53 protein-coding genes and 1 pseudogene (1 of these 54 only partly in view) are annotated in these 54,058 nt (G+C 70.0%); 36 read left to right on the top strand and 18 right to left on the bottom strand.

Annotated features, from left to right (window positions below; translation table 11 throughout):
- Nucleotides 1–439: 439 nt before the first annotated feature.
- Nucleotides 440–1,390 carry an RNA polymerase sigma-70 factor gene (locus ABT294_RS44165; protein ID WP_350812468.1) on the bottom strand — a complete coding sequence of 317 codons (951 nt, stop codon included), beginning with the start codon at nt 1,388–1,390 and terminating at the stop codon, nt 440–442.
- 256 nt (nt 1,391–1,646) lie between these two features.
- Here ABT294_RS44165 and ABT294_RS44160 point away from each other — a divergent pair, with 256 nt between their 5' ends.
- From ABT294_RS44160 to ABT294_RS44135, 6 genes are all read left to right on the top strand, one after another.
- Nucleotides 1,647–2,498 (top strand): SDR family NAD(P)-dependent oxidoreductase, encoded by an 852-nt coding sequence (locus tag ABT294_RS44160; protein WP_350812467.1) that lies wholly within the window; start codon nt 1,647–1,649, stop codon nt 2,496–2,498.
- 51 nt (nt 2,499–2,549) lie between these two features.
- Nucleotides 2,550–3,758, top strand: a complete 1,209-nt coding sequence (locus tag ABT294_RS44155) for an NAD(P)/FAD-dependent oxidoreductase (protein ID WP_350812466.1) — start codon at nt 2,550–2,552, stop codon at nt 3,756–3,758.
- A gap of 469 nt (nt 3,759–4,227) precedes the next feature.
- Entirely contained in the window at nt 4,228–4,764 is a 537-nt protein-coding gene (locus ABT294_RS44150) for a DUF4158 domain-containing protein (protein ID WP_350812465.1), read from the top strand.
- Nucleotides 4,734–5,276, top strand: coding sequence for a TetR/AcrR family transcriptional regulator (locus ABT294_RS44145; RefSeq protein WP_502912219.1), 543 nt, complete (start codon nt 4,734–4,736; stop codon nt 5,274–5,276). Before ABT294_RS44150 ends, ABT294_RS44145 begins: the two co-directional genes overlap by 31 nt.
- Before the next feature lie 10 nt (nt 5,277–5,286).
- On the top strand, nt 5,287–5,643 hold the full coding sequence (locus tag ABT294_RS44140) for an ester cyclase (RefSeq protein WP_350812463.1): 357 nt from the start codon (nt 5,287–5,289) through the stop codon (nt 5,641–5,643).
- Nucleotides 5,644–5,889: 246 nt separating this feature from the next.
- The gene (locus ABT294_RS44135; protein WP_350812462.1) at nt 5,890–6,576 is read left to right on the top strand and encodes a hypothetical protein; all 687 of its coding nucleotides are present in this window, start codon (nt 5,890–5,892) and stop codon (nt 6,574–6,576) included.
- A gap of 284 nt (nt 6,577–6,860) precedes the next feature.
- Here ABT294_RS44135 and ABT294_RS44130 read toward each other — a convergent pair whose 3' ends face one another.
- Genes ABT294_RS44130 through ABT294_RS44120 form a run of 3 tightly spaced genes read right to left on the bottom strand, consistent with a single transcriptional unit; the run spans nt 6,861 to nt 8,625 of the window.
- A complete protein-coding gene (locus ABT294_RS44130; protein ID WP_350812461.1) occupies nt 6,861–7,160 on the bottom strand; it encodes an ester cyclase in 300 nt (99 codons plus the stop codon).
- 50 nt (nt 7,161–7,210) lie between these two features.
- Nucleotides 7,211–8,134: an NADP-dependent oxidoreductase gene (locus tag ABT294_RS44125; protein WP_350812460.1), complete on the bottom strand. Its 924-nt coding sequence runs from the start codon at nt 8,132–8,134 to the stop codon at nt 7,211–7,213.
- Between the two features lie 5 nt (nt 8,135–8,139).
- Nucleotides 8,140–8,625: a luciferase domain-containing protein gene (locus tag ABT294_RS44120; protein ID WP_350812459.1), complete on the bottom strand. Its 486-nt coding sequence runs from the start codon at nt 8,623–8,625 to the stop codon at nt 8,140–8,142.
- Nucleotides 8,626–8,710: 85 nt separating this feature from the next.
- On the opposite strand from ABT294_RS44120, the gene ABT294_RS44115 reads away from it, so the two are divergent.
- Nucleotides 8,711–9,094 (top strand): winged helix-turn-helix transcriptional regulator, encoded by a 384-nt coding sequence (locus ABT294_RS44115; RefSeq protein ID WP_350812458.1) that lies wholly within the window; start codon nt 8,711–8,713, stop codon nt 9,092–9,094.
- Between the two features lie 419 nt (nt 9,095–9,513).
- On the opposite strand, the gene ABT294_RS44110 is transcribed toward ABT294_RS44115, so the two are convergent.
- Nucleotides 9,514–10,629, bottom strand: a complete 1,116-nt coding sequence (locus ABT294_RS44110) for a serine hydrolase domain-containing protein (RefSeq protein WP_350812457.1) — start codon at nt 10,627–10,629, stop codon at nt 9,514–9,516.
- Between the two features lie 595 nt (nt 10,630–11,224).
- Entirely contained in the window at nt 11,225–12,070 is an 846-nt protein-coding gene (locus ABT294_RS44105; RefSeq protein ID WP_350812456.1) for an SDR family oxidoreductase, read from the bottom strand.
- A gap of 104 nt (nt 12,071–12,174) precedes the next feature.
- Here ABT294_RS44105 and ABT294_RS44100 point away from each other — a divergent pair, with 104 nt between their 5' ends.
- Complete coding sequence (locus tag ABT294_RS44100) at nt 12,175–13,182, top strand: helix-turn-helix transcriptional regulator (RefSeq protein WP_350812455.1); 1,008 nt, start codon at nt 12,175–12,177, stop codon at nt 13,180–13,182.
- A gap of 146 nt (nt 13,183–13,328) precedes the next feature.
- Here ABT294_RS44100 and ABT294_RS44095 read toward each other — a convergent pair whose 3' ends face one another.
- A complete protein-coding gene (locus ABT294_RS44095; RefSeq protein ID WP_350812454.1) occupies nt 13,329–13,769 on the bottom strand; it encodes a roadblock/LC7 domain-containing protein in 441 nt (146 codons plus the stop codon).
- Between the two features lie 605 nt (nt 13,770–14,374).
- Here ABT294_RS44095 and ABT294_RS44090 point away from each other — a divergent pair.
- From ABT294_RS44090 to ABT294_RS44065, 6 genes are all read left to right on the top strand, one after another.
- Nucleotides 14,375–14,875 carry a SigE family RNA polymerase sigma factor gene (locus ABT294_RS44090; protein WP_350812453.1) on the top strand — a complete coding sequence of 167 codons (501 nt, stop codon included), beginning with the start codon at nt 14,375–14,377 and terminating at the stop codon, nt 14,873–14,875.
- The gene (locus ABT294_RS44085) at nt 14,872–16,182 is read left to right on the top strand and encodes a TolB family protein (protein ID WP_350812452.1); all 1,311 of its coding nucleotides are present in this window, start codon (nt 14,872–14,874) and stop codon (nt 16,180–16,182) included. Before ABT294_RS44090 ends, ABT294_RS44085 begins: the two co-directional genes overlap by 4 nt.
- Nucleotides 16,183–16,427: 245 nt before the next feature.
- Nucleotides 16,428–17,825, top strand: coding sequence for an FAD-binding oxidoreductase (locus tag ABT294_RS44080; RefSeq protein WP_350812451.1), 1,398 nt, complete (start codon nt 16,428–16,430; stop codon nt 17,823–17,825).
- Between the two features lie 501 nt (nt 17,826–18,326).
- Nucleotides 18,327–21,548, top strand: coding sequence for a S8 family peptidase (locus ABT294_RS44075; RefSeq protein WP_350812450.1), 3,222 nt, complete (start codon nt 18,327–18,329; stop codon nt 21,546–21,548).
- A gap of 122 nt (nt 21,549–21,670) precedes the next feature.
- Nucleotides 21,671–21,856 carry a hypothetical protein gene (locus ABT294_RS44070; protein ID WP_350812449.1) on the top strand — a complete coding sequence of 62 codons (186 nt, stop codon included), beginning with the start codon at nt 21,671–21,673 and terminating at the stop codon, nt 21,854–21,856.
- A gap of 333 nt (nt 21,857–22,189) precedes the next feature.
- Entirely contained in the window at nt 22,190–22,675 is a 486-nt protein-coding gene (locus ABT294_RS44065; RefSeq protein WP_350812448.1) for a DUF1062 domain-containing protein, read from the top strand.
- Between the two features lie 13 nt (nt 22,676–22,688).
- Here ABT294_RS44065 and ABT294_RS44060 read toward each other — a convergent pair.
- The 5 genes and pseudogenes from ABT294_RS44060 to ABT294_RS44040 all read right to left on the bottom strand — a co-directional run.
- A pseudogene (locus ABT294_RS44060) lies at nt 22,689–22,826 on the bottom strand (IS481 family transposase); the annotation flags it as partial.
- 104 nt (nt 22,827–22,930) lie between these two features.
- Nucleotides 22,931–23,512, bottom strand: a complete 582-nt coding sequence (locus ABT294_RS44055) for a GNAT family N-acetyltransferase (RefSeq protein WP_350812447.1) — start codon at nt 23,510–23,512, stop codon at nt 22,931–22,933.
- Between the two features lie 62 nt (nt 23,513–23,574).
- The gene (locus tag ABT294_RS44050) at nt 23,575–23,754 is read right to left on the bottom strand and encodes a hypothetical protein (RefSeq protein WP_350812446.1); all 180 of its coding nucleotides are present in this window, start codon (nt 23,752–23,754) and stop codon (nt 23,575–23,577) included.
- Nucleotides 23,751–24,422 carry a MerR family transcriptional regulator gene (locus ABT294_RS44045; protein ID WP_350812445.1) on the bottom strand — a complete coding sequence of 224 codons (672 nt, stop codon included), beginning with the start codon at nt 24,420–24,422 and terminating at the stop codon, nt 23,751–23,753. Before ABT294_RS44045 ends, ABT294_RS44050 begins: the two co-directional genes overlap by 4 nt.
- Nucleotides 24,423–24,432: 10 nt before the next feature.
- Complete coding sequence (locus ABT294_RS44040; protein WP_350812444.1) at nt 24,433–25,293, bottom strand: SDR family NAD(P)-dependent oxidoreductase; 861 nt, start codon at nt 25,291–25,293, stop codon at nt 24,433–24,435.
- A 338-nt stretch (nt 25,294–25,631) separates the two neighbouring features.
- Here ABT294_RS44040 and ABT294_RS44035 point away from each other — a divergent pair, with 338 nt between their 5' ends.
- The 8 genes from ABT294_RS44035 to ABT294_RS44000 all read left to right on the top strand — a co-directional run bounded on the left by ABT294_RS44035 (nt 25,632) and on the right by ABT294_RS44000 (nt 32,932).
- Nucleotides 25,632–25,790 carry a hypothetical protein gene (locus ABT294_RS44035; protein ID WP_350812443.1) on the top strand — a complete coding sequence of 53 codons (159 nt, stop codon included), beginning with the start codon at nt 25,632–25,634 and terminating at the stop codon, nt 25,788–25,790.
- A 202-nt stretch (nt 25,791–25,992) separates the two neighbouring features.
- Complete coding sequence (locus ABT294_RS44030; protein ID WP_350812442.1) at nt 25,993–27,513, top strand: serine hydrolase domain-containing protein; 1,521 nt, start codon at nt 25,993–25,995, stop codon at nt 27,511–27,513.
- Nucleotides 27,514–27,524: 11 nt separating this feature from the next.
- Nucleotides 27,525–29,081: an ABC transporter substrate-binding protein gene (locus ABT294_RS44025; protein ID WP_350812441.1), complete on the top strand. Its 1,557-nt coding sequence runs from the start codon at nt 27,525–27,527 to the stop codon at nt 29,079–29,081.
- An 18-nt stretch (nt 29,082–29,099) separates the two neighbouring features.
- Entirely contained in the window at nt 29,100–29,321 is a 222-nt protein-coding gene (locus ABT294_RS44020; protein WP_350812440.1) for a hypothetical protein, read from the top strand.
- 40 nt (nt 29,322–29,361) lie between these two features.
- Nucleotides 29,362–30,006: an ABC transporter permease gene (locus ABT294_RS44015; RefSeq protein WP_350812439.1), complete on the top strand. Its 645-nt coding sequence runs from the start codon at nt 29,362–29,364 to the stop codon at nt 30,004–30,006.
- Nucleotides 30,003–30,791, top strand: a complete 789-nt coding sequence (locus ABT294_RS44010) for an ABC transporter permease (RefSeq protein ID WP_350812438.1) — start codon at nt 30,003–30,005, stop codon at nt 30,789–30,791. Before ABT294_RS44015 ends, ABT294_RS44010 begins: the two co-directional genes overlap by 4 nt.
- Entirely contained in the window at nt 30,782–32,560 is a 1,779-nt protein-coding gene (locus ABT294_RS44005; RefSeq protein ID WP_350812437.1) for an oligopeptide/dipeptide ABC transporter ATP-binding protein, read from the top strand. Before ABT294_RS44010 ends, ABT294_RS44005 begins: the two co-directional genes overlap by 10 nt.
- Nucleotides 32,561–32,692: 132 nt before the next feature.
- On the top strand, nt 32,693–32,932 hold the full coding sequence (locus tag ABT294_RS44000) for a hypothetical protein (RefSeq protein WP_350812436.1): 240 nt from the start codon (nt 32,693–32,695) through the stop codon (nt 32,930–32,932).
- Nucleotides 32,933–33,228: 296 nt separating this feature from the next.
- Here ABT294_RS44000 and ABT294_RS43995 read toward each other — a convergent pair whose 3' ends face one another.
- Nucleotides 33,229–33,585, bottom strand: coding sequence for a site-specific integrase (locus tag ABT294_RS43995; RefSeq protein WP_350812435.1), 357 nt, complete (start codon nt 33,583–33,585; stop codon nt 33,229–33,231).
- 74 nt (nt 33,586–33,659) lie between these two features.
- On the opposite strand from ABT294_RS43995, the gene ABT294_RS43990 reads away from it, so the two are divergent.
- From ABT294_RS43990 to ABT294_RS43980, 3 genes are all read left to right on the top strand, one after another.
- Nucleotides 33,660–34,829, top strand: coding sequence for an NAD(P)/FAD-dependent oxidoreductase (locus ABT294_RS43990; protein WP_350812434.1), 1,170 nt, complete (start codon nt 33,660–33,662; stop codon nt 34,827–34,829).
- Complete coding sequence (gene sigJ, locus ABT294_RS43985) at nt 34,826–35,719, top strand: RNA polymerase sigma factor SigJ (RefSeq protein WP_350812433.1); 894 nt, start codon at nt 34,826–34,828, stop codon at nt 35,717–35,719. The genes ABT294_RS43990 and sigJ overlap by 4 nt, the downstream gene beginning before the upstream one ends.
- Before the next feature lie 171 nt (nt 35,720–35,890).
- Nucleotides 35,891–37,381, top strand: a complete 1,491-nt coding sequence (locus ABT294_RS43980) for an FAD-dependent monooxygenase (RefSeq protein WP_350812432.1) — start codon at nt 35,891–35,893, stop codon at nt 37,379–37,381.
- Between the two features lie 103 nt (nt 37,382–37,484).
- Here the strand turns inward: ABT294_RS43980 and ABT294_RS43975 are convergent, their stop codons facing one another.
- Nucleotides 37,485–37,964: a Tn3 family transposase gene (locus tag ABT294_RS43975; protein WP_350812431.1), complete on the bottom strand. Its 480-nt coding sequence runs from the start codon at nt 37,962–37,964 to the stop codon at nt 37,485–37,487.
- 86 nt (nt 37,965–38,050) lie between these two features.
- Here ABT294_RS43975 and ABT294_RS43970 point away from each other — a divergent pair, with 86 nt between their 5' ends.
- Nucleotides 38,051–38,335 carry a hypothetical protein gene (locus ABT294_RS43970; RefSeq protein WP_350812430.1) on the top strand — a complete coding sequence of 95 codons (285 nt, stop codon included), beginning with the start codon at nt 38,051–38,053 and terminating at the stop codon, nt 38,333–38,335.
- On the opposite strand, the gene ABT294_RS43965 is transcribed toward ABT294_RS43970, so the two are convergent.
- The gene (locus ABT294_RS43965) at nt 38,325–39,647 is read right to left on the bottom strand and encodes a M14 family zinc carboxypeptidase (protein WP_350812429.1); all 1,323 of its coding nucleotides are present in this window, start codon (nt 39,645–39,647) and stop codon (nt 38,325–38,327) included. The genes ABT294_RS43970 and ABT294_RS43965 overlap by 11 nt on opposite strands.
- Before the next feature lie 91 nt (nt 39,648–39,738).
- On the opposite strand from ABT294_RS43965, the gene ABT294_RS43960 reads away from it, so the two are divergent.
- The 9 genes from ABT294_RS43960 to menC all read left to right on the top strand — a co-directional run bounded on the left by ABT294_RS43960 (nt 39,739) and on the right by menC (nt 49,455).
- The gene (locus tag ABT294_RS43960; protein ID WP_350812428.1) at nt 39,739–40,350 is read left to right on the top strand and encodes a TetR/AcrR family transcriptional regulator; all 612 of its coding nucleotides are present in this window, start codon (nt 39,739–39,741) and stop codon (nt 40,348–40,350) included.
- Between the two features lie 63 nt (nt 40,351–40,413).
- Nucleotides 40,414–41,847, top strand: coding sequence for an MFS transporter (locus tag ABT294_RS43955; RefSeq protein ID WP_350812427.1), 1,434 nt, complete (start codon nt 40,414–40,416; stop codon nt 41,845–41,847).
- Nucleotides 41,848–41,872: 25 nt separating this feature from the next.
- A complete protein-coding gene (locus ABT294_RS43950; RefSeq protein WP_350812426.1) occupies nt 41,873–42,718 on the top strand; it encodes a M55 family metallopeptidase in 846 nt (281 codons plus the stop codon).
- Nucleotides 42,719–42,833: 115 nt separating this feature from the next.
- Nucleotides 42,834–44,306, top strand: a complete 1,473-nt coding sequence (locus ABT294_RS43945; RefSeq protein ID WP_350812425.1) for a serine hydrolase domain-containing protein — start codon at nt 42,834–42,836, stop codon at nt 44,304–44,306.
- A gap of 127 nt (nt 44,307–44,433) precedes the next feature.
- Entirely contained in the window at nt 44,434–44,877 is a 444-nt protein-coding gene (locus ABT294_RS43940; protein WP_350812424.1) for an amidohydrolase family protein, read from the top strand.
- On the top strand, nt 44,790–45,968 hold the full coding sequence (locus ABT294_RS43935; protein WP_350812472.1) for an N-acyl-D-amino-acid deacylase family protein: 1,179 nt from the start codon (nt 44,790–44,792) through the stop codon (nt 45,966–45,968). Before ABT294_RS43940 ends, ABT294_RS43935 begins: the two co-directional genes overlap by 88 nt.
- A complete protein-coding gene (locus tag ABT294_RS43930; protein ID WP_350812423.1) occupies nt 45,965–47,533 on the top strand; it encodes a PucR family transcriptional regulator in 1,569 nt (522 codons plus the stop codon). The genes ABT294_RS43935 and ABT294_RS43930 overlap by 4 nt, the downstream gene beginning before the upstream one ends.
- 54 nt (nt 47,534–47,587) lie before the next feature.
- Nucleotides 47,588–48,349, top strand: coding sequence for a GNAT family N-acetyltransferase (locus ABT294_RS43925; RefSeq protein WP_350812422.1), 762 nt, complete (start codon nt 47,588–47,590; stop codon nt 48,347–48,349).
- The gene (menC, locus tag ABT294_RS43920; protein WP_350812421.1) at nt 48,346–49,455 is read left to right on the top strand and encodes an o-succinylbenzoate synthase; all 1,110 of its coding nucleotides are present in this window, start codon (nt 48,346–48,348) and stop codon (nt 49,453–49,455) included. The genes ABT294_RS43925 and menC overlap by 4 nt, the downstream gene beginning before the upstream one ends.
- Before the next feature lie 142 nt (nt 49,456–49,597).
- Here the strand turns inward: menC and ABT294_RS43915 are convergent, their stop codons facing one another.
- Entirely contained in the window at nt 49,598–50,713 is a 1,116-nt protein-coding gene (locus tag ABT294_RS43915; protein WP_350812420.1) for a sensor histidine kinase, read from the bottom strand.
- Nucleotides 50,710–51,372, bottom strand: coding sequence for a response regulator transcription factor (locus tag ABT294_RS43910; RefSeq protein WP_350812419.1), 663 nt, complete (start codon nt 51,370–51,372; stop codon nt 50,710–50,712). Before ABT294_RS43910 ends, ABT294_RS43915 begins: the two co-directional genes overlap by 4 nt.
- A 151-nt stretch (nt 51,373–51,523) precedes the next feature.
- Between ABT294_RS43910 and ABT294_RS43905 the strand changes: the two genes are divergently transcribed.
- On the top strand, nt 51,524–53,062 hold the full coding sequence (locus ABT294_RS43905; protein ID WP_350812418.1) for a DUF1349 domain-containing protein: 1,539 nt from the start codon (nt 51,524–51,526) through the stop codon (nt 53,060–53,062).
- 116 nt (nt 53,063–53,178) lie between these two features.
- On the opposite strand, the gene ABT294_RS43900 is transcribed toward ABT294_RS43905, so the two are convergent.
- Nucleotides 53,179–54,058, bottom strand: partial view of a sensor histidine kinase gene (locus ABT294_RS43900; protein WP_350812417.1) — the 3' portion only. Its footprint extends 494 nt past the window's final position; the window shows 880 of its 1,374 coding nt (coding positions 495–1,374); the start codon falls outside the window, past its right edge; it ends in the stop codon at nt 53,179–53,181.

The raw sequence follows: 54,058 nt of genomic DNA, 5'->3' as shown, positions 1-54,058 counted from the left end.
CCGCTGGCCAGGCGGACCTTGTTGATCGGCGCCTGCTCGCGCAGCCGTTCGTAGGCGGTAGGCGGGGCGAACGGGCAGCCCCGCTCGACCGGCAGTTCCAGGCCGGCGAGTTCGCCGGCGACGTTCTTCGTCATGAATGACCTCCCAGTAATAGATCTGGCGGAGTTTGTTGTGCTTGTGGCGGCCTCGGGTGGCGTGATCGACACTGTTGGCACTGGCTTCACGGCCTGACGGGCCGTCCTGCGCAGGTTGGGGTCGCCGTCAGATCCAGGCCGCTTCGAGGTTGTGGGCTGGCTTGTCTACTCCTCGAAGAGAGCGTTTGCGTGCTTTACGTGGTGACGGGGCGGGCCGGCACGCACTTGTGCCGATGAGCGGATGCCTTCGCTCGGGATGCTCCGCACTGTCGCGATGTCGTGATCATGGCGCGGCGGCCGAAGGATTACTTCAGCGTGAGGGGGGTCTCGGATGCGATGCGGGTCAGCTTCTGCGGGTTGCGGACGTAGTAGAGGCCGGTGATGCGGGCGTCCTCGACACGGGCTGCTATGACGCCGTCGATCTCGCCGTCCACGCGGAGAACGAGTGCGGGGTTGCCGTTGACCACGGTGGGCTCGCTGGTGAGCGCGACTTGGGCCTTGCCGAGGCCGCTGACGATCATGCGGGCCACCTTGTCGGCGCCGATGATCGGCCGCGGCGCGGCCTGCTTGACGCCGCCGCCGTCGCTCACCAGGACGACCTCAGGGGCGAGCACATCAAGGAGACCCTGCAAGTCCCTGGTTTCGAGCGCGCGCTGGAAGGACTCAACAGCCGCCCGGGCCTGGCTCGGGGAGACCACCTCGCGGGGGCGGCGGGCATCGACGTGCCGGCGGGCGCGGTGCGCGATCTGGCGCACGGTCGCCGGGGTCTTGCCGACAGCGGCCGCGATCTCGTCGTAGCCGACGTCGAAGGCCTCGCGCAGCACGAAGACGGCGCGCTCGGTCGGCGACAGCGTCTCCAGGACGAGCATGAGCGCCATCGACACGCTCTCGGCGAGCTCGACGTCCTCGGCCACGTCCGGCGCGGTGAGCAGCGGCTCGGGCAGCCAGGGGCCGACGTAGGCCTCCTTGCGGCGCTTCATGGCGCGCAGCCGGTCCAGCGAGCGCCGGGTGGCGATCCGCACCAGGTAGGCGCGCTGGTCGCGCACCTGCCCCACGTCCACCTTCATCCACCGCAGCCAGGTTTCCTGCAGGACGTCCTCCGCGTCGGCAGCCGAGCCGAGCATCTCGTAGGTGACGGTGAACAGCAGGTTACGGTGGGCGAGGAATGTCTCGGTCGCCTCGGTGACGCAGTCCATCCGGCCGCCACCAGCCATCGGCTCGGCAGTGCCCGTCGTTGCATCCCTGCGCTCGTTCATACCTGGCTCCTGCCTGTTCACTCTCAACTCCCGCTCTACGCACAAGACGCCGGCCCTCACCGCGGTGTGACACCCCGTGCTCGGTGGCGTACGTCACATGACCGCACTGTCACAAAGTTCGGGGCGCCAGCGCCTCATGGTCGTCAGGACGCCGCGTGAACGATCCGCGCGGCACACAACTCCGCGAGTGATCGCCTTGGCCCGTTGCGTGGTGACCGCCGCGCACCCGCCGCCGCACAAAGAACGGAAAGACATCATGAGCAAGGTCTGGTTCGTCACCGGTTCGTCTCGCGGCCTGGGCCGCAACTTCGTCGAGGCCGCCCTGTCCCGCGGCGACAAGGTGGCCGCGACCGCCCGGAACACCGCAAGCCTTGACGAGTTGGTCGCCGCCTACGGCGAGGCGGTGCGCCCGCTCGAGCTGGACGTGACCGACAAGGCCGCCGTCTTCGCGAGCGTGCAGCGGGCCAAGGAGCACTTCGGCCGGCTCGACGTCATCGTGAACAACGCCGGCTACGCCCAGGTCGGCGCGGTCGAGGAAGTGACCGAGCAGCAACTGCGCGACCAGCTGGAGACCAACTTGTTCGGCGCGGTGTGGGTGATCCAGGCCGCGCTGCCCCACCTGCGCGAGCAGGGTGCAGGGCACATCATCCAGCTGTCCTCGGCGGCCGGGCTCATGGCGATGCCGCTCAGCGGCGCCTACAGCGCCTCCAAGTGGGCCCTGGAAGCCCTGAACGAATCCCTCGCCCAAGAGGTCGCCGACTTCGGCATCAAGGTGACCGTGATCGAGCCCGGCGGCTTCGCCACCAGGTCCGGCAAGAACCCCGATCCCCTCAACAACGGCCACCTGGCCGAGCCCAACCCGATCTACGACGGCCTTCGCCAGCGCATCGCCGGGATCGCGGGCAAGCAGCCCGCCGGCGACCCTGCCGCCGCGGCCCAGGCGCTCCTCAAGCTCGTCGACTCCGACCACCCGCCCCTGCGGGTGCTCTTCGGGCAGGGCTTCTACCCGATGCTCCAGCAGGTCTACGCCGACCGGCTCAAGACCTGGGCCGACTGGCAGGACCTCTCGGCGGAGGCTCACGGCAACCTCGATCAAGAAATTCGGTGACCCGGGGCCGAGCCAACTCACCACAAGCAAGCGAACCGACAGGAGCAACGCATGAAGCACCGCATCGTCGTCCTCGGCGCCGGCTATGCCGGGGCCTACGCGGCCGGGAACCTGGCCCGCCGGCTGTCCCCGAAGGACACCGAGATCACCGTGGTCAACGCCGTGCCGGACTTTGTCCAGCGAATGCGGCTGCCCCAGCTCGCGGCCGGCCAGAACATCGAGACTCCGAAGCTCGCCGACGTCTTCGCGGGCACGGGGATACGGCTGCGCCTGGCCCGTGTCACCGCCGTCGACCCCGAGCGCCAGGTCGTCGCCATCGCTGACGCTGACAGCGGCGGCGAGCTCGGCTACGACACCCTTGTCTACGCGCTCGGCAGCCACGGCGACGACCGCGGCGTCCCCGGCGCGGCCGAGCACGCCTTCGACGTCGCCGCCCGGCCCTCGGCGCTGCGCCTGCGCGAGCGCCTGGACAGCCTGGGCGGGCGGGGCGAAGGCGGGGGTGTGGTGGTCGTCGGCGACGGGTTGACCGGTATCGAGACCGCCACTGAGATCGCCGAATCCCGGCCCGGCCTGTCGGTGGCGCTCATCGCCCGCGGCGAGCTGGGCGCCCGGCTCTCCGCCGGAGCCCGCAGCCACCTGCGCCAGGCCTGCGACCGGCTGGGGGTCACCGTCCTGGAGCACACCAGCGTCGAAGCCGTCGAAGCTACGCGGGTGCTGTGCGCCGACGGCACCGCCCTGGCGTCCGACGCAACCGTGTGGACGGCCGGGTTCGAGGTCAGCCCCATTGCCGCCGCCGGCGGGCTGGAGGTCACCGGGAACGGTCAGATCGTTGTCGATCGCACCATGCGGTCGGTCTCGCACCCGAACGTCTACGCCACCGGTGACAGCGCCTACGCCATCGGCGACAATGGCCGACCGCTGCCGATGTCCTGCGCGTCGGCCGGCTACACCGGCCGGCAGGCTATCGAGGCGATCGTGGGACGCCTGACCGGCCGCAAGATTGCGAAGACCAAGCTGGTCTACACGTACAACCACATCAGCCTCGGGCGGCGGGACGGGATCCTGCAGACGGTCGACGACGAAGGGCAAGCAAAGCCGAAGTACATGGGCGGCCGGAAGCCCGCACGGATCAAGGCGGGCATCCTCAAGACGGCGCTGTGGGCCACCTCGCACCCCACCTTCGGCATGCCCAAGCGCAGGCACCGCCTGGCCGCCGCGCCGGACGTGTCCCGTCGAGAAGGCGCTCGCGTAGCCGCCTAGGACCTCACGACTGTTATGACGTCGCCTCACTTCTCGGTCTGGGATTAACCCAGCCGGCAGATATCGGATCGAGCTGCTCGGGCGGCGCGGCTTCGGTCCGACGGCTGGACCGCTCGACGCCATCGCCGCCGAGCTTGGCTGCTCCCGTCACACAGTACGGCGGGACCTACGTGTCATCACTTGAGCCCAATCCGCCTGATGTCGATCACTCCACATAAAGTGCCGGCTTCATGAATGGTGTCGGCACTTCACGGGTTTCGGTGACAGGCTGATGCCGGGTTTCCAGGATGGGACTCGATTCGGGGAAGGAAAGTGCCGCCTCCGGCTGGACTTGGCGCTTTCCACGCACGCATGCCGGTGGCGGCCACCCCCTTCGGAGGGTAGAGGAGAGGCCTGAATCCCGTGGCGCGCACTCTGGACGAAGACGAGTTGAAGGAGCCGGACCGGCCCGTCCAAGCTGGCGCTGGCGTTGTGGCTGAAGTTCTTCCCCCAGCACAGCCGCTTCCCCGAGGGCCGCTCCGAACTGCCGGATGAGGCGGTAGCCTTCGTCGCCGCCCAGGTAAAGGTCCCCGCCACCGAGCTGAGCCTGTTCGACTGGCAGGGCCGCACCGCCGAATGCCACCGGGCGCAGATCCGCACCTTCCTGGACTTCAGCGAATGCACCGTGGCCGACGTCGAACGACTGACACACTGGCTGAAGATGACCCGGGCCGCGCTTGTCGGTGCGATACCAATGCATCGGGGTAGCCGGGGCGGGCTCGGTCGTAGCTTTGCGCATCTACGCCGAACGACTCGGCCATCCGCCGGGCCTTATGCGGCTCCGCTGGGGACGGCTCTGGTTGCTCTCGCGGTATTATGGGCGTGCGCCCATTTGGCAACGGATGCCAGTGGATTGACGCACGAGAGGATCTGTGAATGCCGACTGGGGTGCACCTTCGCGACGCACGGCAGCAGCTGTTCGACGCTGCCGAACGCGTGCTTCTGCGGGACGGGCCGAACGGGCTGACCAGCCGGGCCGTCACCGACGAGGCGGGCTGCGCCAAAGGCGTCCTGCACCGGCACTTCACCGACTTCGACGCCTTCCTCGCCGACCTCGTGCTCGACCGGGCCGCGCAGCTCGAGACGCAGGCGAGTGCGCTGCGCGCCTCCGCCGGCACCGGCACGGTGGCCAACAACCTCACCAGCGCGCTGACGACCCTGTTCGGACCAATTCCGGTGGCAATCATCCCGCTCATCACCTTCCGGGATGAGCTGCGCGCACGGCTGCGGCAAGCCAGGCCCGGAGGCGGCATCGCGATCCTCGCCCAGGCCACAACCGCGATCTCCGCTTATCTGGCCGACGAACGTGAACTGGGCCGCATCGCGGCCGACGCCGACATCGACTCTCTCACCCTCTCTCTGGTCGGTGGCGGGCATCTCCTGTTCGCAGACCGCGACCCCGGCCCGCCGGCCACGGCAGTCGTCAACAAGTTCGTGACAGCGGTCATCGCCGACGCCGTGCAACGACGACCGGCCTAGAGACCCCTGGATGTCGGCAAACGATCGTCTGCCGACACTCACCCCAGCCATCACGTGGCTGGGCATCCCGGCCAGTGGTCAGTCGATGCGGATGCGCTCCATCGACATCTGGCGGGTCGAGGACAGTCTGTTCGCCGAGCATTGGGACGAGGTGAACGTTCTGGAGGTGTTCCGGCATCTCGGTGCGCTGAAGTGGTGCCGGCCAAGTGACTCCAGCGCCCTGCGCAACACCTTCAACCGGATGCTCGGCTGCCTGTACCACTGCCTGCAAAAGGGGGTGCCCTACGACGGCTTTGTCGCCTTTCCGACGGGAAGGATCGTCCAGACTGAAACCAGTCCCGCGGACGCGCCCCAGTTCCTACCGTGACCTGGGGCAATTCCTAACTTCAGGGCTCATCGCACGGCCCCAAGCGGATGGCCGACACCAGCGAACCGCCCCCCTTCGACAGGGAGATCCCCATGATCCTCAGTGACAGATCTCCGATCCGGGTGAGGACGGATATGGGAGTCTGGGCATGTGGCGGTTGAGTGGTCCCAGCAGGAACTTAAAACGATCAGGACGCGCTTACTACGTGCGGGCGCTGTGACAGAAGAGTGCTCCGTCGTCGATGTCATGGCGGAGCCCGACGGCATATTAGTGATCTTCCGCTGGCGGCGAGATCCGAACACGTACGCCATCAAGGTCGGGTTCCCGACGGCACCCAAAAGTTCGCTGTCCGGTCCGCGAGTGTCCCCGGCGGATGGATGGGCCATAAACGTCGCGTTTCGCCTCGCGGAAGAACTCGGGACCGGGCTGGTTCGCCGAAGCCGCCGGGTGATCCGAGATGGCTACGTCTTGCTGGACACCCGTGATGCTCCGGACGTCTGCCCCGCCGGGTTTCACATCGGCTCGGTTTACCTTGCTGCAGGTGAGGCCGGCTCCTGGTTGGCGAAGGTAGGGATGGACGTGACCATCCCTCGGAGGCTGATCGGCGAGGGCAGGCTTGCCTGCTGGCTGCACGCTTACGTCGACAACGCCCGCGGGGAACCTTTTGTCGGTCATGCAGCCGCATCCTGGGAGGACAAGCAGCACACCACCGTCCGTCTCGACCTGGTGCACATCCAGCCCGGCGTCCCATCGGAGGTACGCGATGCGCTGGTGCGTCTGACGGTCTGCGAGGTAGCCGAGGCCGGTGCCCTGCGCGTGGTCACCGCGATCGACGATCCCGCACTCCATGGACTGGGGTTCCGGCCCGCGAACGGTGGCGGCCTTGCGCTTCACACCAGGAGCGCTGAACCGCCATCGGATCCCACGGCCTGATCTGACCCGAAGCAAGATGGCCACAGAGTTTGACAGCTTAGGCAGATCTGATGTTTCTGCACCGACTCCCGCAAGGCGAGTCCGATGTGCAGGACCGCGCTCAGCCGTCGAGGACCGCACCGCGCCGGCCCGTTGAGGGCCGTGTTTGCCGACGCCTCTGGAAGGGACGAGCGGGCTCGGCCGACTCTGCTGGGCGGCAACATGACCACCCGAGGCTGCGGTGTCCCCGCCCGGGCGGCGTGGGCCACCGGCGAGAGGCGACGGGGGTGGTCCGCTCTCGCCGGTCAGCGAGCATCCCGGGCGGGAGACGCGGTCAGCGGCACAGGTTGGTCAGCCGCGTCGCGATCTTCAGGCCCGCTTGTTTGCGTGGTCGGCGGTCGAGACCCGCCGGTGTGCGTGCCGCGGTAGGTGAAGCGTCCGACCACGCGATCATCGATGGCGGCCGACAGGTCGGGCATGGTGATGAACAGCCCGCTCCAGAACTGCCGGTTGGTGTCCCTTCCGGCGGCGACGTTGGGGTTGTGGTTGATGTAGCCGGGGGTCAGGATGCGGTCGAGCACGTCCACATCATGGGTGTTCAGCATCTCGACGAAGGTGAGCGAGCGATTCGGCGTTGGTGGTCACGGCGCCTCCTTCAGATCGTGACGGCGAGCTTGCCGACGGTTCCGGCGGTGAAGTCGGCGATCGCGCGCGGCGCCTCGGCCAGCGGGTAGGAGCGGGCCACCGGCACCCGCAGGCGTCCTTCGGCAGCGTCGGCGGCGAGCCGGGCGAGGGTGGCCGGGTTGGGGTCGGCCATCACCGCCGTGGCCTTGATGTCGCGGCCGGGCTCGTCGGGCAGGTAGTGCAGGGTGGAGGCCAGCCGCCCGCTGTCGGCCAGCAGGGCGGCGACGGTGAGGCCGTCGCCCGCCAGGTGCAGCGCGGCATCCACCCCGTCGGGCGCGATCGCGCGCACCTGCGCCTGCAGGTCGGCGTGGTCGACGGCCCAGGTCGCGCCCAGGCCGGTGACGAAGGCGGCTTCGGCTCCGGGCCTCGCGGTGGCGATCACGCTGGCGCCGCGCGCGGCGGCCATTTGGACGGCGAACGCGCCCACGCCGCCGGTCGCACCTGAGATCAGGACGGTTTCCCCCGGTGCCGGGGCGACGGCGTCGATGGCGTTGAGCGCGGCGCTACCGGCCAGTCCCAGCACGCCCGCGCGGGTGTGGTCGAGCCCGTCGGGGATCTTGGCCAGGCCGTACTGCCGGCTCACCACCACGTACTCGGCGTAGCCGCCTTGCCCCAGGGTCGGGCGCATGACCACGCCGAACACGTCCTCACCCGGCGTCAGGCCGGTCACGCCGGCGCCGACGGCCGCCACCGTACCGGCGAAGTCCTTGCCGAGCACGACGGGGAAGTCGTAGTCGTACACGCCCTTGAGGTAGCCGCCCAGCACGCCCAGGTCAAAGCCGTTGACCGAGGAGGCCAGCACCTGGACCAGCACCTCACCGGGACCGGGCTCGGGCACGGGCAGGTCGGTGGCCGCCAGGTCGGCGCCGAAGTCGGTGAAAGCCATGGCACGCATGAGGATCACTCCGTTTCCGTAGAAGATGCGGTGGCCTGCCGCCAGGAGGCGCGCAGGACGGCGCGGGCGACGGCCAGTTCGGCCTCGTCGCGGGGGGCGTACAGCATCACGATCGTGTCCGGCCACTCAGGACGACGGCTGATCGGATGCGGCTCGATCCACCCCGCCTGCCCAAGCGGCTCGATGAGCGGCACGGGAACGGTGAGATGGAGGAAGCCCGAGCGGTGGATGTGCCCGAACTCGTCGCGGCTGGGGTGCAGGAACGCCGCCCATGGCCCGGCGGGCTCGCGCAGCCGCAGCGCCAGCGAGGCGGGCTCGGACACCTGGCTGGGGCCGGTGAACACGCCCGCCAGCGCCTGCGCGTCCGCCACCAGGGCGGCCCTGATGTGCGGCGGGGAGAACTGGTCGAGCTGGTCGTGCGGGATCTCCAGGCCCGTGGTTTGTGGGCGAGGGCCTGATCGGGGCGGGGGGTCGGTCAAGTCGATGCTCATCGCAACAGCACTTTCTGTGCGTTGGTTACTTCTTGTGCGCACATGGAGTCTGGTCCACAATGCCGCCATGACGGAAGAAGGCACTTTGACCCGCGCAAGGCACACCGATGTGCGCGAAACGATCAGCGAGGATCACCCGACCTGCCAGCTGCGCGACATCCTCGACCGCGTCGGGGACAAATGGAGCGTCCTGGTGATGGACCTGCTCGGCAGCGGGCCCAAGCGCTACTCCGAACTGCAGCGCGCCATCGAGGGCATATCCCAGCGGATGCTCACCCTGACCCTGCGCAGCCTGGAGCGCGATGGCCTGGTCGAGCGGACCGTCACCCCCACCTCCCCGCCCCGGGTGGACTACGCCCTCACCCCCATCGGGCAGACGCTCTCGGCCCAGGTCTCCGGGCTCATCACATGGGCCGAGCAGCACCGCGAGTACGTGGCCGCCTCCCGCCTGCGCTACGACGCGTCGTGACCTGAACCGGCGTCGCCCGGGTCACGGGAGCATCGGCGATGAACGCCTCCCGCCCAGAGGGATTGCCCGGGCTGTGCTCGATGAAGTCCTCTGCCAGGAGGGTACGGAGCACGTCGGTGTTCCCCGCCGCGAACTGGGTGAAGCCGTGGAGGGCGAGCTGTCGGTCATGCGGGTCACCGCCCCAGCCGCCGCCCGGCCCTGTCGATTACCTGGCATGTAATCGAGATGATCGACGAGGCGGGGGCCATGATCGCCGCATGATGCATGACCGGCCGGTCGGCGAGCTGCTGCGTGAATGGCGGCAGGGTTGAGGAACTTGCGGACAGCCGTTGGCGGCACCAGCGAGTAACTTAGCGGGACGCTCCGGCCCCGCCGGGTAGCTGATCTACAGGCCCTCGCCCCTGAAGAGGGGGTGTGGTTCAGCGGCACAGGGCCGCGTCCACGGCCTTTTCCAGGTGCTCGATGGCTTGACCGGTTTTCGGTTCGAGGGTCATCGTGACGCTGGCGGCGCGGCCGTCGTCGGTGGCTGCGGCCCAGGTTCCGTAGCCCGGGATGGCGCCGCTGTGGAACCAGGCGACGCGGTGGCACGACAGTGGCATGGTGAAGATTCCCAGGCCGGCGTTGTAGCCGGGTTTGCCCACGGGGACGGTGGTGCGCATCTGGTTGAGCTGGGCCTTGGCGAGCAGACGGTGCCTGCCGTCCAGCAGCGCGGAGAAGAAGCTGTTGAGGTCGGAGTTGGTGGAGACCATCTCACCTCCCGCCCAGGAGGCGGAGGGGTCGATCTTCGTGACGTTGCGCCGGGGCGCGTCCGGGGATTCCTGGCGGTAGCCCTGGGGGTGGCGTTGGCGGATGGTCGTCTCGCCGGGGGCGGGGAAGTAGGTGTGGCGCAGTCCGATGCGCTGGATGATGCGCTTGTCGATCTCCTCGGCGAAGGGCCGTCCGGTGACCTTCTCCACGATCAGCCCGGCCAGCAGGTAGTTCGTGCTGCTGTATCCCATCTTCGCTCCGGGGGCGAAGACGGCTTCGTGTGCGAGGGCGACGTCCAGGGCGTCGCGAGGGGAGAGGTAGCGGCGCTTGAGGATGTCGTTGGTGACGGCGTCTTCGTAGTCGGGAAGTCCGCTGGTGTGCTGCAGGAGCTGACGCACCGTGATGCGGCGCCCGTCGATCCCCTTGCCGCGCACGAGTTTCGGCAGGTAGGTCTCGACGGGCTCATCGAGGCCGATCTTGCCCTCGCCGACCAGTTGCAGCACGACCACCGCGGTGAACGTCTTGGTGACGCTGCCGATCCGCACCTGACCGTCCCGGGGCACCTTCGCGTGCGTGTCCCGGTCCCCTTCACCAGCGGTGTAGGTCCGGACGCGCCCGTCACGGCCCCGCACACTCGCCAGCGCACCAGGTGCGCCGTCGGAGCGCAGCAGCGTCTGCAGTCCCTGTTGCACGGGGTCCGGCTTGGCGGCGGCGCTCGCGGGTGCCGCCACGCCGGCGGTGACGGTGGTGGCCAGGGCAAGTGTGGTGAGGGCTAGGCGCGTACGCAACGAGGTTCCTCCAGAGCAGCGTCGACGAGCTTTAGTGACAAGCTCAACCCTGCTGGGAGCAGTCGCCGTTGCCCCATCCGTGATCATCCTTACCGGACCCTTGGTCTGACCCTGAGAAACAGACCTCCGAAACCCTGACTTTGTGAGGAACCCCTATTGGCTCACGAATCACCGGACACACCCCAAGGCGGCCCATCGGTGATGCGTCGGCTCGGCTCAGGGCTGCTGCGGGTTGTGAAGAAGGAGGCTAAGTACGGACATGGCGGGAGGTGGCCGCCGATCCCGACGGCGACATCGCCCGGCTCGCCGCCGCGGCCTGACCCGGCAGGGCGACCTGTCGGGATTAGGGCTGATCCCGACACCTCAAGGCCGAAGACCTTTAGATCAGCTACCTGGCGGCAGGGAACACATTCGAGAGCGGAGGGCCACATCCGCAGGTAGGCGCGGATCCAGCAGAGCTCATCAGCCGACAGCGCCTGGCCGGCGGCGCGGTCCAGGCGCCCTCTCCCTGTCCGCTCAGTCCTGGCGGCTCACGATGGTCGGGCGGATTCGGATTCGGCGGCTCCTGCCCGACCATCGCGTCTGCCCGGTCCCGTCAGGCGGCCTCGAAGTCGGCTCGGTGGTCGGCGGCCCACTCTGCCAGAGTGCGGCCCGGCCGCCCGGTCACTGCGGTAACGGGACGTGGGACGTCGGGGACGGTGAGGGTGTCGTGCCAGTAGTCGAGCAGCATCTTCATCACGGGCTCGGGGATGAACTGTGCGGTCTCGGTGCGGAACTCCTCGGGCGTGATCTCCACGAGCGGGATTTCCCGCCCTAGGGTCTCGCCGATGATCGCCACCTGCTCGGAGCGGGTCAGGGCTTGCGGGCCGGTGAGCGGGATCGCGTCACCTAGATGGTCGTCGGAGAGCAGGGTCTCGGCGGCGGCCTCGGCGACGTCGTACTCGTGGATCGGAGCCTGTGCCGATGCGAGGTATGGCGCCCGGATCGGTGCGCCGGAGCGGATCTGCCAGGCCCAGGAGAGCAGGTTGTTGGCGAAGGTGCCGGGCCGCAGGATCGTCCAGGCATCGGTGCGATCGGTCACGGCGGCCTCGACCGCGGTGTGGTGGAGCTGGCTCGCCGAGCCGTGGTCGCGCTGGAACTCCTTCGCGGCAGCGAGGGAGGACAGCACGGTGAAGCGGTGGACGCCGTGGGCGGTGGCCGCGGTGACGAACGCGTCGACGCCCTGGGCGGGGAAGACGAAGGCGCGATCGACATCGTCGAACACCTGCGACCCGAGCGTGGTGGCGTCGGCCAGATCACCGGCGACGACCTCGACCCCGGCCGGCAGGTCTGCGTCATCGGGCTTGCGGGTCAGCGCACGTACGGCGGCGCCGCGGGTGAGCAGGGTCGTGACAAGGTGACGACCGACGGCGCCGGTCGCGCCGGTAACAAGGATGGTCAAGATGGCTCACCTTAAGGAAGTAGTGCCGGTCCGTCCGGCTTGAACTCCAACCTAAGGAAGGTTTAGGTCATTTTCTGTCCGTATTTCTACTAGCCTTGGCGATCATGCCGGAACAGACCACAACTGAGCGGGCGCTGCGCCTGCTGGAGCTGCTGCAGGCCCGCCGGTCCTGGAGCGGCGGCGAGCTCGCCGACCGCCTCGGCGTCGACGGCCGCACACTCCGGCGGGACGTGGAGCGGCTGCGGGGCCTCGGCTATCACATCGAGGCACGTCGCGGCCCCGACGGCGGCTACCGACTGTCCACGGGCAGCGACCTGCCGCCGCTGGTGTTCACCCCGGATGAGGCGCTCGCCGTGGCCGCCGCCCTCGCCTCGTCGGCTGCTAACGGCGCTGCTGGCGGGGGCGAGGTCGCGCTCACCGCCCTGGCCAAAATGGAGCAGGTGATGCCCTCGGCGGTGCGTCGACGGGTGCGGGCGCTGCGCTCCTCGGTCGCCCTCGGCAGCACGCCGAATGCAGTGGCCGGCGCGTATCCGGCTCCGATGAACGCCGACGTGCTGGCAGTCCTGGCGCTGGCGTGCCGGGATGCGGAGCGGGTCCAACTGCGCGTGATGAGCACCGGGGGTGCCGACGCCGGACGGGAGTCCCCGCGCCACGTCGAGCCTGCCGCCCTGGTGCCCCGGCAGACCCGGTGGTTCCTCGTGTGCCGCGACCTCGACCGTGGCTGGCGGGTGTTGCGCGTCGATCGGATCACGCGAGCATCAGCGACGGGCGTGCGCTTCGAGCCGCAGGAGGTCCCCGGAGGCGACCCGGCCGCGTTCGTCACCAGCCAGCTCGGCGCCCCGCCGCGGAAACATACAGCGACGATCCTGATCCACGCCCCGATCGAACAGGTACAGGCGTACATGGGTGGCTTCGCCACGGACTTCTCCCCGACGACAACCGCCACCGGTCAGGCAGCGACACACTGGCACATCGCCGACGTCCGTCTCGAGGTCCTCGCCGGCGGCCTGCTCTGGGTGCGATGGCCCTTCGAGGTGATCGACTCCCCCGAGCTCGCCGCTCTGCTGCGGGACCGGGCCGCAGCCTTCGCCTTCGCCGCCGACCCGCGCTGAAGCCGACTCACCAGGCCGTCACGACTAAGCGCCCACCAGTTGCTGAACCACCACGACATGAGCGCGGCAGAACAGCGACATTAACGGGGGCGCGTCACACTCTGAAGGCCCTCGCGCAGCCTACGGAGCTTTCATCGCCGAGCCTCCTACCCTTCAGGAGGGTCATGCCGTGCTGGGGATGTCAGGTACTGGCCGACTCGAGTCACCAGCATCTCCAACTCGTAGGCGACCAGGCCGATGTCGCTGCCCTGCGCGCAGAGCACCGCGAGCCGCGCCCCCTCCCCCGCGACGGTGGTGACCAGGAAGCCGGATTTCCACTCCACGACGGTCTGCCGGACCGCCCCGCCATCGATGCGGGAGCTGATCCCTGTGGCCAGGCTCTGCAAGCCCGCAGCCCCCGCCGCCAAGTGCTCGGCATCGGCGCCCGCCAGGTCTTTCGACGAGGCCAGCAGCAGCCCATCACCGGAGAGTACGACTGCGTGCTCGATCTCCTTCACCCGTCCGACCAGATCGTCGAGCAGCCAGTCCAGGTCCGCCGTGGACCCCACCTGCGCCACGGAGCTTCGCCCGCCGCCTTCACCCAACACGCGCGCCACCCTCGCTGCCCTCTGTTGATCTATAGGAAACGAACCAGCGGACTCGCCGGGCCGCCGAACCGGTCGCACAGTAACGTGCCGCATGTGCACCGTGACGCACGTGGAGGATAATCTTCATCCCGCAAGTGAAGATCATTAACCTTGGTGCATGTTTTCTCTCCGAGGTTGAGGTCGTGGCCCCGCTCGAAATGCACAAGTGGCCTGCCCATACAGGCGGGTGTCGGTCGTCGTGCTCACGTCCGGGGTGCCCCTTTCTTCCAGACGGTGGCGGGGCGGTTTGATGTGGCTGCGCGGGCGCGACTGGCCCGGCTGCTGGTGGTCGACCCGATCAGCCGGCACAGCGAGTTCGACCGACTGAAGGACGTGAGCGTCGTCTCGCGAATCGCTTCCCGCTCGGTCACGGCCATGACGCGGAAGAACGCGAACTGCATCCGGCAGGGTCGTGGATCCCGACGAGCATCTCCGCGACGTTCGACCTCATCGCCGTCACGGGTGACGTCGTCGGCGGTACCGGAATCGGGCCATAACATTCGCCGAGCGGTGCAACATCTTCACCCCTTCGGCCGTCTGGGACGTGACTACCGAAGGGACTACAAGTGGATGACGAACCCGGCTTCGACGACTTCGTGGCAGAGCAGTCGGACGCGCTGCTCCGCTACGGATACGTCCTGACCGGAAACCCTCATGACGCCGCCGACCTGGTCCAGGAAGCTCTGGTACGGCTGCGCGGCGCCTGGCCGAGGGTGAGACGCAAGGACAGCCCGCACAGCTACGCCCGAACCACGATGGCACGGTTGCATATCAGCGTCTGGCGGCGGCACAGGCGTGAACACCTCACCGGAGAGCCGCCGGAGCGGGTTCACCACGAAGTCTTCCCTCCCGACGAGGAACAGGGTCTCTGGGAAGAGCTGGCCGCGCTGCCCCGCAGACAGCGTGCCGTGCTGGTGCTGCGCTATTACGAACAGCTCAGCGACGCCGAGATCGCCAAGGTGCTCGGCATCTCTCCCGGAACCGTGCGCAGCCAGGCCTCCCGGGGCCTGGACAAGCTGCGTTCCTCCCTCTCCTCCTCACCGGCGACCCACGGGAGCATGCGATGACCGATCTGGAAGACAAGCTGAGCCGCGTCCTGTCTGGGGCGGCGCATCGTGCGCCGCAGGCGCCGGCCGGGCTGGCCGCGACGGTCAAGACGCGCCATCGCCGGCGGCGGGCGCGGACCGCCGCCGTGCGCGCGGCCGCGGCCGTGGTCCTGGTGGCAGGCGGGGCGAGCGCGGCGGTGAGCGCCCTGGGCGCGTCGGCCCAGCCACACCCCGCGGTCAGCGCGACCGGCAAGGCCGAGCCGTCGGCGGACAAGATTCCGCCGCCCATCGAGAAGGTGTGGCCGCAGGCCGTCCACAAGATCCCGGCCAAGCTGCCCGACGGCCGCGCGTACTACCCGCAGCTACTCCTCGACGATCACACGCTGCTGGTCATGACGGGCGTCCCCGACGGAAAGCGTCAGTTCCTGTGGAGTTACGACCTGGGCACCGGCCAGCCCAGGCAGATCGCCGAGATCCCCCCGACGAAGGGATCGGCGATCTTCGCCGACGGCGTCGCCGCCGGTGGCGGCAACATCGTCTGGTGGGCGTCCTACAAGGAGGCGGGCAGCCCTCGGGTCGCCCGGATCTGGACGGTGCCGGCCGCCGGCGGGCGTCCTCGGCCGGTGACCGACGTTTCCCTCGGAAACGTCATGAAGGAGGGGCACATCAACGGGCTGACGGTGACGGGCGCGGACGTGGTCTTCGCCTACGAGAAGGGCGGGGTCTACCGGGTGCCACTGAGCGGGGGCTCACCGCAGCCGGTGAAGGGCGCCGAGCGGCACCACGTCCTGCAATGGCCGTGGGTGGGCGTCCACCACGGAAAGGCGATCTTCCGCGAGTTGCTCAATGTCGAGACCGGTGAGCGGCGCGACGCCGTGGTCAAGGCCGACGAGGAGGTCAGGTGCGGCGTCGACCGGTGCGCGGGCGTCGCAGTGCGATACAACGCCGTCAAGGTCGAACGCCCCCGCGACCGCTCCGGCAAGGAGATCAAGTGCGGCACTCGCCGATGCCCGGACACGGTGCGGACCCAGACCATTCTGCGGAGGTTCGTCCGCGACCGCGACGGCTCCCAGGAGCGCGAACTGCCGAGCAGCTTCCAGCCAGGCGACGACGCCGGGTTGGAGCGCTTCTTCAAGGTCGATTTGAGGGGACCGGGAAACCAGTCCGTCCTCACGCTTTACGACGCCGACACCGGCAGGTCCGCCGACCTTGGCATACGGCCGGACGCGAATGGAGGCATGGCGATCCCCGACAGTGGCGTCGACCGGCTGATGACCTACCCGATCAAGAACGAGATGTACGTCCTGGACCTGGCCGCGATCAAGTAGGGCTGCCCTGCTTAACGGCACTCCGCCATCGGAACGGACGTTATCGGTAGAGATTCCGGCGCGAGTAACCGTAGTAGCAGTGATCATCCCGCAAATCCACATGATCCAACGTCGAAGCCGGGTTCGTTGGATTCTCCCCGATAACTACGGGAGCCCCGAAAGTCGGCAAAAGTCAAGGCGTAGACCTTCCTGGTCGGAGGTGATACGACCCAGTCATCCATGCGTGCTGAAATATCGGAGGCAACGTGGCGCCTGAGGACGCGTTACGCGCGTTGGCTGACGGCTTCGACGGCGAGGTGATCCGGCCTGAGGACGCCGGCTACGACTCGTCCCGACGCGTTTGGAACCAACTGATCGACCGCAAACCCGCTGCCATCGCACGCTGCCGAACCCGAAACGACGCCGTCTCGGCACTGGCGGTCGCACGTGACACCGGCCTCGAGCTCGCCGTGCGCGGCGGCGGGCACAGCTTCCCCGGCTTCTCGACGACGGAGGGCGGCTTGGTCCTGGACCTGGGCCCGATGAAGCAGATCGTCGTCGATGGAGAGCGGCGGACGGCCAACGTCGGACCCGGTGTGCGGTGGGGTGAGCTCACCGCGGCTGCCGCACAGCACGGCCTCGTGCCGGTCGGCGGGCACGTCGCCGATGTGGGTGTCGCCGGGTTGACGCTCGGAGGGGGCAACGGGTGGTTCGCGCGGGTCTTCGGGCTCGCCTGCGACAACCTCGTCGCGGCCGACGTCCTGACCGCTTCGGGAAAGATCGTCCGCGCGAGCGCCGACGAGAATCAGGACCTCTACTGGGGCCTGCGCGGCGGTGGCGGCAACCTCGGGATCGTCCTCGAGTTCACCCTGCGCCTGCACCCGGTCGACCGGCTGCTCGGCGGGATGGTCCTGCACCGGTTGGAGGACGCCGCCGACGTGCTGCGCTTCCTCGCCGGGTACGGCCAGAGCGCCCCCGACGAGATCAATGTGGCACCGGCGATCCTCGCCGGTCCGCCGGCACCGTTCGTTCCTCAGGAACTGCATGGGAAGCCGGTGCTCGCGCTGGCGATGTGTTACGTCGGGCCCCTCGCCGATGGAGGACGCGAACTCGCGCCGGTGCGCGGGTTCGGCAGGCCGTTCGCCGACCTGGTCGAACCGACGACATTCGAGATGCTGCAGCACATCTTCGACCCGCAGAGCCGACCCACGCCCTATCACATGCGCTCTCACCTGGGCGGTGCGATAACCGAGGAGCTCATCGCAGCAATGATCGAGCACGGCGGCGGGCTGAGCTCGCCGGACAACGGTGCGCTTCTGCTGCCGATGGGTGGCGCGGTGGCGCGAGTCGCGGCCGACGCCACCGCCTTCCGGCATCGGGAGGCGTCCTACTGCATGGAGATCGGGGCGGCCTGGTCGGCGGACGACGAGAACCCGCAGAGGCACATCGAGTGGGCTGACCGCCTGTGGGCAGAGACGCGGTCCTGGGCCATCGGGGTGGAGGTCAACCACCTCGCCGACGAGGGTTCTGAGGGGGTTCGTCGGGCCTACGGCGACAACTACCAGCGGCTCGCCCACATTAAGCGAACCTGGGACCCCGACAACCTTTTCCGGCTTAACCAGAACGTTCCGCCCGCCACTGCCGACGATCCTGGCCCGCAATAGCCGTCCGGACTATCGTCAACCAGCGAACCGTATCCCGGTGCAGTCCCCGTTCACCAGCCGCGCCCGGTCATGCCGGTAGGCAGTATCGACGACCGGGTCTGCCAGAGCATGTGGGCGGGGATGAATGCTGCTTGCCACAGCGGCTTCGTTCCTTCGTGCGAGATCGGCTTGAGCGCATGACGAGGGTGTGACGGGTGACCACTTCGACCACACCCTCATCCGTGCAGCATGTCGGCCCTACCGCGCCCCTTGACACGCCTCAGCCGCCGAGCTGTGCGAGTGCCGAGCGAGGTGACGCCGACTCAGGAAGACGGTGTCGACGTGGAGGGAGCACGACAGCAGGATTCTCGGGATCCTGGCCTGAGCCGAGGGCGCCCGGGGCCTGCACAGGCGCGGGCGCCGTGTCGTAGATGTGCCATGACCGATGGCGCCACCCAGGTTGCTTGATCGCGCGAAGCGTCCCCTGGTTGACTCCTCCTGCTATTTGAGGAGGAAACGACGATGTTAGCCAGAACGCTGATCGCGGTAGCTGCGCTGGCGATCCCCCTGGTCGCCGTCCCGCCGGCCGTTGCGGACACCCCACCGGCTGATGCGGCCGCCGCCAAGAGCGTGACGCTGATCACCGGAGACCGCGTGACCGTGGACGGTGACCGTGTCGACTTCGAGGCGGGTCCCGGCAGGAAGGATGTCCGGTACGTCACGGAGGGCACCAAGGACGACTGGACGCTCATCCCGCTGGACGTCGCCGGCGACGTGGCCAGGGGTGTGCTGGATCGCCACCTGTTCCAGGTTCCCCGGCTGATCGCGGATGGGCTGGATGACGCCTCGGTCAAAGGGCTGCCGCTGATCGTGCAGTATCGGGCCGGGGCCGCGCCCATGACCGCCCTGGCCGGCGCCCGTACGCTGGCCTCGATCAACGCCGTGGCGGCCACCGCTCCGCGCGAGCGGGCCGTGTGGACGCAGCTCGACCGGGACAGCTCGGTGGCGAAGGTGTGGCTGGACGCGCCCGTCAAGGCCTCGCTCGACCGCAGCGTTCCGCAGATCGGCGCACCCGAGGCCTGGCAGGCCGGGTTCACCGGCGAGGGTGTCAAGGTGGCCGTGCTGGACACCGGCGTCGACGACAAGCACCCCGACCTCGCCGGCCGGGTGGAGTCCGCGCGGAACTTCACCGACAGCCAGGACGCCGTGGACCGGCATGGCCACGGCACCCATGTGGCCTCCACGATCGCCGGTCAGGGCGTCGCGGGGACGCCCACGCGCAAGGGTGTCGCGCCCGGGGCCCGGCTGCTCAACGGCAAGGTGCTGAACGACCGCGGCAGCGGCAGCACCTCCGGCATCATCGCCGGCATGGAGTGGGCCGCCCAGCAGGGCGCCAAGATCATCAACATGAGCCTCGGCCACCCGGACGAGCCCGGTCTCGACCCGCTGGAGCAGGCCGTAGAGCGCATCTCCGCCAGCAACGGCGTGCTCTTCGTGATCGCGGCGGGCAACGACGGGCCGGGCGCGAGCACGCTCGGCAGCCCGGGCAGCGCCGACTCGGCGCTCACGGTGGGCGCGGTGGACTCCGCGGACAAGCTCGCGAGCTTCTCCAGCCGAGGCCCCCGCGTGGCGGACTTCGCGATCAAGCCCGACCTGACCGCCCCCGGCGTGAACATCACCGCCGCCCGGGCCGGCACGACCGGCTACATCGCGTACTCGGGCACGTCGATGGCCACCCCGCACGTCGCCGGCGCCGCCGCCATCCTGGCCCAGCAGCACCCCGACTGGACGTGGCAGCAGCTCAAGGCGACCCTGGTCGGCTCGGTCAAGCCGGGTGGGCCGCTCACCGAGAACGGCGCCGGGCGGGTGGACGTCGCCAAGGCCGTCAAGCAGACCGTCACCGCCGACGCCGGCACGCTGTCCTTCGGGCACCTGCGCTGGCCGTACGAGGACAAACCCATCGAGCGGACCCTCACTTACCGCAACTCCGGCACCGCGCCGGTCACGCTCGACCTCGCTCTGGACGCGCCCGAGGGCGTGTTCAAGCTGGGCGCCACGCAGGTGACCGTCCCCGCGAACGGCACCGCGGCGGTCACCGTCACCGCGCAGGTGAAGTCGTCCAGCCCCGGCGCCTTCCCCGGCCGCATCACCGCGACGGGCGGCGGCGTCACCGTCTCCACCCTGGTCAACCTCTCCACCGAGGCGGAGAGCTACGACCTGCACGTGAAGATGATCGACCAGCTCGGTACGGTCCCCGACGGCCCGGACGACTTCATGCCAATGACGCTCATGCCGGAAAGCGGCGGCGACCCCATCAGCATCGGCATCAACCATGGCGACAGCGAGGGGCCCGTCCGCGTGCCCGCGGGCCGCTACCTGGCCTATGCCGTACTGCGGACCAAGTTCCCCGACGGTCACGAGGAGCTGAGCGTGGTGCCGGTCCCCGGCCTGGAGGTCAAGGCGGACCGGGAGCTCGTCTTCGACGCCAGCGACGCGCGGCTGCTGAACGTGGCGACCGACCACGCCGACGCCAGGACGGCCGGGGAGACCTTCACCTTCGTCCAGGACCGCAAGGACGGCCAGCAGTGGGGGGCGCGGTTCTCCCTCGACCGCTTCTCGCTGCCGCGGAACGTCTCGCCTGATCGGCTGCGTTTCCGGGTGTCGCCCACTGAGGGCAAGGCGCCCGGGTTCCACTTCGAGACGTTCACCCAGCTGGCGGCCCTGCGCGCGGACGGCACGTTCACCGACACGCCCTACCAGTACAACCTGCTGCTGCGCAGGGAGGGATCCGTACCGGGAGCGTTGAAGGTGCGTGATCGCGAGCTGGGCACCGTACGAGCGCACATGGCCACCCTTCGGGCCAGCGCCACGGGCGCGTTCGGCGCGGGACCCGTCATCGACGGCCCCGTCGGGTCCTACACCTCGTGGAGCCAGGCGGTCGTGTCGTTGCCGGCCACGCCGACCTGGTACTTCACGCCAGGCATGCCGTGGCGGCGCTCCATCGAGACCATGCCGAACGGGCGTCTCCACCAGACCGACGAGTCCGCCGAGGCCGCCTCCTACCAGGCCGGCCGTACCGAGAAGGAGTGGTGGAACACGGGCGTTGTGGGCCCGGCCCTGCCGAGCACCGCCACCGTGACCCGGGACGACAAGGCCTTCACGCTCACGCGCATGCCGCTGTGGTACCCACCCCGTCCTGGCCGCTCCGCCGTGACCAGCGACTACGGCAGCGGCACCACGACGCTCCTGCGTGACGGCCAGGTCGTGGGGACGGCCAACAAGCTGCCCGGTACGGTGACCTTCCCCGTCGAGTCGGGTTCCGGGCGTTTCCAGCTCGTCCTGGACGGCACGGTCGACCCCGAGGCCAGCGAGCTGTCCGCCAAGGTCAGGACGGAGTGGTCGTTCACCTCGTCGGGTGCCGGTCCCGTGCCGCTGTTCGTGCTGCGCGCCTACCCCCAGCTCGACCTGGACAACGCGACCAGGCCCGGGGTGCTCGTGCTGCCCCTGCGGCTGGAGCGCATGACCGGGGCGACCCGGCCGCTGTCCCACGTCGGCGTCGAGGTGTCGCGCGACGGCGCCTCGTGGACCCGGGCCGTGGTCGTGCCCACCGGCAAGGACACCTGGAAGGCGATCGTTCCGGTCCTTCCGCGGCAGGGGGAGTTCGCGTCGCTCCGCCTCACGGCGCGTGACACGGCGGGCGCCTCGGTCAGCCAGACCGTGGAGCGCGCCTTCCGCGTGCGCTGAATCCGTGCGGGGTGCCGCGTGTGGCGGCACCCCGCCGCAAGTAAGACCGATGGTGAGGTCACGGGACGCTCAATCGAGGCATTCCTGAGGACGAAGTCCAGCAGCGGCTTCGCCTCAGCTCGATGAGGCGAGTGCGACGCTGCGCTTCTCGTCTGGACGCGCCCCTTGCCGGCTCCCGAATCGGCCGGAACAGGCTGGTCGGCGAACTGGTACGCGCCGGGCTGGAGGTCGCCGATCCCGTCCGGGACAACGGCGTCGATCTTCTCGCCTCCGCGCCGCACTTCACCTGGACGCAGCCGCTGGGGTGAACTCAAGCGACAGGGACCACCGCCGCCGGAAAACCGTTTGAGCCTTCCTTCCGCGTTCCGGTAGGTTGCCCGCGGCCCCATCGCTGTGAGGACAGAGGACAAAACCGCGTGACCCCGCCTGCTCTTTAGACCTGACACCTTCTTCCACTCACCTTCAAGCCGACCCTTCCGTCGGCTCTGCCGGGCTGCCCGTGTGCGCCCGGTCATACAGCGTTTGAGGCCGCGCGCAATCGGCCTCGTGTCAGGTCTAGAGAGATCATGTCTTCACAACCTCATACTGTGCTGCCCTGGGTCGTTCGTCGGACCAGGCTGCCTCTGCTGTCGTTGCGGTGCGTGGACTGCCGGTCGGAGTCGGCCACCACCGGCGAGGGCAGGTTCCGCGTCAACGCCAACGGCCGGCTGCTGGACGTGTGGCTGCTGGTCCGCTGCGTGTCCTGCGATTGGACGAGCAAGCTCACCGTGCACGAGCGAGCGCCGGTCAGATCCTTCGATCCAGCCGAGCTCGACGGCTACCACGCCAACGATCCGGAGCTGGTGGCGTCCAGGCTGTTGGATCCGCTACTCGCCCGGCGCAACCGCTTCACCCTGGACTGGAAGGGGGCCTGGCAACTGGACACCCCGCCGGCACGGCTCGACGAGGCGTGGCCGGTCCAGGTGGAGGTCGTCTTCGAGGATCCGGTGCCGGTGCGCCCGGATCGGCTCATCGCGCAGGGGCTCGGCCTCAGCCGGAACGAGGTGCTGCGCCGGATCAAGTGCGACATTCCGCTGCGCCGTACGACGAGCGCCGGGTTCACCTTTACCGTGATGGCCGAGGGCTAGCTGTACTCGGCCGTCACGTTGGTGACAGGCGGCTGATCGGTGGGTGGCCACCGAGTGCGGTGTGTGGGCGTTCGATGTTGCTGGTGAACACCTGCCGGTAGGCCCACTCGGTGGCCAGGGTGCGGTTGAACCGCTCCACTTTGCCGTTCTTCTTGGCCAGGGCCGTGCCCTCGCGGGTGCGCTGGTGCCCTTTGTTTGGCACTTCGGTTGGCCGGACTGGCCATGTGGGTGAGATGAGATCGATTCGGGGGCTGGTCAGCGGATTGGCAAGGTGGGGTGCGGGGGTGTTGCGCGGAAGTCGGTCATGTCGGCGGTGATGGCCCAGCGTTCGTGGTCTCGCCAGGCGCCGTCCATGAACAGCAGGTTGGGCGAGTAGCCCTCCTTGCGGAAGCCCTGCCGCTGGATGAGCTTGAGGGAGCGGGTGTTGGCCGGTTGGATCTGGGCTTCGAGGCGGTGGAGCCGGAGTTCTTGGAAGGCGTACTTCAGAGCGAGGCCGAGGCCTTCGCTCATGTAGCCGAGGCCTGCGGTCGGGGCGAAGGCCGCGTAGGCGATCGACGCGGACTGGAAGCGTCCGCGAATGATGCTGTTGATGTAGATGACGCCCGCGATGGCTGAGCTGTCGTTGAGACAGACCAAGAGGCATTCCTCGCCCGGTTGGTCGTATCGGGTGATGAGAGCCTGGAAGGCGTCTGCCGTGGTGGGTGGGCTGTCCCAGGGGTGGTGCAGGTCGGTGCTGACTTGGGCGAGCCGAAGAAATTCCTCTTGGTCGTCCTTGTTGATCGGCCGCAGCGAGACGCGTCGACGATCCTTATGTTCCGGTGCATCTCCTGAAGGCATGGATGGGAAGATATCTCACGTTCGAGAGGCCGGTTCGCCGGGAATGCTCGGAACGCCGCATGTCACCGTGGATCGTCACGGGCGGCCAGGGCTGCGCGGAGGCAGGTGACGCGAGCGGCGGCGTCGGGGCCGTAGATCCCGATCGTCACGGTGGACTCGGTGGCGTGGAAGGTCGTGCGGCGTTGTTCGGCGGCGCTGCGCGCGGCGGCCGCCCGCCGCCGAGCCCAGCGACCTCGACTCACCCAGCAGTTTCAAGAACGGGCGGACGGTGTTGTACTTGCCGGCCGGCGCCGCCTGCCTCTGTCGCGCCGTCATCGTCGGGGACCAGCTCCTCGACGGAGTCGCGCGCGCACCCTGCCGGTAGTGGCCGTCGCAGCGGCTCGTGAGGCAGTGCCACGCGGTCGGTGTCGGTGACAGCATGGGTGACGGTGTCAAGGGCCTGAACGTCCGGCCCGGTGAAGCCCCCGTATGTGGCGATCTTGTACTCGATCGCCGTGAGGGAAAGGGTCAGCTCACGGATCCGGCGGCGGGTGGCGTCGCGATGTTCAAGCAGCATGTCGAGCCGCTCGGGCACCGTGTGCTTCCCGGCGTCGACGAGCGAGATGTAGTGCTGCAGGTCTCGCATCGGCATGCCGGACAGCCGCATCCGGGTGATGAACACCAGACGACGCACCGCTTCGGCGTCGTAGACGCGATGACCGTTGCTGTCGCGGGCCACCTCGACCAGCCCGGCCCGCTCGTAGTAGCGCAGCGTGTGGGGCGAGATGTCGAGGAGGGCGGCGACCTCAGCGATCATCATCGACTCGGGCACGTCGGCCGGGTCGGTGAGGCGGTGGATCGCCTCAACCGACAGCGGGCCGTTGTCCCCGAGCGCTTCGAGTGCCCTGGTCATCAGATCGTCGGTGGCCATGACAGCCAGCCTAGACCGGCCGGACCGACGCCGGGACGCCCTCGAAGTCGGCGCCACGGGCGGTCTCGGCCCACCGCTCGACCTCGTCCAGGCCACGCCGGTATGCACCCGAGATACGCTCGACCGCCTCGCGCCCGAGCGGCAGCCGCAGCGGCACCTCGTCACTGTGCGCGAGGGACACGATGATCTCGGCCGCCCGCGCCGGGTCGCCTTCCTGGCGGCCGTCGGCCCCGGCCATGTCCGCGCGGACGTTGGCGAGCAGGTCACGGTAGGTCTCGGACGCCTCGGCGAATTCGAGCACGTCAGCCCCGTTGAAGTCGGTCCGGAACCGGCTGGGCTCAACGAGCATCACGCGGATCCCGAACGGCGCGACCTCCCCAGCCAAGGCCTCGGACCAGCCTTCGAGGGCGAACTTCGACGCGGAGTACGTCGACACGCCGGGGAACGACATCCGTCCGCCCTGGCTGCTCATCTGCACGATCGTCCCGGTGCCCCGCGCGCGCATCGCGGGCAGCGCCGCGCGGACGAGCGCGGCGGGGCCGAACAGGTGCAGATCCATCAGCTCACGCAGTTGCGCGTCGCTGACCTCCTCGACCGCTCCGACCACGGCCCGGCCCGCGTTGTTGACGAGCACGTCGAGCTGACCGAAGCGATCGAGGGTGTCCCGCACGAGGTCCGCGGCCGCAGCGATGTCTCGGGCGTCGAACTTCGCGATCAGGCAGTTGTCCGGGTAGTCGGCCTCCAGGTCGGCCACACTCTCGGGTCGGCGCACCGCCGCCACCACGTGGTCGCCCGCCGCGAGCGCCGACTCCGCCAGTGCGCGCCCGAAACCGCGGGACGCGCCGGTGATGATCCAGGTCTGTGTCGTCATGGCGGGAACGCTATGGCTTCGAGCGCGCTCGAACGCAAAACCGGCGCGACCACGGAGGCGCACCAGGCATCGGGGGTTTGAGCCTGGCGATGGAACGCCCGGTCGCGAGCCGCGAGCTGAATACAACATCACAGCCGGATCGAGACTGGCGCAGGTGCCCGAGGTCATCAACGTCTACCGCCTGACCGGCGAGGACTGCTTCCTGATCGGAGCAGGTCCAGCGGGCAGGGCGGCTGGAGGCGGGCGCTGCCGGAAGGGCAGGTCTGGAACGGGTCGAGGGCGTCGCCGATCGTCAGGGAGTGTGGGCCCATCGTGCCCGGGGTCAGGCGACGGCCGTCATGCCGGTGGCATCCGTGCTGCGCACTGCTGACGAGCAGTGGCGCGCCGACGTCGGCGCCTCCCTGGACGCCGCCTTCCACCTGTGCAGAAGCGCGCTGCCCCGCATGCGTTCCTGGTTCCACCAGGCACCGCGTGCGACCAGCAGACTTCCTTGGTGATCAAGCACAACCGTCCACAACATGTAAAATCAGGTAACCAGCAGCGCGAACACCGTGCCGTGTGGTCTGCCTCCCGGTATGCCGCCCCCTCCCCACGGGCAGGGAGCGCTCGTCGGCATGGTGGCGCAGGCCAACGTGGTCCCCACCTATTTTGCGTATTCGCACAAGCCCGACGGCTTTCCCCCCTGTCACTATGTCCGGCATGAATTTCGCATACAGCCTGTCCGAACTGCTGCACGAGACGGTGCGGCCGGAGGAACCGGGGATCGCTCTCGGGGTCTACGCCGACGGCAAGCTGGTCGATCATGCCGTCGCCGGGCTGGCCAGCGTGGAGTTCGGGGTGCCGATCGACACAAGGACCCGCTTCGACATCGCCTCGATGAGCAAGCAGTTCACCGCCACGGCCGTACTGCTGCTGTGCCGCAAGGGGCGGCTCTCGCTGGACGACGACATCCGCGAGCACCTGCCGGAGCTCAAGCTCTCCGTGCCAGTGACGATCGGCCAGTGCCTGCGTCACACCGGCGGGCTGCGGGAGTGGCTGACCCTCTCCGCCCTGACCGGCAGACCGCTCACCCGGATCACCCAGGACCAGGCGCTGGTTCTCGTCGCGGGCCTGACTGACGTCAACTTCGCGCCGGGCACCGCGTTCTCCTACTCCAACACCGGCTACATCCTCGTCACGTCCGCCATCGAGCGGATCACCGGGCAGACGCTGCGCGCGTTCACCACCGAGCACCTCTTCGCCCCTCTGGGCATGGCCGACACCCACTTCCGCGACGACAGCCAGGAGCCGCTGCCGCGCTTCGCCTACGGGTACGGCATCTCGGACAAGGGGGTGCACCGCGCGGATACCGAGGAGTGCGCCGTCGGCGACGGCATGGTCGCGACCAGCGTCGCCGATCTGGCCCCGTGGTTCGGCTTCCTGCAGGACGGCCGGGTCCTCGGAGAGGACCTGCGCGACGCGCTACTCGCCCACGACCGGGCGTACGGCCTGGGCCTCTACTACACAACGATCGGCGGCCAGGCCGTGCTGGGCCACGCCGGGGGCGCCCCGGGCTACCGCTCGCAGCTGCTCTACCTGCCTGACCGTGGAGTCGGCATCGCGCTACTGACCAATAACTCCTCCGTCGACCCGGTGAGTATCGGCACCGAAGCGCTGCGCCTGGCCGCTGGGCTGCCGAAAGACCCTGAGCCGGTCCGCGAGAAGACCGTGGAAACACTGACCGGTTATTGGCACGACCCGATTACCGACGAGACGTTCCTGGCCGAGCCCGCGCCCGGCGGCGACGTCACGCTGAGCGGCGGCCACCCCTCCGGCACGTTCGTGCGCACCACCGACGGCACCTGGCATCATGAGGCCTTCCGGCTGCGCGCCACCCCCGACTCGATCGTGGTGAAGTCGATCCACGCCCCCGGCCGGGACCGCACCTACCGCCGCTGCGCGCCGCCCGCCGAGGGCGCCATGCTGCCAGCCGCGGTCTACCTCAGCCGGGAGCTCGGAATCCTGGCCACGATCACCGAGCAGGGCTTCCTGGAGCTCGGCCTCAACCTGGTGGCTCCGATCAGGCCGGCTCCGGCCGGCGGCTTCACGGCCGGCCTGGCCACCCTCCGCCCTGATGGCGACGACTTGCTGGTCAGCGCGCACGGCGTGCACCGGCTGCGGTTCGTCCGCGAGCCCCACGGCACCCGCCCGGTCGGTATCCCGCCCGGGCTCAGCGAGTGAGGCGGCATCCGATGTTCGCAAGGCTCCGCATCCTGATGGCCGGCGTCCTGCTGGTCTCCGGCTGCGCCATCGGCGGCGGTGGCGGCCCGGACAAGCCGGGGGTCAGGACGCTCACTCTGGCCACCCCCGTCCCGCCGACCGTGCTCGACATCGCCCACGGCTTCAACGGCCCTTTCACCCTGGTGCAGACCGCCATCCTGGACACGCCGGTAACGCTCGGCGAGGACGGCTCGGTCCAGCCGTCGCTGGCCGAGTCGTGGACCGAGCCGAAGCCGGGCACGTACGTGTTCAAGCTCAGGGACGGCGTGGTGTTCTCCGACGGCACTCCCCTGACCGCTGACGACGTGGCCTACTCGCTCCGGCGCCACCTCGACCCCAAGATCGCCTCGCAGGCGGCCAGCACGGTAGCGATGGTGAAGAAGGTCGAGGCCACGGGCGACCACGAGGTGACGGTCCAGTTGGAGAGCCCGACCCCCACGTTCCTGACGAACGTCGCGATCATCTGGCAGGTGGTGCCCAGGAAGCTCGCCACCGCCAATCCTGACGACCTCGGCACGCCAGAGGCCCCGACGCTGGGCACCGGGCCGTACAAGGTGGCCTCATTCACGGTCGACGGCGTCACGCTCATCCGCAACGACAAGTACTGGGGACGCCCCGCCTCGCTCGACCAGGTCAAGGTCACCGCCATCGCCGAGCGGGAGGCCATGCGCCTGGCGATCGCCTCAGGCTCCGTGGACGGCACCACCTTCGTCCCGCCTCAGGAAGCTCGCAAGTGGACCGGTATGAAGGACGTCAACGTCCGCTTCTACCCGAGCAACGCCGTCGCCTTCTTGGCACTCAACGTCAAGGAGGAGCACCTGGCGAACGTGCACGTCCGGCGCGCGATCGCGCACGCCGTGGACCGCGACGCCGTCCAGCGCGTGGCCGTCGGCGACAAGGCCGTACCCGCCTCCACCGTCGTGCCGCTGCCGCAGTTGCAGGCCCTGTACGGTCCACAACACGAACAGGTGGTCGCCGCACTGCCGTCCTACCCCCACTACCTGGCCGCGGCCAAGGCCGAGCTGGCGCGCTCGCCGTACCCGAAGGGGTTCTCCATCACGGTGAACTACGCCAGCGACGACGTACTGGTCGACGCGCTCCAGTCGATCGATACCGACCTTGCCAAGATCGGTATCCGGGTGGAGCGCCAGGCGATGCCACACGACGCCGCACAGGCCAAGCTCTTCCGCCACGAGGGCCTGGCCATGAGCCTGACGGAGCTCGGCTACACCACATCGGACCCGGGCGAGCTACTGCCGGACATCCTCGGCAGCACTGCGGCCAAGCCGCAGGGCTTCAACTTCGCCCAGGAGACGTCTCCCGGGCTGGATGCCGAAATCGACCGGATGCTGCGACTCAGGGGCGAGGAACGGCAGAAGGCCGTTACGGACATCCTCACCGAGGTCGGCAAGCAGGAGCCCTCTGTCCCGCTCTACTACTCGCAATTCGGAATCGCGCTCAACAAGAAGTTCACCGAGTCCGTCGGGACCTGGACAGGCAACATCATCGGTGCCATCAGGGCGAGGTAGGAAATGATCTTCGCGAGAGTGGCAGTAAGAAGGCTTGGCGGGGTGGTGATCCTGCTCTCGGTGCTCTCGGTGCTCACCTACGGCCTTCTCGTCCTCGCGCCGGGCGGGCCGGAGGAGGCGCTGCTCGGCCAGCGCGCCTCGACCCCCCGAGACGAGGGCCGCGATCCGCGAGCTCTACCACCTCGACGAGCCCTTCCCTCTCCGCTACTGGCGGTGGCTGTCGGCGGCGCTCTCCGGTGACTTCGGCAGCTCTGTCTACTTCCGCCAGCCGGTCCTTTCGGTGATCGGCGAGCGGCTCCCTGTCACGACGACGCTGGCCGGGTTCGCGATCCTGCTCACCATCGCCGTCGGCATCCCTGCCGGGCTGGCCGCAGGGCTGCTTCGCGGCGGCGTCCTGGATCAGGGTGTCACCCTCGGCACGCTGGTCTCGCTGGCCTTCCCGCCGTTCGGCATCGCGCTGATCTTGCTGTACACCTTCGGCGTGTGGCTACGGTGGCTGCCGCTCTACGGCTCTGACCAAGTCAGCAACTACGTCCTTCCCGCCATCGCCCTGGCATTCGGCCAAGCGGCAGTGTTGATTCGGCAGACCAGAGCGGCGGCGCTGGACATCGGCGGTCAGGATTATCTGACCTTTGCCCGAGCCCGCGGGCTGTCGCGGCTGCGGATCTGGGGCAGCTATTCGCTGCGCAACGCCGCCATGCCGGTGCTCACCGTCGCCGGACTACTCGCCGCGACAAACCTGTCCGGTGCGGTCTTCGTGGAACGGGCCTTCAGCCTCCCCGGCCTGGGCAGCCTGCTGATCCAGGCCGTCAACCAGAAGGACCTCCCGCTGGTGCTGCTCGGCGGCGCCGTGGTGATCATGGTGCTGGTCGACCTTGCCTACCTGGTGATCGACCCGCGGGTACGTCACGGAGTCTCCGCATGAAGGGGCTGGCCTGGGGGGTCATGCTGGCAGCCGTCGCCCTGGTGGCGCTGCTCGGGCCATGGCTGGCGCCCTATGATCCGGCGGGCCAGGACGTCGCGCTCGGCGCGGTGGGTCCGTCGGCCACCCACCTGCTCGGCACCGACCACCTCGGCCGCGACGTGCTCTCGCGCGTCATGGTGAGGGCCGGGACCGCGCTAATCGGCCCGGTCTTCATCGCTGTCGGGACGACAGCGCTGGGCACCACATTGGGCCTGCTCACCGGCTATCGGCGTGGCTGGGTGGACGCGGTACTGATGCGGTTGAACGACCTCATGTTCGCGCTGCCCGGCCTGCTCATCCTCATCGTGGTAGTTAGGGTCGCAGGCGGCTCCTACCTCACCGCGGTGGTGTCGCTCATCGTCCTCGGCGCCCCCTCCGGCATCCGGGTGATCCGCAGCCTCGCGCTCACCCAGCGGGAGCTCGCCTACGTCGATGCGGCCCGCACGCTGCGGCTGAGCGCCCGGCGGATCATGTTCCGTCACGTACTACCCAACCTGGCGCCGACGGTGACCGCCAACTTGCTGCTCAACTTCGTGTTCGCGCTGATCGCCATGTCCGGCCTGTCGTTCCTGGGCGTCGGGCTGCCTCCGGGGACCGCGGACTGGGGGCTGATGATCGAGGAGAACCGCACGATCCTCGATCTCAATCCGTGGGCGTCGCTGGCGCCCACCCTGCTGATCACGATCACCGCGGTGGTGGCCACGATCCTCGGCGACCGCGTCTTCGAGACGCTCCGGTGCTGCTGATCACCCACGACCTGCGCGTGACCTTCGACTTCTGCGACCGGGTGCAGGTCATGTACGCAGGCCGAGTCCTCGAGTCTCGTCCCAGCAAGTCTTTGGCCGCGGATCCCGGACATCCCTACACCGTCGGCCTGATCAGCGCCCTGCCCTCCGTTCAGCGCTCGACCGCCCGGTTGGAGGGCATCCCCGGCTCGGTGCCGCGCGCCGCCGACGTCACCGACCGGTGCGCCTTCGCCGACCGGTGCGAGCAACGCGGGGACGACTGCCTCACGGCGCGTCCCCCGCTGCGCCCGCTGGCGCCGGACCGCCAGACCGCCTGCCTGTATGACGTGGCGCCACCGGTCGACAGGGAGGCGGACATCCCCCCTCCTGCCGCGGGACCCGTGGGCGCGCCGCCGTTGCTCCGGGTCGAGGCGCTGCGCAAGACGTACGGCAAGGCCGTCGCGCTCGACGGTGTCGACCTGCACATCAAGGAGGGCGAACGGCTGGGATTGGTCGGCGAGTCGGGGTCCGGCAAGACGACCCTTGCCAGATGCCTACTCGGACTGGCCACCCCGGACGGCGGCACGATCGAGCTGCACGGCGGGGATCCCCGACAGGTGCAGTGCGTGTTCCAGGACCCGTCCACCTCGCTCAACCCCGCGATGACGGTCGGCGCGGCCCTCGCCGAAGCTGCGAGCATGGCCGGGCCGAAGGACCGCCGCCCGGTCGTCGAACTGCTTGAGCTGGTCGGCTTGCCGGCCAGTTACGCCAGGCTGCGGCCCGCGCACGTGGAGGAGTACGCCATGGTGCTCCGCTCGGAGACGGCGGTGTGGAGCTACGAGCCGCGGGAGACCCTCCCCCGGCTGGCCATCGCGGTCCGCGACAGGGGCCAGGCGCTGGGCAGCATCTGGGTGGTGTTGGGAGAGCGGCCGCTGGCGCCGAACGCCGTGGACGTGCTGGCGGAGGGGGCTCGGCTGGCCGCGCCGTACCTGGCCAGGTTCAACCTGGCGGCCGACCACGACCGGCGGATCAGGGCCGAACGCCTGAGCAGGCTGCTGCAGGGAGTGGGTCCGACCAGGGAACTGGGCGATTCCTTCGGCCTGGCGCCGCACGTTCCAACCACGGTGGTCGTCGTGGGCAAGGCAGATGGACCCGCCGCCGACTCCGCCGCCTCCTACGCCGGGGACCTGCTGCGGGCGGGTCTGGCAGCCTACCGGCTGAGAGCGGCGGCCGGCTTCCACGAGGGGCACGCGGTGGCCGTGGTCGGCGCCGCAGCGGACGGGCCGGTACTGGAGTCCATCATCACTACGGTGCTGGCCCGCGCCACGGACCAGTTCGGCGGGGAGTGGCGGGCCGGGATCAGCCGCCCCTTGCACGACCTGTCCGACGTGCCAGCCGGGCTCTCCCAGGCGCAGCAGGCCCTCGACGTGGTCTGCGGGTCCTTCGGCAAGGGCAACATCGGTAGACACGACCAGTTGGCCGCGTCGTTGTTCCTGCTCGACACGTTCCAGGCCATGCGGTTCCGACCCTCGCTGGAGGGTGAGCCGCTGTCGATCGTGTCCGACCACGACGCCCGGCACGGTACCGACTACGTCAGGACGCTGCGCTGCTGGATCGCCGCCGGGTACGACATCCCGCGCGCCGCCGAGGCGCTGGTGTTGCATTCCAACAGCCTGCGCCACCGGCTGCGTCGGCTCAGCGAGGTGATCGACCTTGACGATCAGGATCTGCGCTTGGCGCTCGCCCTGCAACTACGGCTGCAGGAGATCAGCACAAAGTCGGATGAGTAACGTGGGGCGCTTGGCCAACGGTGAAGGCGGTGGCCTTCCGCACCGTGTCGGGCTCGCTGCACTCGCACGTAGCCGGAGTGCTGCCGGACCAGCAGGGACGCGGTGTCGGGCTGGCGCTCAAGCTGCACGCGGGTGGCTTCCCTCGGGTACGGCCAGGGCAGGAGGCCGCTTTGGAGCGAGCGGAATCGCGACGCCGAGCGGGTCCGTGACATCCTGCGTGGCGCCGGGTTGGTGGAGTTCGGCGACACCCGGCCCGGGTTCGTCATCGGGGGCGGCCGGGTGAGCACGTCCTTCCTGGTGGCCTACACCGGTCCCGGCCGCGATGCGGCAATGGAAGTGGCCGCCTACAGACGCTGCTGGTTGCCTTCATGAGCGCGGTGCTCACCCGCCGGTGGGACGGTCAGCGGGGGCGGCGGCGCTGGAAGGGGTCGGCTTCGGCGGTGACGCGGGCGGAGGTCTCCTCGCCGAGGCGGACGTAGCGGCCGAGGCTGGCCAGGTGCTGGTGGCGGGACTTGGCCTGCAGTTCGGGTGCGGTGCGGCCGGCTTGGGCCAGATGCTGGAGCGCGCCGGTCGGCTAGGAACACCGGCCCGCAGGTGCGGCCGGTCAGCAGGCGGGGCAGCAGCCGGGCTGTCGGGGTGGCCCAGTGCACGTACTCGATGGCGCCGCCCTAGGAGACGACGCGGGCGCGCCGGAATTCCAGGTCGAGGTCTTCGATGTTGAGGGTGAGGATTTCCTCGGCGCGGGCGGCCGCATCGTACAGCAGCCGCCACAGCAGTCGTTCGCGCAGGGCGTGGGCGGGGTCGGTGAAGAGCGTCTCCAGCCGGGCGGCCGGGATGCAGCGGGCGGGTTTGCGGCGCTCCAGACGTCGGTCCGGGTTGGTGGCCAGCAGGTCCTGGCGCTGGGCCCAGGTGGTGAAGGAGCACAGGGCGGACAGGTGCCGGTTCCAGGTGGCAGCGGCCGCGCTCTTCCAGTGGTCCATCACCGCGGCGTGTTCCGCGCTCTTGAGTGGAGTGACGCACGTCACGTCGCGTCCTGTCACGTCTCTGCGATCCCCGGTGTCCTGAGGGCATGACCGAACACAACACATCCCACAAGGTCGTGGTCATCGGTGGCGGTTACGCCGGAACGCTGGCGGCCAATCGTCTGCGGATGCGCGCCGACGTCGACATCACTCTGGTCAATCCGCGCCCGGAGTTCGTCGAACGCATCCGGCTGCACCAGTTCGTGGCCCGTACCGGCGACGCCACGATTGACTACGGCACGCTGCTCGGCGAGGGCATCCAGCTGGTCGTCGACAGCGCAACGCGCATTGACATCGCCGCCCGCACCGTGCGGCTGACGTCGGGCCGCGCGCTGGACTACGACTACATCATCTACGCCGTCGGCAGCACTGGCGCGGTCCCCTCGGTGCCAGGCGCGGCCGAATTCGCTTGGCCCATCGCGGAATTGGAGTCCGCGCAGCGGCTGCGCGCCAGGCTGGAGGAGTTGCCCCTCGATGCTCCGGTCACCGTGGTCGGCGGCGGATTGACCGGCGTCGAGACGGCCGCCGAACTGGCCGAACAAGGGCGCAAGGTCACGCTGGTGTGCGGCCGGACCCTGGCGCCCTACCTGAGCGCAGGGGGGCGCCGATACGTCGCCAAATGGCTGACCCGCCATGGTGTCGCCGTGCTCGAGGGCGGCGCGGTGACCGAGGTCCGGCCGGACTCGGTCGTCCTGGCCGACGGTTCTGCCGACAGTGTGGTGCGTCCGAGCGCACTGACCATCTGGACGGCCGGTTTCGGCCTGCCGGAGCTGGCGGCGGCGAGCGGGCTGCGCACCGACGCGCTCGGCCGGCTGCTCACCGACGAGACGCTGACCAGCATCGACGACGACCGCATCGTCGCGGCCGGCGACGCCGCCGCACCGTCGGGTCAGCCGCTGCGGATGAGCGGCTACGCCGCAGGACCGCTCGGGGCGCAGGCCGCCGACACCGTGCTGAGCCTCATCGCAGGGACCGAACCGGCGGTGATCAACCTGGCCTTCACGGGCGCGTGCGTCAGCCTCGGCCGGCACGCCGGCATCAGACAGATCGCCGGTAAGGACGACACCGCGGTGAACATCTACATCCCCGGCCGCATGGGCGCAATAATCAAGGAAGTGACCTGCAAGTTCGTGGTGTCGAAGAGGATCCGTCTGGAGGCAGGCAAGCCGGGTTCCATGGGCTGGCCCAAGGGTGGCCCGCGCCCCGAACAGCCGGCCTCCGCGGCGCGGGCGGTCACCTCCCCGTGAGCGCCGACGAGCATGCCGAGCGATTCACCGTGTTGCGGCCGCTGCTGTTCACCATCGTGTACGAGATACTCGGCTCGGCGACCGAATCCGACGACGTGCTGCAGAACAGCTATCTGCGGTGGGCCGACGTGGACCTCGCGACGGTGCGGGACACCAAGTCGTATCTGGCACAGCTGGTGACCCGTCAGGCGCTCAACGCCTTGCGGGCCGGCACGCGCCGTCGCGAGGAGTACGTCGGCTCCTGGCTGCCCGAGCCGCTGCTGCTGGAGGAGAACGACGCGTCGGCCGATGTGGTGCTCGCCGAGTCGGTGTCGATGGCGATGCTCGTCCTGCTCGAAACACTCACCCCCGATGAGCGCGCGGTGTTCGTGCTGCGCGAGGTGTTCGGGTTCGGCTACGACGAGATCGCCGCAGCGGTGGGCAAGTCCGTGGTGACGGTGCGCCAGATGGCGCGCCGTGCCCGCGGGCACGTACAGGCGCGGCGTAAACGTTTCGACCCCGTCGACGCTGGGACGACCACGCGGATCACCGAGCAGTTCATGTCCGCGGCGGCCACCGGTGACCTGGAGGGGCTGCTCTCACTGCTCGCGCCGGGCGCCACGTGGACCGCCGACAGCGGCGGCAAGGTCACCGCGGCGCGCCAGCCGGTGGTGGGCGCGGAGAAAGTGGCCGTGCTTGTCATGGAACTGTTCCGCGTGGGGCGGTTGCCGGACTCGCGGATCGAGATGGTCAACTGCAACAACGCGCCCGCGATGGCCGCCTACGACGGCGATCACCTGGTGGGCGTCTGCCTGTTCGAGGTCGGCGACGGGAAGATCACCAACTTCTACGTCATCCGCAACCCGGACAAGCTCCTCGCGGTGACGGTTCCGCGTCAGATCAGCCGGTAGGAGTCGGCAAGCCGCAGCGCAGTAGGTCGCGATCGCGCATGTCTGGCGCAAGCGGAGTTGCCGCTGCAGATGCGGCGCGGCAGGTGACACGTCCTGTGGCGATCAACGAACGCGTCTCCGCCCGATGCGTGTGTTGACCAATTCGACTGAAGGATGACCAAGGAGTTGACCATGACCGATACACAGGTAGTGATCGCTGGGGCGGGGCCGACCGGGCTGATGCTCGCGTGCGAGCTGGGGCTCGCCGGGATCGATGTGCTCGTCCTCGAGCGGCTCCCGGAGCCTCGAACAGTGGAATCGCGGGCCGGAGGCCTGCACATCCGCACCATGGAGATGCTCGATCAGCGGGGTCTGCTCGACGGGTTCCTCGAGCGCGGACGGCCGCGGCAGGACGTGCACTTCTCCGGACTCGGTCTCGACCTATCCGATATGGCGACGCGATATCCGTACGCTCTGCTCATCTTGCAGGCCGAGGTGGAACGGCTGCTGGAGGAGCGCGCGGCGCAGTTGGGGGTACGGCTGCGCCGCGACGCCGAGGTGACGGGGTTCACCCAGGACGAAACGGGTGTCACGGTGGAGCTCGCGGACGGGTCGCGCGTCCGGGCGGACTACCTCGTCGGCTGCGACGGGGGCCGCAGCACCGTGCGCGGGCTCGCCGGCATCGAGTTCCCCGGCACCCCGGCCACGATGACCGCGATGCTCGGCGACGTCGAGCTCGCCGAGCCGCCCGCGGCCGACATCTTCCAGGAGCGGCGCGAGCACGGCAGGTTCTCGGTGCTGTCGTACGGCCCGGACTGGTACCGGGTGCTGACCAACGAGTTCGAGCACGTCGCCGGCCGGGACGAACCGATGACCCTGGAGACCCTCCGCAAGTCCTTGCTCAAGATCGCCGGGACGGATTACGGGATGCACTCAGCGCGCTGGCTCTCCCAGCACGGCGACGCGGCACGCCAGGCCGACCGTTACCGCGTGGGCCGGGTTCTCCTGGCCGGCGACGCCGCGCACATCCACTTCCCGGCGGGCGGTCAGGGCCTGAACACCGGCGTGCAGGACGCGGTCAACCTCGGCTGGAAGCTCGCCGCCGTCGTCCGCGGCCACGCCCCCGACCTGCTGCTCGACACCTACCACGCCGAACGCCACCCGGTCGCCGCCCGCGTCCTGCACAACACCCGCGCCCAGACCGCCCTCTGGCGGGTGGACGACCACACCTCCGCTCTACGCCAGATGCTGGGCGATCTCATCGGCATCGACGAGGTACGGCTGCGCCTGGCCGGCATGATCACGGCAACCGACCTCCAGTACCCGATGGAGGGGACCGACGACCTTCTCGGCCGCCGGATCCCGGATCTCGACCTCGACCGCGGCCGCGTCTACGAGCTCCTGCACCGCGCCCATGCGGTTCTGCTGGATCTTGGCGGTCTCCCACCGCTCGACACCGTCGTGACCGGCTGGGCGGACCGAGTCGATCTCGTTCGCGCCCGTCTCGCCGAGGGCTCCGATCTGGGCGCGGACGCCGTACTCATCCGTCCCGACGGACATGTCGCCTGGGTCACCCGCGCCGGCGAGCGGCCAGACGTCGACGCGCTCCGGACCGCCCTCACGACGTGGCTCGGCCCGGCCGGCCTTCGCGGTGCGCACGTACACCACCGGTCGCGTCCGTGACGGCCGGGCGCAGCGGCCGCCAGCCGCTCGGCCAGCCGGGCCACCGCCAGTGGCGGAGCCGAGGTCACCTCATCCGGCACGAACCCCAACCAAGGCAAGGTCTCTAGTTCAACGGCCAGCCCCAATCGATCGGCCGGGCCACGGCCGCGGCCCGGGTCGATAAAGCGGCCGACCACTTACCGACGATCAGCGAGGCGGTGGCCTGGCCGTACTTCAGCGACCCGGCCATCCGCAGGAGATCGGGCCAGCAGTCGGCGATGAGGTCCTCATTCCAGCGGGCGCCCAGCAGCGGCCCGGCGTGCGGGTAGCGCTTGGCGATCTCGGTCGGCGTGTCGTCACGGACCAGGGTGACCCGGGTCAGGTCCCGCAACCGCGGAGTCAACGCCTTGCCGACCAGATCGAACAACGCAAAGTTGATCAACGTCGCTCCGTGACTGTCGGTCGCGTGCTCGGCGATCGGAAGGTCGGTCGCGTTGCCCAGGAAGTCGTCCAGGACGAAGTGCGCCTCCCGCGCCGTCGGCACGATGATCTTCGTGCCGTACGTCGACCACTGATCGGAGACATGGGTGTACGTGGAAAGCACCTGACCGCCGTGAATGACCATGTTCCGGCCGCTCAGGGTCTTGCCGCGGCCGGGGAACCGTCGGCGTGGGACCCCCGGAGAACGCCATGACACACGACCGCCACGACGACCTGGAGCTGGCCGCGCTGGTCCGCGAGCTCGCCGCCGGCCACGACCACGTGCACGTGGTCGACTTCGCCGACCTCGGTACGCTGCCGCCGCACCTGCGCAAGGCCGGCCATCAGCGGGCCGCCGCCCAAGCTCGGCGGGATCGTGGTCGGCGCGGCCTCGCCGTCCGCCGTCATGACGACCGGCGGCGCGATCGCGTTCCTCATGGCGGCGACGGCCACGGCGGGAGCGGCAGGGCCGCGATGAGGTGGATCAGGTCGTAGAAGGAGTCCCCTTCGCCGCTTCCGCCGCCAGGAGGGCGGCGCCGAGCTGGACGGCGACCAGGGTGCGGATCGGGATCGGCGTGGCGGTGAATCCGGCCTCGGCCTCGGCCAGCCAGTCCTCGAACCGCGCCTTCATGCGGGCGCGCTCGGCCCGGACGGCCGGGGTGAGGTTTCCCGCGGCGAGCTCGGCGTCGAGCAGACGCAGGTACATGCCGCCGTACCTCAGCCGCATGCTGTGCTTGAGCTGTTCCTTGCCGATGACCTCGGCTACCGTGGCGGGCCGGTCGGCGCCGGGGTAGTCCTCCCATTCGGAGACGTAGTCGTCGTGGGTGCCGAGGAAGTCCTCCAGGGCGCGGCGGAACGGTGACCGCACGGTCAGCTCGGCGCCGACCTTCGCCAGGGACCGGCCCAGCTCGGCGACCAGTGCGCGCTGACCGGCGAGATAGGCCTTGATCACCTCGCCGTACACCTGGTCGGTGGGGGTCTCGTCGGAGACGCGGGGATCGGCCCAGTACGGGAGTTCTGTCACCAGGTGGAGGGCGTCGAAGCGGTCGGCGTAGTCGACGCTGCCGCCGCCGATGCCGTAGATCGAGGCCAGCTCGGCGCCGCGCGGTGTCACGTACACGGCCGGACCGATCTTGACCGCGCTCGGGACCTCCGGCGGGCCCATGTGCAGCGGCAGGCCCTGGCCGGCGGCGACGGCGGCCAGGGCGGCGGCGAGGCCGGGCTCGTTCCTGCTGAGGTAGGAGAAGGCGCCCTGCAGCTCACCGTTGTGCAGGGAGTAGACGAAGGCCGGCCTGACCTCGTCCATCAGTCGCATCAGCGCCTCGGTCTCAGGCAGGGTGCGGTCGAAGAAGTAGCCCTCGCCGGTCAGCGGGAAGGTCCATTCGACCTGGTCGGCTTCGGCGGGGCGGTAGAAGTGCTCGGCGTAGGCGCGGCGGTCGCTCGGCCGTGCGTACCAGCCTTCGTTGAGGCGGGCGCCGTCGGGGTCGACGCAGGGGATGAGGTGCCAGCGGTAGCCGAACTCCTCACGCAGCCGGGCGTCGTCGATGAGCTGGCGCAGCAGGCTGCTCACGGTGAGCGCGCCGATCGGCTCGTTGGGGTGGGGGCCGCCGATGATCACCGCGTCGTGAGGACCCGTACCGATCGTGGCCACACGCAGCGGTTCACCCAGGCGGGAGGTGCCGATGCGGCGCAGCCGTACCAGTTCGGGGTGGGCGTCGGCGAGCTCGTCGAGCTCGGCGTGCATCTGGTCCACCGTCGGGAACGCGGCGTAGTCGGGCACCCGGCTCATGTGCTGGTCGACGTCCATCTGGCCTCCATGTCTCACGCTAGTAATCTGGATTATTCTAATAATTCATATTATCGTTTCGCCAACCCTAGATCCGGGAGACTCCAACGCCATGCGGCTGACCAGGGCGGAAAGCAAGGCCGCCAACAAGCGCGCGCTGATCGACGCGGCACGCGAGATCGTCGGGAAGGAGGGCTCGCAGGCGAGACTTGAGGACATCGCCGAGCTGGCCGGTCTGACGACGGGCGCGGTCTACTCGCTGTTCGGCGGCAAGAACGGGCTGATCGTCGCGATGGTCGACGACTACAGAGGTCCGCTCGACCTCCAGCCGGTCATCGAGATCGCGCCGGACCGGCCGCTGGAGGAGGCCGTCGCCGCCATCGCCCGGCAGTACTGGCGGATGTCGGCCGACCCCGAGGCCGCCGCGATGCTGCTGTTCGAGATCCGCGTGATGGACCTCGTGCTGAACGACGCCGAATTGCTGGCCAAGCTCAACGCGTCGATCAACGCCTCGGAGGCCCTGCTCGCGGAGCACCTCGCGGGCCGGGAGCACGACGGCGTGCCCGTCACACGCGGGCAGGCCGTGCGCCTGGCCCGCGCTCTCAAGGCCCTGCTGTCCGGGCTCGGGCAGGCCGTCGTGCTCGGCGTCCAGGGCAGCTCCGAGGAGTACTTCGCCGACGTCGCGCGGTCCCTGGTCACGCCCAGGGTGTTCGGCCCGGCCTAGATCACGGCCGAGGGTTCGGGGGGACCACGCGGCCACATGTCACCCCACCCCGAAAGGCAGGCCATGTCCAGATCCGGCTTCGGCGTCATCGGCGCGCCGGTGTTGTTCATCGGCGTCCTCCAGACGATGGAGATGACGCTCTCGCCCGCGCTCCCGCTCATCCAGCGGGAGCTGGCGGCCTCGCCAGGCGCGCTCGCCTGGATCTTCACCGGTTCGCTGATCAGTTCGGCGATCAGCACCCCGATCGTCGGCCGCCTGGCCGACATGTACGACAAACGGCGGGTGCTGCTCGCGCTCATGGCGATCAGCAGCGCCGGGGTCCTCCTCGCCGCCCTGGCGCCCAATGTCACCGTGCTGATCGTGGGCATGGCGGTGGAGGGCGTCTGGCTGGGCATGCTGCCCCTGACCGTGGGGTTGTTCCGCGACACCCTCGAACCCGAACAGGCCGCAACCGGCAACGGCCTGGTCATCGGCGTCGCCGCGCTGGCCAGCGCGCTCGGTCTCGTCCTGGCCGGACCGATCAGCGCGGCGCTCGGCTACCGCTGGCTGTTCCTGCTGGCCGTGGCCGGTGCGGCGGTGGCCGGGCTCTGGGCCTGGTACGCGGTCCCTGCCACGCCCCGTGGGGCCGCCGGGCGCGTCGACTGGGCGGGCGGGCTGCTGCTGGGTGGCGGCCTCGCCCTGCTCATGCTGGGCCTGACCGCCGCCTCCAGCTGGGGCTGGACGGCTTCCGCCACCCTCGCCCTGTTCGTGGCTGCCGCGCTGACGCTGGGCCTGTGGGCCGTCATCGAGCAGCGCACCCCTGACCCGCTCGTGGACCTGCGACTGCTGGCCGGGCGCACTCCGGCCGGAGTGACGGCGATGGGGGCCCTGTTCGGCTTCGCCTCCTTCGGGCTCGTGGTCGCCCTGCCGATGATGCTGGCCACGCCCGTCGAGACCGGGTACGGCCTGGGCGCCGACACCCTGTGGATCGGGATCTACATGTTCCCGATGGGCGTTGCGGGCACCGTGGTCGCGCCGCTGGTCGGGCCGATGACCAGGCTGCTTGGGCGGCGTGCCGTGCTGGTGCTCGGCAGCGCGCTCGTCTGCGTCGGCACCGCCATGCTCGCCCTGTGGCACTCCTCCCCGTGGCAGATCGTGGCCGGGGTGACGGTCATGGGGCTGGGCGGCTCCATCGGCCTGACCGCAGGACTCAATGCCGTGGCCGCCGACGTGCCCGCCGACCGCGCGGCGGGGGTCAGCGGCGTGGTCTTCGTCGCCAAGAGCGTCGGCGGCACGTTCGGGGCGCAACTCGGCGCCATGGTGCTGGCGGCCGGCGCGGTGGAGGGTGTGCCCACCGAGCGCGGCTTCGTCGACACCTACCTGCTCTCAGCGGCGCTCGGCCTGCTCGCCGTCGGCGCCGCTCTCGTGATCCCCTCCGCTGTGCGGGACGCCCAAGGCGGGCACCCGGCTTCGGCCCCGACGACAAAGCCCGCCGTCCCCCAGAGTGACATCCTGTGACGTCGGCCAACGAAAGGAGTAGCCAGTGAGGGTCTACATCTCCATTGACATGGAGGGCGTGACGGGCATCGCGACCATGGACCAGGTGGTCCGCGGCGGCCACGGGTATCCGCGATCGCAACGGCTGATGACCGCCGAGGCCAACGCCGCCATCGAGGGCGCGTTCGCGGCCGGAGCCGACAGCGTCCTGGTCAACGACAGCCACGGCACCATGGACAACCTGCTGCACGAGGAGCTCGATCCGCGCGCCCGGCTGATCTTCGGCACTCCCAAGCTGGACTGCATGGCCGAGGGCATCTCGGCCGAGCACGACGTGGCCATGTTCCTCGGCTACCACGCCGCCGCCGGCTCGCCAGGCGTGCTCGCCCACACCTACTCCTCGCACTTCTACGAGGTGCGGCTCAACGGCAGGCCGGTGTCGGAGGCCGAGGTCAACGCGCTGCAGGCCGCCGCGGTCGGCGTCCCGGTGGGCCTGCTCACCGGCGACGACGTCATCTGCGGCGTCGCGGAGAAGGCCTTCCCCGGCGTGCGCACGGTCGCCGTCAAGGTCGCGCACGGGCACACCGCCGCCGACAGCCTCTCGCCGGCCGAGGGCAGGCGGCTGATCCGGGAGGCGGCGGCGGAGACCGTTCGGGGGGCCGGGGAGCTGGCGCCGCTCCAGCTGCCCGAGGTGCTCGAGCTCGAGATCGACATGCCGAGCACGCCGGCGGCCGAGCTGGGGGCGCAGATCCCAGGCGTGCGCAGGATCGCCGACAAGACCCTCGCCGCCACCTTCGGCACGCCCAGGGAGGTGCTGGGCTGCGTGGAGATCTGCTACCACCTCGCCGCCGACGCCATGATCAGCCGGATGGCCCTGTTCGGCCGCCGCTGACCTTCACAGGGAACCCAGGACCGGCGCCCTCTTGTGCCCGCAGGACAAAGAACGGTCCGCATCCGTCGTCGCGCACGCCAAAGGGCGGCGCCGATCACCTGGTGATACTGGCAACATGGATCTCGAACGAGTCGAGCGCGAGGTACTCTCGCTGGTCAGCCCGCACACTCCCGGCCTGGCCGCAGGCGTGTACGCCGACGGAGCCGCGGTGCTCACGGTCGCCCAGGGAGCGGCGTGCGTGGAGTTCGGCGTGCCGGTCGACGAGCGCACCCGGTTCGACATCGCCAGCATGAGCAAGCAGTTCACCGCGGCGTGCGTGCTCCTGCTGGAGCAGGACGGGAAGCTGGGGCTCGACGACGACGTGCGCGTGCACGTGCCGGAGCTGAGCCTGGAGGCGCCGGTGACCTTGCGGCAGTGTCTGCAGCACACAGGCGGCCTGCCGGAGTGGTACGCGCTGCAGGCGCTGACGGGTGTGCCGCTGGCGGAGATGACCGAGCAGCGGCTGCTGGAGATGCTCGCGGGCATCCGATGGACGGCGTTCCCGCCGGGCACGGATTTCGCCTACTCCAACACCGGGTACGTGCTCGCGGCTGTCGTGGTGGGCAGGGTGGCGGGTTCGTCACTGGCGGAGTTCGCGCGGGAAAGGCTCTTCGAACCGCTGGGAATGGCCGACTCGGTGTTCCGTGACGACGCGTCAGCGCCGCTGGAGAGGCTGGCGTACGGCTACGCCAACGCGCAGGGCGAGCCGCGCAGGGCCGACACACAGGAGAGCGCGGTCGGCGACGGCGGGCTGGTGACGAGCGTGGCGGAGCTGGCGCCGTGGTTCGGGTTCCTGGCGGATGGCCGGGTGCTCGGGGCCCAGCTGCGCGAGCGGCTGCTGGAGCGTGGGGTGCTGGCCGACGGCACGGTCCAGCCGTACGCGCTGGGGATCTATCACGGCGAGGGCTGGTTCGGGCACGCGGGCGGCATGCACGGGTACCGGTCGAACCTGCTGTATCTGCCCGATCCTGGGGTCGGCATCGCGGTGCTGTCCAACCAGACGGCCGTCGATCCGGTGAGGCTGTCGCACCGGCTGGCGCGGCTGCTTCTCGGAAAGGAGGAGCCGCCGAAGCCCGCGCCGGGGACCATGGCGCCGCCGGAGCGGCTGCACTGGCACGATCCTGCCGGGGACGGGACGCTGACCCTCGAACCCACTGCTGAAGGCGTCGCGGTCCCGGACGTGGGAGTGTTCACCGCCGGCGCCGACGGGCGCTGGCACGGGACGGGAGCGGCCGAGGGCTCCTGGCTGGAGATCGACGGTGACCGGCTGCTGCTCCGAACCGGCCCCCTGTCGCGCCCGCCTGTCGCCTTCGACGCCGCCGAGCCGCCCTCGGACGTGCCCATGCCCGACGGTGTCTTCCGCAGCCGGGAGCTCGGCGTCGACGCCACCGTGAGCGATGGCGAGGTGCGCATCGGCCGCGAGCTGAAGCTGCCGACGGCACCGGCCCCGGGCGGAGCATGGACGGCGGGGCCGTTCACACTCCGTCTCCACGAAGGCGACCTGCTGGTGAGCGGCGGCGGCCTGCGCCGGATGCGCTTCGAAGGCTGATTGGCCCCGCCTGCTCTTCCGGAGGAGCGGACCCGGATCCGGCTCTTGCCCTCCGCACCCGCCACGCCCTGCGATTTCATCCTTCCGTACCTAACGCCCGCGATGGCGGGCAAGGGAGCCTAGCGCCATGCATGACCTGCTGCTTCGCGACGGGACCGTCCACGACGGGCTCGGCGGACCACCGCGGCGCGCCGATGTCGCGATCGCCGACAGGCGCGTGGCCGCCGTCGGGCACGACCTCGGCCCGGCCCGGCGCGTGATCGACGTCACCGGCCTGCTCGTCAGCCCTGGGTTCGTCGACCCGCACAGCCACTCCGACACCGTGCCCTTCCTGCAGGAGCCGCAGCCGTTCAAGCTCCTGCAGGGCGTGACCACCGAGATCGTGGGCAACTGCGGATTCTCGTGCGGCCCGCCGACCCGGAGACGAGGGGCTTGGTGCCCGCCGAACTGGCGGAGGCGTCCTTCCCCACGCTCGGCGAGTACCTGGACGCGGCGGAAGCGGCCGGGCCGAGCAACAACCTGGCCGTACTGGCCGGGCACAACACGCTGCGCCTGGCAGCGGCGGGGATGAACGCCGAGATCACGCCGGACGGGCTGGCACGCATGTGCGAGCTGGCCGCGCAGTCCTTCGAGGCGGGCGCGGTAGGGCTGTCGAGCGGCCTGGAGTACGTGCCCGGCGCCTACGCCGACCTGTCCGAGCTGGTCGCGCTCGCGCTGGTGGCCAAACGCTGGGACCTGCCGTACGCCACGCACCTGCGCAGCGAGAGCGAGGGCCTGGCCGACGCGCTCGACGAGGCGATCACGGTGGCGAAGCGGGCGGGCATCCGGCTTCAGGTCTCGCACTGCAAGGCCTCGGGACGGGCGGTGCACGGCGCCTCCGCGATGGTCCTGGACAAGCTCGCCCAGGCCCGCCGCGCGGGCGTGGACGTGCGCGCGGACGTCTACCCCTACCTGGCCTTCGGCACCGTGCTGGTCGCGGTGCTTCCCCCGATCGCGTGCGAGGGCGGCGAGCAGGCGCTGCTCGCGCGGCTGGCCGACCCCGCCGAGCGCGCCATGCTGCGCGCGCTCGCCGAGAGCCAGGACACGGGCACCGGCGTCGGCTTCTGGCGCGAGCTGCACCCCTCGGACGTGCAGATCCTCACCCACAACGACCCGGCCATCGAGGGCAGGCGGCTGGCCGACCTCGGCGGCGACCCGTGGGAGGCGCTGTGCGACCTGCTCAGGCGGGACCCGCACGCCTCCGGCGTCTTCCACACCATGCACGAGCGGGATCTGGCCGCGTTCCTCGCCGACCCGCTGATCTCCATCGGCTCCGACGGCGGCCCTCCGGTCGGCCCCAACCATCCGCGGACGTTCGGCGCCTTTCCCACCTACCTCGGCACGTACGTCGACAAGGAGGACATGCCTGAGGCGATCCGCAAGCTCAGCTCCGCCGTCGCCGCGCAGTTCGGCCTGGCCGGGCGCGGCTGGCTCGGACCGGGGGCGATCGCCGACCTCTGCGTCTTCGACCAGCACACGATCGGCCACGCGGGCACCTACGAGCGGCCCGACGTGCGCCCGACCGGCGTGGAGCACGTCTTCCTGGCCGGCCGTCAGGTGATCGCCGACGGCGAGTTCACCGGTGGCAGGCACGGCAGGATGCTCAGGCGGGGCGCCCGGTGACGGCGCGCGGGCGCGTCACGCTCGGCGTGCTGATCGACAGCCTCGGCCCCGACGTGGTGCGCCCGCTGGCGCTGCCGCAAGGCCGGGAGCCGCTGGTGGGAACGCCGGTCATCTACGACCCCGAAGGGCCGCAGGCCGGGCTCGACGGCGCGGTCCTGCTGGTGACCGGCCGCCCGTCGGCCGAGATCCTGGCCCGCGCGGGCGAGAGCGGCGTGGCCGTCGTCGTGGCCAAGCCGGGCACCTGCGACGAGCAGGCGCTGGCCACCGCGGCCAAGGCGGCGGGCACCGCGCTGCTCGCCGCACCGCCCGAGCTGTCCTGGGGGCAGCTCTACACGCTCGTCGACGCCCTGCTCGCGATGGTCGCCCCGGCCGAGGACCCGGGCGCCACCCGAGCGGCCGACCTGTTCGCGCTGGCCAACGAGGTGGCGGCCCGGGTGGGCGGCGCGGTGGCCATCGAGGATCTGGCGATGCGGGTGCTGGCCTACTCCACGGTCGAGGGCCAGCGGATCGACGAGCTGCGCAAGGAGGGCATCCTGGGCCGCCGGGTGCCCGAGCACCCGACCAACGCCGAGGAGTACGCGGCCGTGCTGCGCGCCGACGGGGTGGTCTGGAGTTACGTGCCGCGCGAGTTCTACCCCCGCCTGGCCATCGCGATCCGGGCGCATGGCGAGGCGCTCGGCACGATCTGGGCGGTGCGGGCGGAGGAGCCGCTGGCTCACGACGCCGCCGCGGTGCTCGAGGAGGCGGCCGCGGCCGCGGCGCCGCACCTGGCGCGCATCAACCTGGCCGCCGACGAGGCGCGGCGACGGCGGGACGAGTGCCTGGGCTGGCTGCTGCGCGGCATCGGCGCGGTCGACGAGCTGGCCACCTCCTTCGGCTTGCTGCCGAGCGAACCGGTGACGGTCGTGACGCTGGGCTCCTACGCGGGCTCGGCCGACGCCTTCGCCGCGACGCACGCCGCCGACCTGCTGCGTACCGCGTTCGTGGCCTATCGCATCAGGGCCGCGACCGGCGTGGTGAACGGCCGCGCCTACGCGATCGTCGCGGCCGAGGCGTCCGCGCCGCTGCTCCGCAGAATCACCGTCGACACCCTGGCCAGGGTGAGCGAGCGGCTCGGCGGCGGCTGGCGGGCCGGCATCGGCCGTACCGTCTCCTCCGTCGCCGCCGTGCCCGCCGGCGCGCGGCAGGCGGATGAGGCGCTGCGCGCGGTCTGCGGGCCGTTCACCCAGGAAGTGGCCGCCTCGTACGAGGAGCTGTCGGCAGCGCTGTTCCTCATGGACACGGAGGCCGCGCTGCGCGCCAAACCCTCCCTGTCCGGCGAGCCGCTGGCGCTGGTCGCCGCGCACGACGCCAGGCACGGCACGCACTACGTGCACAGCCTGACCGTCTGGATCGGCGCCCACTACGACGTGCCCCGCGCGGCCGAGCTGCTGTCGCTGCACCCCAACACGCTGCGGTATCGACTGCGCAGGATCGGCGAGCTGATCGCGCTGGACGACCCGGACACGCGCCTGGTGCTCGCCCTTCAGCTGAGGCTGAACGGCGCCACAAAGCAGACCGGGTGAAGTTCGGCGTGGACGCCAACGCCCCGGGCGGCGCGCACCGCGATGCTGAGGCCCATGGCCGAACACCTCATCATCCGAACCCTCCACGGCACCAGGGCGCTGCAGCGTGCCGACCGACTGTTGCGCGAGGTCTGGGGAACCAGACGCGGTGACGACCCGCCGATGGCCCTCGACCTGATGTGCGCGTTCGCCCACGCCGGCGGGTACGTGGGCGGCGCCTTCCTCGACGACGAACTCGTCGGGGTGGCGGCAGGCTTCCGGGCGGCCGACCACAGCCTGCACTCGCACGTCGCGGGTGTCACCGCCAGGGCGCGCGGACGTGGCGTGGGCCGGGCGCTCAAGGAACACCAGCGGGCCTGGGCGGCCGAGCACGGGCTCGCCGCCGTGTCATGGACGTTCGACCCGCTGGTCCGGCGCAATGCCTTCTTCAACCTCGCCCGCCTGGGTGCCCAGGTCGGCGCCTACCTGCCCGACTTCTACGGGCCGCTGAGCGACGGCATCAACGACGGCGGGCCGTCCGACCGGCTCTTCGTCACCTGGCCGATCGAGGCCGCCGCTCCCCCGCCGGTTTCGGATCGCGACGGGGTGGTCGTGGTGGACGAGACGGGGACCGTACGGGAGGCCGAGGGCGCGCCGCTGCTGCGGTGCGCGACCCCCGCGGACGTCGAGTCGCTCCGTACAGCGGATCCGGCGGCGACCCAGCGGTGGCGGGCGGCGCTGGAGAGCGGGCTCGGCGGCGCGCTCGACCGGGGATACCGGGTCACCGGGTTCACGCGCTCCGGCTGGTACCTGCTCGCCCGCGGGGGTGCCGCGTGAAGCTCGACGCCGTCGAACTGCGCGAGGTCGCGCTGCCGCTGGTCAGTCCGTTCCGCACCTCGCTCGGCACCCAGACGGTACGCACCGCGCTGCTCGTGCGAGTGCTCAGCGACGAGGGCGAGGGCTGGGGCGAGTGCGTGGCCGACGACGAGCCGACGTACTGCCCCGAATATCTCGCGGGGGCCGCCGACGTGATCAAGCGGTTCATCCTGCCCGCGCTGGCCCCGCTCGACCTGGACCCGGCGGCGGTCGGCCCCGCGCTGCGGCACCTGCGCGGGCACCCGATGGCCAAGGCGGCCGTGGAGATGGCGGTGCTGGACTGCTGGTTGCGGGCACGCCGCACCAGCCTGGCCGCCCACCTGGGAGGGGTACGCCGCCGCGTGCGCGTGGGCGTCTCCGTGGGCATCACCGAGACCGTCGACGCGCTGCTGGACACGGTCGACCGGCATCTGACCGCCGGCTACGCCAGGATCAAGCTGAAGATCGAGCCCGGCTGGGACCTCGAGCCGGTCAGGGCGGTGCGTGAGACGTTCGGCGCCGGCGTGATGCTCACCGTCGACGCCAACACCGCCTACCAGCCCGGCGACCTCAGGCACCTGGCGAAACTCGACGCCTACGAGCTCGCGCTGGTCGAGCAGCCCTTCGCCCCAGACGACCTGCGTGCGCACGCCGCCCTGGCCGCCCGCATGGACACGCCCGTCTGCCTGGACGAGAGCATCACCAGCGCGCGCGACGCGGCCGAGGCCATCCGACAGGGCGCCTGCTCGATCATCAACATCAAGCCCGGCCGCGTCGGCGGCTACCTGGAGGCACGCCGCATCCACGACCTGGCCCAGGCGAACGGCGTGCCGGTCTGGTGCGGCGGCATGCTGGAGACCGGCCTCGGCCGGGCCGCCAACCTGGCGCTGGCCAGCTTGCCCGGGTTCACGCTGCCGGGCGACATCTCCGCCACCGAGCGCTACTACCACCGCGACATCACCCGCCCGTTCGTGCTCGACGGCGGCGACATGCTGGTTCCGGCCGAGCCCGGCCTCGGCGTACTGCCCGATGAAGCGGGCCTGGAGGCTTGCACGACGGCGGTGGAAACGGTGAGCCGCGAACGTTGAAGCCTCGCGGTCAGTTCCGGGATGCGATAGGCCCGGAGCTGACCCACCCTTCGCCGCAGCCCTGACGCCGGCGTCAGGACCGCGCATGTCGGTGTGCTGCTCGTACGGGGTTTCTGCGCTTCCTGTGCGCCGACGCCTGACGTTAGGGACGGTTCGGAGGAGATCCGTGCGAGAACCGCACGGTGATGGACAAGCCGCCTTCTGGGCGTGCGCCCGTGCTGAGGGTGGCGTGGTGAGCTTGCGTGACGGCCTTGACGATGGCGAGGCCGAGGCCGTAGCCGTCGCGGCTGCCGTGACGATCAGGCGCCAGTTTCTGGAAGGGGTGAAAGAGACGCTGGATCTGGTTGTCGGGGATGACCGGCCCGCTGTTGGTGACCGTAAGGGCCACCTGCGTCGCGGAGGTCTGCGTGGTGACCTTTACGTGCCCGTCTGCGTGGTTGTGGCGAATGGCGTTGTCGATGAGGTTGGCGACGAGGCTTTCGATCAGTCTGGGGTCTCCGGCCAGCACTGCGGGCGTCAGGTGTTCGGTGAGGTCAATGCCGTTCTGCGTTGCTTGGTCGCGGCGGGAGGCGAGCACTCCTTCGACGACGTGGGCGAGGTCGAGGGTGTCCCAGCGGGTGACGCCGCGCTCGCTGGTGGCCAGGGCGAGCAGCGCCTGGACGAGCCGCTCCTGGTGTCCGCCCAGAGCGAGGGCCTCCTGGCAGGCCGAGCGCAGGGTGTCGGTGTCGGCATCGGGGTCGGCGAGAGCGACTTCGAGCAGAGTACGCAGGCCTGCCAGAGGGGTGCGCAACTCGTGGGAGGCGTTGGCGACGAAGTGGCGTTGGGCGTCGAAGGACGCCTGCAGGCGGGCGAACAGGTCGTCGAGGGTGTGGCCGAGCTCGGTCAGCTCGTCGGTGGGCTCGCCGAGGTCAAGGCGCCGGTGGAGGTCGCCGGCGGAGATGATGGTGGCGGTGGCGGTGATGGCGCGCAGCGGATGCAGGAACCGGCCGGCGACGAACCAGCCGAGAGCCAGGGCGACGGGAATCAGCAGGACCAGGGCGACGGCGGATCCCATGAGGAGTTGGGGCAGGCTGATCCCAGGCCCGGTTTCGCTGATCGCGCTCGATGAGGGGTGGCCCTTGGGGGTGGCCGCGTCGATGCTGGCGAGCGGGACGGCGACGAAGACGACCACGAAGACCCCGGCGGCGTAGATGCCCGCCGCGTAGGCGAGCGCGAGCCGCGTCTGCAAAGACCTTCTGGCGAGCTTTCTGGAGGTCATGACGGTCCGATGCGGTAGCCGCCTTCGCGGATGGTCTCGATCACGGGCGGGTCGCCGAGCTTGGCCCGTAACCGGTGCATGGTGTGCTTGACGGCGCTGCTGAAGGGGTCGGCGGCCTCGTCCCAGACGCGCTCCAGCAGCTCCTCGGCGGAGATGACCAGGCCGGGCACGGCGAGCAGGCATTCGAGCAGGGCGAACTCGCGGGGGCTCAGGTCAAGGCGCCGGCCGGCCCGCGACGCGGTTCGGCGGGCCGGATCGAGGGTGATGTCCCCGCATGCCAGGGTGGGCGGTAGCGGCGGGGTGGCGCGGCGGGCCAGGGCACGGACGCGGGCGACCAGTTCGGTGAACGCGAACGGCTTGGGCAGGTAGTCGTCGGCGCCGAGGCTGAGCCCGTCGACGCGGTCCTCGATCGTGCCGGAGGCGGTGAGCATCAGTACGCGGGTTTCACAGCGGCCGTGGGCCAGTCGCCGGCAGATCTCGTCCCCGTGGACGCCGGGCAGGTCGCGGTCGAGGATCACCACGTCGTAGCGGGTGGCGGCCAGGCGGTCGAGGGCGGCGGTGCCGTCCAGGACGACGTCGACGGCCATGCCCTCGCGGCGCAGCCCCGTTGCGATGGAGCGGGCGAGGACCTCGAAGTCCTCGACGACGAGGACCCTCACCGCCGATCACCGCCGGTCGTCGTGCGGGCGGGGCGGCCGAACCGGCCGCCGGGTCGAGATGCCATGGGTCAACGATGCCAGCTCCCCGGTTCCAGCTGGGTCGCAGCGGCCGCGACCCAGCTGGAACCGGGTGCCGCGTACAACCGTCGGCATGAGTTCATCTACGCCTTACCGATCCAGCCAACGGGCCGGGCAGGACGGCTTCCTCCAGGTGCTGCGCGCGGAGTGGACCAGGTTCCGCTCCGCGCGCGGCTGGGTGCTCGCCATGGCGGCCTCCGCGCTGGTCACCGTGTCGCTCGGACTGTTGATCGCCGGGGGCGTCCGCAGCACTTGCGTGACCGGGAAGGGCGAGGGCCCCTGCCCCGCGCCTTTGCTGGGACCCGATGGCACGGCGGTCAGGGACAAGTACTACTTCGTGCACCAGCCGCTCAAGGGGAACGGCAGCATCACCGCCCGCGTGTCGGACATGACCGGGCAGATCCGGCTGCCGGACGCCGTACCCGGGGTGCGCAACCTCACGGAGGGGGTGGTGCCGTGGGCGAAGGCCGGGCTCCTCGTCAGGCAGAGCCTCAAGCAGGGCACACCGTATGCCGCCGTCATGCTCACCGGAGCTCACGGCGTGCGGATGCAGCACAACTACGTCCACGACGTGGCCGGCGGTCCTCACAATGGCCCGCAGTGGCTGCGGCTGACCAGGTCGGGCGACACCATCAGCGGCTACGAGTCAGACGACGGCAAGACGTGGACCGAGGTCAGCACGGTCAAGCTGACCGGGCTGCCGGAGACGGTCGAGATCGGGCTGTTCGCCACCTCGCCAGGCGCGTTGTGGGATATGGCGAAAGCCTTCGCCCAGGTCACCGCCACCTTCGACCAGATCAAGCTGCAGAGCGCGAACGGTTCGTGGCGCCGCGACGACGTCGGCGTCTCCATGGAGTCCGACGGTGAGACCCCGCATCACCCGGGCGGGGTCGTCGAGTCCGGCGACAAGCTCATGGTGACCGGGAGTGGTGATATCGGGCCCGCCACGGTGGAGGGCGGTGTGCGCGCCGACCTCATGCTGATCGGCGGGGCCGTGGGGCTGATCCCGGTGCTCGTGGTGGCGGTCACGTTCGTCACGGCGGAACACCGGCGCGGGCTGATCGGGACCAGCCCGCCGGCCGAGCCGCACCCAGCGCGGCTGCTGGCGGCCAAGGCCGCGGTGGTCGGCGCGGTCGCGTTCGTGGCGGGGCTGGTGACCTCGGGCGTCGTGGTCCCCGTGGGCCTGGCGCTGCTGCGTGCCCATCAGAACCCGATTCAGCCGATCACTTTGGGTACCGAGCTGCGGGTGATCGTCGGCTACGCGGCGCTGGCCGCGGCCGCCGCCGTACTGGCTCTGGGCCTGGCCGCGCTGGTCAAGCGGGGCATCATGGCCATCGGGCTGGCCATCGCGCTGGTCGTCGTGCCCTACCTGCTGGCGGTCGCGGGTCTGGCGCCGTGGCTGCTGATGATCACCCCTGCCGCCGGGTTCGCGATCACGCAGAGCGTCCCCACGTTCGCGCATGTGGACGTGGATCAGTCGCTGATCGGAGGCTACTACCCGCTCCCGCCATGGGCAGGTTCGACCGTGACCTGCGGATATGCCGCCCTCGCCCTCGGGGCGGCGATAGCCGTACACCGCAGGAAGGTTTCACGTCGGGTCCCGCTCGCCTAAAGGTGCAGAAACCTGTCCTGCCACGCTGGCACGCGCGGCAGACGTGACGGCCACCCGTCGTATGTCGGTCTCTATCCGATCGGTACGAATACGTTGGTCAGAGACCACATCACACGTTAACTGAGGGGAATGCGCAGGACGAACCGGGCGCCTCGGGGGCTGTCTTCGATCCGCAGCGTGCCGCCGTGTGCCTCCGCGATCTGCCGAGCGATTGGCAGGCCCAGCCCGGTGCCTCCGGCCTGCCGGTCGCGGGCGGTGTCGAGCCGGGCGAAGCGCTGGAAGACCAGCTCGCGCTTGCTCGGATCGATGCCCGGCCCGTCATCGACCACCTCCAGCACCGCGATGCCGTGCGGGAAGCGTTGCACGTCACGCTTGGCGCTGGGCGAACGCTGTACGTGGACGGCGATGGTGCTGGCGGTGTGTCGCTCGGCATTGTCAAACAGGTTGGCGAGCAAGCGCGACAGCCGAAGTCGGTCACCTACCACCACCACGCCGCGCTCGAGCGAGGATTCGTACCTCTTGTCCGTCTGAGATCGCCTCTCACATTCGGCGGTCACAAGTTCGGCCAGGTCAACCGGCTCGAACTCGACTGGCCTTCCTGTCTCCAGACGCTCGATGGCCAGCAGGTCGCCCACGATCGCCTCGAGCCTGTCCACGCTGCCCAGAACGGTGTTGCCCAGCGTGGGCACGCTCGTCTCCTCGGGCGCCAGCAGAGCGTCCTCGACCTCGGCTCGTATCGCGGCGATCGGGGTACGCAGTTCGTGGGAGGCGTCCGAGGTGAACTGGCGCTGCTGTTGCATTGCGGCCTGCAGGCGGGCCAGTGTCCGGTTGACGCTGTCGGCCAGATCGTGGATTTCATCCTGGCTCGGTGGGAGGGGTACCCGGCGGTCGGGGGAGGTCTCGGTGATGTTGTCGAGCTCCGTTCGGATGGCGGTCACCGGCCTGAGTGACGCTGCGACGATCCGATGCCCAAGGGCGGTGATACCCATCGTGAGC

Source organism: Nonomuraea sp. NPDC000554 (genome assembly GCF_040300065.1).
In the GTDB taxonomy this organism is placed as follows: domain Bacteria; phylum Actinomycetota; class Actinomycetes; order Streptosporangiales; family Streptosporangiaceae; genus Nonomuraea.
This window is presented reverse-complemented; position numbering and strand designations above follow the sequence as displayed.

Excerpts from the sequence above, each read along its gene's own strand:
- ABT294_RS44085 (WP_350812452.1), top strand. The coding sequence starts at position 14,872 with ATGACCGATCTGGAAGACAAGCTGAGCCGCGTCCTGTCTGGGGCGGCG.
- ABT294_RS44030 (WP_350812442.1), top strand. The coding sequence starts at position 25,993 with ATGAATTTCGCATACAGCCTGTCCGAACTGCTGCACGAGACGGTGCGG.
- ABT294_RS44125 (WP_350812460.1), bottom strand. The coding sequence starts at position 8,134 with ATGCGTGCCATGGCTTTCACCGACTTCGGCGCCGACCTGGCGGCCACC.
- ABT294_RS43940 (WP_350812424.1), top strand. The coding sequence starts at position 44,434 with ATGCATGACCTGCTGCTTCGCGACGGGACCGTCCACGACGGGCTCGGC.
- ABT294_RS44045 (WP_350812445.1), bottom strand. The coding sequence starts at position 24,422 with ATGGCCACCGACGATCTGATGACCAGGGCACTCGAAGCGCTCGGGGAC.
- ABT294_RS43960 (WP_350812428.1), top strand. The coding sequence starts at position 39,739 with ATGCGGCTGACCAGGGCGGAAAGCAAGGCCGCCAACAAGCGCGCGCTG.
- ABT294_RS44055 (WP_350812447.1), bottom strand. The coding sequence starts at position 23,512 with ATGCCTTCAGGAGATGCACCGGAACATAAGGATCGTCGACGCGTCTCG.
- ABT294_RS43915 (WP_350812420.1), bottom strand. The coding sequence starts at position 50,713 with ATGACCTCCAGAAAGCTCGCCAGAAGGTCTTTGCAGACGCGGCTCGCG.
- ABT294_RS43945 (WP_350812425.1), top strand. The coding sequence starts at position 42,834 with ATGGATCTCGAACGAGTCGAGCGCGAGGTACTCTCGCTGGTCAGCCCG.
- ABT294_RS44165 (WP_350812468.1), bottom strand. The coding sequence starts at position 1,390 with ATGAACGAGCGCAGGGATGCAACGACGGGCACTGCCGAGCCGATGGCT.
- ABT294_RS43905 (WP_350812418.1), top strand. The coding sequence starts at position 51,524 with ATGAGTTCATCTACGCCTTACCGATCCAGCCAACGGGCCGGGCAGGAC.
- ABT294_RS44010 (WP_350812438.1), top strand. The coding sequence starts at position 30,003 with ATGAAGGGGCTGGCCTGGGGGGTCATGCTGGCAGCCGTCGCCCTGGTG.
- ABT294_RS44075 (WP_350812450.1), top strand. The coding sequence starts at position 18,327 with ATGTTAGCCAGAACGCTGATCGCGGTAGCTGCGCTGGCGATCCCCCTG.
- ABT294_RS43965 (WP_350812429.1), bottom strand. The coding sequence starts at position 39,647 with ATGGACGTCGACCAGCACATGAGCCGGGTGCCCGACTACGCCGCGTTC.
- ABT294_RS44100 (WP_350812455.1), top strand. The coding sequence starts at position 12,175 with ATGCCGGAACAGACCACAACTGAGCGGGCGCTGCGCCTGCTGGAGCTG.
- ABT294_RS44130 (WP_350812461.1), bottom strand. The coding sequence starts at position 7,160 with ATGCTGAACACCCATGATGTGGACGTGCTCGACCGCATCCTGACCCCC.
- ABT294_RS44160 (WP_350812467.1), top strand. The coding sequence starts at position 1,647 with ATGAGCAAGGTCTGGTTCGTCACCGGTTCGTCTCGCGGCCTGGGCCGC.
- ABT294_RS43925 (WP_350812422.1), top strand. The coding sequence starts at position 47,588 with ATGGCCGAACACCTCATCATCCGAACCCTCCACGGCACCAGGGCGCTG.
- ABT294_RS43980 (WP_350812432.1), top strand. The coding sequence starts at position 35,891 with ATGACCGATACACAGGTAGTGATCGCTGGGGCGGGGCCGACCGGGCTG.
- ABT294_RS44135 (WP_350812462.1), top strand. The coding sequence starts at position 5,890 with ATGGCGGAGCCCGACGGCATATTAGTGATCTTCCGCTGGCGGCGAGAT.
- ABT294_RS44070 (WP_350812449.1), top strand. The coding sequence starts at position 21,671 with ATGAGGCGAGTGCGACGCTGCGCTTCTCGTCTGGACGCGCCCCTTGCC.
- ABT294_RS44035 (WP_350812443.1), top strand. The coding sequence starts at position 25,632 with ATGCCGGTGGCATCCGTGCTGCGCACTGCTGACGAGCAGTGGCGCGCC.
- ABT294_RS43970 (WP_350812430.1), top strand. The coding sequence starts at position 38,051 with ATGACACACGACCGCCACGACGACCTGGAGCTGGCCGCGCTGGTCCGC.
- ABT294_RS44025 (WP_350812441.1), top strand. The coding sequence starts at position 27,525 with ATGTTCGCAAGGCTCCGCATCCTGATGGCCGGCGTCCTGCTGGTCTCC.
- ABT294_RS44040 (WP_350812444.1), bottom strand. The coding sequence starts at position 25,293 with ATGACGACACAGACCTGGATCATCACCGGCGCGTCCCGCGGTTTCGGG.
- ABT294_RS43955 (WP_350812427.1), top strand. The coding sequence starts at position 40,414 with ATGTCCAGATCCGGCTTCGGCGTCATCGGCGCGCCGGTGTTGTTCATC.
- ABT294_RS44155 (WP_350812466.1), top strand. The coding sequence starts at position 2,550 with ATGAAGCACCGCATCGTCGTCCTCGGCGCCGGCTATGCCGGGGCCTAC.
- ABT294_RS44140 (WP_350812463.1), top strand. The coding sequence starts at position 5,287 with ATGTCGGCAAACGATCGTCTGCCGACACTCACCCCAGCCATCACGTGG.
- ABT294_RS44120 (WP_350812459.1), bottom strand. The coding sequence starts at position 8,625 with ATGAGCATCGACTTGACCGACCCCCCGCCCCGATCAGGCCCTCGCCCA.